Genomic DNA, 57,671 nt, shown 5'->3' on the forward strand with positions numbered 1-57,671 from the left:
CGATGCAGGTCATCAGTGCCGAATCCTGGCGGTGCAACCCATACCGGCCAATACCGGCCTTCGTTGCATCTTCCAGGCGGGCCTCGATCTTCGCCAAACGTTCGGCATCGACATCGATCGTCATCTTCAGGCCATCGTCGAATTTTCGGAAATCGGAGTTGCGGGCCACGTCGCGGCGATACTCCTTCGGATCGAAGCGCCCGAGTGTCATGCCGAGCCGAAACAGTCCGACCGTGAGCAAATATTGTCCGAGAATGATCGCCTTGCGCAGAAGCCGCTTTCCCTTCGGCGCGGCGGCCTTCGCTTCAGCGGCCATGCCGGACCGGGACAGGCCCAATTGCGGTCCTTCGACGGCGACCGGATGGCCGTCACGCTCCTGTCCGGCGGCGAGCGCGATGATATCCGAGATCAGCGACTGAAAGGCCGGCCCGCCGGTGCCCGTCGTTGGGACAGCGATGATCGAGACGATGTCGCCGTGACGAGACTGGATCGGATTCCAGCGGCAGGACAGTCCCTTCAGGTCCGGCCGTGTCCCCGTCGGTGCCGGCGGCACGCTGAACAGCCCTTCCTTCATGCGCGCCTCGGCCCAACTGGCGCCACCGCCGGAAAACATTGCGTAGGAGACACCGGGGCTGGCCTGAAACCGGGCGACACGAACCTCCAGACCAGCGGCCTGGATATCGGCAACGGGAACCAGCGCGGCGCGCAGCTTCAACTCCAGCTCTTCCGTCACAAAGTTCTGAACGGCGCACAGCGCTTCCCGCGCCTTGCCAATGGCTGATGGCGGCACGGCGACAAGCGCGCCATCGCCACCGAAGACGAAGGGAAGATCGTTCTGGCCGAGGGCGTTCAAAATGGCCGAAATGACGCTGGCGCCGGCCATGTTGACCGCCTTGTAGCGGCCGGCCTCGATTGCGCCGGTCGAATCGACGATGTCGGCGGTCGCGAGCGCCCAGTCGGCGGGCAGGGGGCGGTAATTGCTGGTGTCGGCGACGCCCTCGAAATCCACGAAGACGGGCAGGGCCTTGAAAAAGGTTTCGGTCGACAGATGGTTCATGGCATGACGCTAACACATTCGATGGGGGCAGGCGACGCCGTTGGGAGTAGCTGCCGGTCGAATTCCGGTAGCACACTGCACATCATCGTGCCGCTCGCGCAGTGAGTTTACCCGCAAAATTCCTGTTGCCATGGTCGACCCCACGGGGGACACCATGTTAAGCGGGGTCACCACGCATGAAATTGCCCGTATGAATCTGAATGAATGGATGGAGTTTTATGAGCCGACTGGATGGTTTTATTTCCCGCATGAAATCGCAGCGCGCTGTGCTCAATCACATCAAGGACCAAGGCATGATCGGACCGGATGGCGTCATCCTCGAGATCGGTCTCGGCAATGGCCGCACCTATGATCATATTCGCGAGCTGTTTCCGGCAAATCGCATCATCGCTTTCGACCGGGCCATTGGCTCCCATCCCGATTCAACGCCGTCGGAAGAAAACATCATCCTTGGCGATATCCGTGAGACAATCCAGCAGTTCGCAGGCAAGAACGTCGCCTTTGCCCATGCCGATATCGGCACCGCCTATCCGGAAAAGGATGCGAAGACCTTGACCTGGCTGCCGCAATCGATGGCGGCGGCGCTGATGTCCGGCGGCATCGCGGCGAGCGGCCTGCCGCTCGACCATTTGGATCTCGAGCCCCTGCCGTTGCCCGCCGACGCTGATCCAGGCCGGACGTATTTTTACCGCAAGCGGTGATCTCGGTGCTTCAGTGAATACTGAAGCACTTCAAGGCAGGAGCAGGACATCGAACTGATCCTGCTCCACCGGCATGGCCGAGACCTTCATCTCCACGGGGCCGCTTTCCAGGAAAACAATGCAGTTTTCGTAGAACCGCCCGAGATGGGCGACGAAATCCCGCGAGCCGGCGGCGCCATAAAACACCGGCGAGAACTCCATGTAGAATGGCGTGCGGCGCTCCAGCAGCGGCTGCATCGACCGTGCGGCGACCGGCTCATAACCTTCGATATCCATCCAGATCAGGCCGATCTCCTCCGGCGTAACCCCGACATCGGCGAGAATGGCGGTGACGGGCTTCACCGGCACGCTGATCTCGATATCGCGGTCGCTCTGGCGCAGCGCGCTGCTCTTGCCGTGATTGTCAGGGTGGAGGAAGAAGTCGAGTGTTCCCTCGCTCTCGCCGGCGGCGCTGTTGACCGTGGTGATGATGTCGCCAAGGTGGTTCTGGGCGATATTGATCTGCAGCAGAGAGAAATTGCGCGGATCGGGCTCGACCGTGACGATGCGGCGAAAGGCCTTGCTCAAAGCGAAATAGATCGTCTGCGTGCCGATATTGCCGCCGAGTTCGAGCAGGACGGTGCCCTCGCGCAGCAGGCCGCGTTGCCTCAGCATGGAGAGCAGGCGGTCGACATTCTCGCGCTCGAAATGGCCCTTTCGATAGATTTTCCGGCCGATATAGTCATGCGGCGAGAAGGTCATCAGGTGATCGCCGCAATCGGCGGTCATCGACAGGATTTTCGGGCTGACGGAATTGACGAGAAGCTCGCGGCCGATTCGTGTGCCGAGAAAACGCCTTGCAACGCGAATGCGCCATTTGCGCAGCCTGCGCTTCCAGGATTTCATCGCAAGCATGCCTTCGCCGTCTCCAGATGTCGTCCCGTTCCTTCAACACGAGATTGCGCGGGAAATGAAGGCGTTTCTGCGGAAAACACGGATCGATCCGACGAATGACGGGTCAGCGTGGCTTGGCCGTCGTGCCACGCCGGACCAGCGGACCGTCGACCTTGATGGTCATGGGGCGGGGTTGTTTGCCGTGAATGGCCATGTCGATTAGGATTTCGGCTGCCTTCTGGCCCATCTCGTAGTTCGGCAGGACGAGGGTAGAAAGAGGCGGGTGCGTGTAGCGCGCCAGTTCCTGGTCGTCATAGCCCATGACCGAGAGATCCTCGGGTACCCGCAAGCCCTTTTCGGCTGCTGCTTCCATCATGCCGATCGCCATCAGGTCGTTGCCGCAGAGGATTGCCGTCGGTGGATTGTCGAGCGACAACAGGTCGAGGCCGGCCTCGTAGCCGCGCAACGGCAGCCAGTCACCGTCGCGCACCAGCGTTTCGTCGAAGGCGATGTCGGCGGTGGCGAGAGCCTGCTTGTATCCTTTCAGGCGGTCGATCGCCGCGTCCATCCACGGCTCGCCGTTGATGAAGCCGATGCGCTTGTGGCCGAGGCTCGTCAGATGCGCCGTCGCGGTAAAGCCGCCGGCGACTTCGCCGGGAATGATAGCCATGTGCTGGCGCGGCTCCGAATAGCAGTTGAGCAAGACGGTCGGAATATTCTTGAGCTGCGGCGGAACCGTGACCTTGCGGGTGAAGATCGTCGCATAGATGACGCCGGCGATGGAACGGTCACGCAGCACGGAGCGCAGGACGGCATCCTGCAGGTCGGGATTGGAGCGGGTGGCATGGGCGGACACCAGCAGTCCCTGCTCGAACGCATAGTCGCGGATGCCGTCGAGGCTGACGACCGGATGGGGACTGGTGGAGATTTCGTCGACGATGAAGGCGATTGTATCCTTCTCGACGGTCGGCGTGACATCCACCTCGTTGCGAACAGCTGGTAATTTATAACCGATTTTATGAGCAGCCTCCCGGACACGCATTTGCGTCTCGGTTGAAATGCGGGCGCCGGACATTTCGTTAAGAACGAGAGAGACGCTGGATTGCGACACGCCGGCGATTCTGGCGATATCCGTCATGGTTGGCCGCCCAGTTTCCCCAGTTTTGTCCGGGGCTTTATTTCGACCGTTTGCCTTTGCCATCACCCTTGCTCGCTTCCGTTCCCTGTTCTGCTGCACTGCAGAATTATTTTTTTGCGCCTGCTCATAAAATTAGCGCTTGACTGATAATATTATTAGCGCAAGATTTACAGATGTGAAGCAGAAAAATGCTCACTGCCCGGTAGTGGAGTACCGGTAAATTTCGGAGGAGAAAACACCGATGTCTATGATTTCACGTCGCACGTTCATGATGGCTGCTACGGCCATGGGTGCGCTCGCGCTTGCTGGTTCCGTGGCCTATGCGGAATTGCCTGCTCTTGCAAAGAAAGACACGTACAAGGTCGGCTTCGCGCAGACCGAATCCAATAATCCCTGGCGTATCGCACAGACGGAAAGCATGAAGGCTGAAGCTGAAAAGCTCGGCTATCAACTGGTCTATACCGATGCTGCCGGTTCGGCTGCAAAGCAGGTCGCCGACGTCAATTCGATGATCGCCCAGGGCGTCGACGTCATCTTCCTCGCACCACGCGAAGAAAAGCCGCTGATCCCGGCCGTCATGGCTGCCAAGAAGGCCGGCATTCCGGTCGTCCTGCTCGACCGTAACGTCGACCAGTCGCTGGCCAAGGCAGGTGAAGATTACGTCACCTTCATCGGTTCGGACTTCATAGACGAAGGCAAGCGCGTTGCCGAGTGGCTGGCCAAGAACGCCAACGGCAAGTCGAAGATCATCGAACTGGAAGGCACGACCGGTTCGTCGCCCGCCAACGATCGTAAGAAGGGCTTCGATGAAGCGATCACCGCTGCCGGCGGCTTCGAGATCGTCGCATCCCAGACCGGCGACTTCGCGCGCGACAAGGGCCGCCAAGTGGCGGAAGCCCTGCTGCAGGCGCATCCTGACGCGGATGTGATCTACGCCCACAACGACGAAATGGCCATTGGTGCCATCGCTGCCATCGAGGCAGCCGGCAAGGTTCCGGGCAAGGACATCCTCGTTCTGTCGATCGACGGTGGCAAGGAAGCAGTGCAGGCAGTCGTTGACGGCAAGATCAACGCCGTCGTCGAGTGCAACCCGCGCTTCGGGCCGAAGGCCTTCGAAACGATGGCACGCTTCGCTGCGGGCGAGAAGATCGAGCCGTGGGTCATCAATACCGACAAGTTCTATGATGCGTCCAACGCAGCAGCGGAATTGTCGAGCGCCTACTGATCTCCCAAGACAGTGGCTCCGGCCGGTGCGGCTTGCCGCACCGGCCGGCTTTCATGTGTATAATATAGGGTGGAGGGAACATGCTGCTGTCCATGCAGGATATTTCCAAGGCGTTTTCCGGCGTTCCGGCGCTGCGGTCGGCCTCGCTGTCGATTGCCGAGGGCGAGGTGATGGCGCTGGTCGGTCAGAACGGGGCCGGAAAATCGACGCTGATCAAGATTCTGACCGGCGTCTACCAGCGCGATACGGGCCTGATCCGGTTCCAGGATGAAGATGTCGTGTTTGCAACGCCCAGCGCCAGCCAGGCGAAGGGGATCGCGACGATCTACCAGGAAATCAACCTGGCACCGCAGCGGTCGGTCGCCGAAAACATCTATCTTTCCCGCGAACCGCGGAATTTTTTAGGGTTGCTCGACCGGCGCGCCATGCGCGAAGGGGCAGCCGCGGTCCTGAAGACCTTCAACCTCGATATCGACGTCGACATGCCGGTGGCGCATTTCAGTGCCGCGACCCGGCAGATGATCGCGATCGCCCGCGCCGTGACGCAGAAGGCCAAGCTGGTGATCATGGACGAGCCGACCTCGTCGCTTGACGAGCGTGAAGTCGGCATCCTGTTCGACACGATCCGTACGCTGAAGAAGAACGGCGTTTCTGTGTTGTTCATCGGTCACAGGCTGGATGAACTCTACGAAATCTGCGACCGGGTCACCATCATGCGCGACGGACAGACGGTGGCGCAAAGCCCGATGCAGGACATGCCGAAGATGGAACTGGTCCGTCATATGCTCGGCAAGGAACTGGCTGCTTTCGAGGCGATCGCGCGCGATGCCGGCAATGATGACAGCAAGCCGGTTCGGCTTTCTGCCGAGGCCGTCGGTTCGGGTGTCCGGGTCCGCGATGTCAGCCTGACCGTCCGCGAAGGCGAGATTTCCGGCTTGGCGGGCCTGCTCGGTTCGGGCCGGACGGAAACCGCCCGGATCGTTTTCGGCGTCGACAGGCTGGAAAAGGGTGCAATCCGGGTCGATGGCAAGGAGCGCACTTACGCGGAGCCGGCCGACGCGATTGCCGATGGTATCGGCCTGGTTTCGGAAGACCGCAAGATCGACGGCATCGTGCCGGACATGAGCATCCGCGAAAACATGACGCTGGCGCTTCTTCCGAAGCTGAAGAAGGCGGGCATCGTCGACCGCGCCCGCCAGCAGGAGATCGTCACGCGCTACATCAAGGCGCTCGGCGTCAAATGCGCTTCGCCGGACCAGCCGATCAAGGAACTGTCGGGGGGCAACCAGCAGAAGGTTCTGCTTGCCCGCTGGCTGTGCACCGATCCGCGCATCCTCATCATTGATGAACCAACCCGTGGCATCGATATTGGCGCCAAGGCGGAAATTCTGAAGCTCTTGCGCAGCCTCGCCGATGAAGGATTGAGCGTTCTCATGATATCCTCAGAACTGGAGGAGCTTCTGGCCGCGGCCGATCGGGTGACGGTGCTGAGCGACGGACGCTCCGTTGCGGTGTTGAAGAGAAACGAACTCAGCGAGACGGCGCTTCTGTCCGCCATGGCTCATCAGGTGAACTGACATGACGACGATCGATACATCCGCTCCCGCAGAGCGCGCCAACAGGCTGAACACTGCACAGCTTCTCAGCCGATACGGAACATTTGCCGCGTTTATAGTTCTTTTGCTGTTCAATCTGATCGTAACGCCGAATTTCGTGTCCTGGCAGACGCTCAACGTCAATCTTACCCAGGTGGCGACCATCGTCATCGTCGCCGTCGGCATGACGCTGGTCATTGCGACCGGCGGCATCGATCTCTCCGTCGGCTCGCTGATGGCGATTGCCGGTACGGCCGCGCCGATGATCTTCATGGGCCAGTTGCTGCCGATCGAGAACATGGGCATCCTGATCATCCTGTCCTTCATTCTGCCGATCCTGCTCGTCATGGCCTTCGGCTGGTTCAACGGCTTTTTGGTAACGCGGTTTTCGATCCAACCGATCGTCGCGACACTGGTGCTGTTCATCGCCGGTCGGGGTCTTGCCCAGGTGGCGACCAACGGCAACCTGCAAGTCTTCAAGAACCCGGACTTCCAGTTCATTGCCATGGGCCGCATTGCCGGCGTCCCCGCGCAGGTCGTCGTCATGATCATCGTTGCGATCCTCGCCCATTGCCTGATCCGCTACACTGTCATCGGCCGGCAGATCATCGCTGTCGGCGGCAACGAGAAGGCGGCACGGCTGACCGGTATTCCGGTGCGCCGGGTCAAGACCTTCGTCTACGTGATCAGTGGCGCAATGGCCGGCCTTGCCGGTCTCATCGTCGTCGCCCGCAATTCCGCCAGCGATGCCAATCTGGTCGGTCTCGGCATGGAACTGGATGCGATCGCGGCGGTCGCCGTCGGTGGTTCGCTGTTGACCGGTGGGCGCGCCAACATTCTCGGCACCGTGCTCGGCGCCTTCGTCATCCAGCTGGTGCGATACACGCTGCTGGCCAATGGCGTGCCGGATGCGGCGGCGCTTATCGTCAAGGCGGGACTGATCATCGTCGCCGTCTTCATCCAGCAACGCGCCGACAAGGCGTAACGGACATGACCTCCATGCTGAAAACACTTTCCCGGCCGTTCGTTCCCAAATCCTCCGGTGATTTCGCCCGCCTTGGCGTGTTGCTGGCGCTGGCAAGCCTCATCCTGTTCGGTGCGCTGCGTTACGACAATTTTATTTCGCCGTTCAATATCCTCAGCTTCCTGCGTTACAATTCCATGTTCGCGCTGATCGCGCTCGGCATGGCCTTCGTGATCATCACCGGCGGCATCGACTTGTCGGTCGGCGGCGTGGCGGCGATGGCAAGCGTGGTGGCGGCCTATCTGTCTCCCTATGGCTGGTTTCCGGGCCTGGTTGGCGGCGTTCTTGCCGGCTTCGTGGCCGGCTCGATCAATGGGGTCATCATCACCCGACTGCGCATTCAGCCTTTCATCGCGACCCTTGCGATGATGCTGGCGGCCTACGGCACGGCGCTTCTGCTCGCCAACAACCAGTCGGTTTCCGTTTCCTACGACACGGCCTTCACGATGATCGGCCAGGATGACTTCCTCGGGTTTCCGATTCCCGGCTGGATCGCAGGCTTTGCCTATGTGCTCGGCTGGCTCTTCCTGGAGCGGCATCCGGCCGGCCGGCATGTGCTTGCGATCGGCGACGGCGAGGCGACGGCCAACCTGATGGGCCTGAAGGTCGATCGCACCCTGTTTGCCGTCTATGCGCTGTCGGGCGTGCTGGCCGGTCTTGCGGGCGTCATCCTTGCCTCGCAGTTCGGGGCGGGACAGCCGACCGAGGGCGTGGGCTGGGAACTCTTCGCCATCGCCTCCGTCGTGGTTGGCGGCACGCTTCTGACCGGCGGTTCCGGCTCGGTCGGGGCGACGCTTGCCGGTGCGCTGCTGCTGGCCATGGTCTTCAACATCCTCAATTTCGAAAACGGCCTCGGCTGGATTTCACTCTCGGCCTACTGGCAATCCGTCATCCGCGGCGCTTTCCTCCTGGTCGTCGTTGTTCTGCAGGCGCGGTTGATGAAGAAGACCGAGGCTTAGGAGCTTCGTCTGCCATCCACTGGCCTCATGACGCGCTCGGGCAACCGGGCGCGTTTTTCGTTTGCCCGGCATGCCTCATGCCGCAAGCGCAAGTCGAATTGGTGCAATGCCGCATCGAACCTCGCTTGACAAAAATTTTCATGAAGTGAAAGTTCTTTCACGTAAGATAAAAATATCAGGCGATGATAAAAATAGCATCGCGAGGGCGGAACATGGCGGTGAATGGCAGCTCCCTGCGGGACGACGAAACGAGCATGGCGACACGCGCGGCGTGGCTGCATTATGCCGGTGGTCTGACGCAGTCCGAAGTCGCCAAGCGCCTCGGTCTTTCCTCGCTCAAGGCGCATCGCCTGATCCAACGGGCCAACCAGGAAGGCCTGGTCAAGGTCTATATCGACGGTGAAGTCTCCGAATGTGTCGAGCTCGAACAGAAATTGTCGACGCGCTACGGACTGGACTATTGCGAGGTCGTGCCGGATTTCGATCCGGAGGATCTGCCGTTGAAGGCGCTCGGCATTTCCGGGGCACAGTTTCTCAAGCGTGAGATCGAAAAGGAAGGCCCGGTGCTGATCGGCATGGGCCATGGCCGGACGCTGGCTGCCTGCGTCGAATATCTGCCGCGCACCGCCAACAACGATGTCCGTTTCGTGTCGCTGCTCGGCGGCCTGACGCGCAAGTTCTCGGCCAATCCGCACGACGTGATCCACCGGCTGGCGGAGCGCACCGGCGCGGAGGCCTATGTCATGCCGGTTCCGTTCTTCGCCAACACCATCGAGGACCGTGACGTGTTGTTCAACCAGCGCGGTGTCAGTGATGTCTTCGATCTCGCCAGCAGCGCCGACCTGCTCTTGGTCGGCATCGGCACGGTCGAGCGCGAGGCATCGCTGGTCGCCACCGGCATGATCGAGAAGAGTGAACTCGAGGAAATCAAGAGGGGCGGCGGCGCCGGCGAACTGCTCGGCCATTTCTTCGACGACAAGGGCCAGCCGATCGAGACCTCGCTGTCCAATCGGACATTCACGCTCAGCCGTGCGGATTTGAGCAACCGCAGGATTGTTGCCGTCGCCGGCGGCAAGGTCAAGGCGCGTGCGATCCGCGCAGTGCTCGAAAGCCGACTGCTGAGCGGCCTGATCACCGACGAGAAGACTGCGCATACGCTGATGGAGGACGTTGGCTGACGGAACTCCGCTGATGCTGGAATGACAGCTGGAACGTGGTCTCGAGGAGGAGATCGGTTCGCAGCTTCGAGCAGCGCCATACTGGCGCTGCGATCTGGAGAACATACCGGTCGGGTAAGCCGGTACGGCTCAATCGAGCATGTTTTGCCCGTGAAGGAGGAGAAGACCAATGCATGAGAAAGAGAAAGACCTCATCAGTGCTTTCCTGCGTGGAGAGGTGGACCGGCGCGGAATGCTGAAAGGCCTGGGCGCCATGGGGGTCACGGCCGGTTCCGCCGGTATGCTGCTCAACATGATGTCCACAAGGGCTCTGGCAGCTGATTTCGACTGGAAGAAACATTCCGGCAAATCGCTGAAGCTGCTGCTCAACAAGCACCCCTATGCCGATGCCATGATTGCCAACCTGCAGAACTTCAAGGACCTGACGGGCATTGAAGTGACCTATGACGTCTTCCCGGAAGACGTCTATTTCGACAAGGTGACGGCTGCGCTGTCGTCCGGCTCGACCGAATATGATGCCTTCATGACCGGCGCCTACATGACCTGGACCTATGGTCCGGCCGGCTGGATCACCGACCTGAAGGAATGGATCAACGATCCGGAGAAGACCAACCCGAATTATGCCTGGGACGACTTCCTGCCTGGTGTCAAGAATTCCTGCGCCTGGAACGGTCAGCCCGGTGGCGCGCTGGGTTCGGACGATGCCAAGCAGTGGTGCATTCCGTGGGCATTCGAGCAGAACAACATCACCTATAACAAGGCGATGTTCGACAAGGCCGGCGTTTCCGTGCCGAAGAACATGGACGACATGATTGATGTCGCCGCCAAGCTGCAGAAGGATGTCAGCGGCATCTACGGCATCGGCCTGCGCGGCTCTCGTTCCTGGGCCACCATCCATCCGGGCTTCCTGTCCGGCTACGCCAACTTCAACGAGAAGGACCTGAACGTCGGCGGCGACGGCAAGCTTTCAGCCGCCATGAACACCGCCGGCTCCAAGGCCTATCACGAGAAGTTCGTGAAGCTCGTCCAGGAAAGCGGTCCGAAGGATTGGTCGACCTATACCTGGTACCAGGTCGGCACGGACCTTGGTGCCGGCGCATCCGCCATGATCTTCGATGCGGATTGCCTCGGTTACTTCATGAACGGCGGCGACAACAAGATGGCCGGGCAACTGTCCTACGCCGCCTTCGCCGCCAATCCGGATGCCAAGGCCTCGACGCCGAACATCTGGATCTGGTCGCTTGCCATGTCCAACTTCTCGAAGGACAAGGACGCAACGTGGTACTTCCTGCAGTGGGCTTCCGGTCCGGAGCACGCCCTGTTCGGCGCGACCAAGATGGACTTCGTCGATCCGGTCCGCCAATCGATCTGGAAGGATGCGAGCTTCCAGGAGAAGCTCAACACCAAGTATCCCGGCTATGTCGACATGTTCAACGCATCGGCCGAAGGCGCCTCCATCAAGTTCACGCCCCAGCCGTTGTTCTTCGACGTGACGACCGAATGGGCAGCGACCCTGCAGAAGATGGTCGCCAAGGAAGTGCCTGTCGATGAAGGCCTCGACCAACTGGCCGAGAGCATCAATCGTCAGCTCAAGGAAGCCGGTCTCGGCTGATCTGCCTCCCAAGCAGACGCCCGGCGCTCCGGCGCCGGGCGACCTTACGGATCGGCTCACGGCCAATTCAAGACAGACTGAGATGCCGATGGCTGGCGACGGAGCTTTACCGCTTGGTCCATGCGTGGTTTCTTCAAAGACAAGGAGCGGAGCTCGACATGGCTTCCACTGCAACCCTCCGCAAATCCAACTCTGGTTTCCGAATCAGCCGGAAAATGTTGCCCTATGTGCTGAGCCTGCCGGCATTGCTCGTCTGCATCGGCATTTTGATCCCCTTCATCACGGCGGTCATCTATTCCTTCCAGCGCTACCGGCTGAGCCAGCCCTGGGCGAGGCAGTTCAACTGGGGTGAGAACTACCTCAATTTCTTCACCGATCCCGCCTTCTGGAACACGCTGAAAGTGTCGCTGCTCTATGCCGGCCTCACCGTGACGCTGGAGCTTTTGCTGGGTCTCGGCATCGCCTTGCTTCTGCAACGCCGCTCGACCGTCAACAATTTCATTTCGATCATGCTGCTCCTGCCGCTGATGATCGCCCCGGCGCTGGCCGCGCTGATGTGGAAGCTGATGACCAATCCGAGCTTCGGCATCCTCAGCTATTTCGCAAGCCTGATCGGACTGCATGATTTCCGCTGGGCGTCCTCGCCGAGCACCGCGCTCCTGACGGTCGTTCTCGTCGATATCTGGGTCTATACGCCCTTCATCATGATCCTGCTGCTGGCCGGTCTGCGCTCCCTGCCGACCCAACCGTTCGAGGCTGCGGCGCTCGATGGCGTGCCGCGCACCTTCGTTTTCTTCCGTATCACCCTGCCGATGCTGACGCCCTATATCCTGACGGCGACGCTGTTTCGCCTGCTCGACTCGATCCAGCAGTTCGACATCATCTATGCGATGACTCAAGGGGGGCCCGGCAACACGCTGACGGTGTTCCAGGTCGAGGCCTATCTCAACTTCTTCCAGTCGACCAATGTCGGCCGTTCGGCGGCGCTGATGGTCATCCTCTGGGCGATCACATATTTCCTATCGAACATGTTCATCAAGAACTGGCTGCGGCTGCGCGAACGCGCCCGTGGCGAGGCGTGAGGAAAAGACCATGGAAAACACATCCACGCTCGAACGAACCCTGCGCCTTGTCGCGCTCACCCTTGTCGTCGTCTTCTTCATGTTTCCGATCCTCTGGATCTTCCTGATGTCGTTCCAGACCAACGAGACGATCCTGACGATCCCGCCGTCGATCGTCTTCACGCCGACCCTGTCCAATTACGCGGCGCTGATCACCGGCAAGCTGACGACGGCGGCGGGCACGCTCGACATCGCCTTCATGCGTAACCTCGGCAATTCGATCTTCCTGTCGGTGACCTCCGTTGCGCTATCGCTCGTGCTGGGCGTCCCGGCGGCCTATGCCTTTGCCCGCCACAAGTTCAAGGGTTCGGAGGACATCGCCTTCACGCTCCTGTCCTTCCGGTTCGCGCCGCCGCTACTGGTCTTGCTGCCGCTGACCCAATATTTCCAGTGGCTTGGCCTGGCGGACACCTATTTCGGCCTGGTCTGGGTCTACCAGTTGATATGCCTGCCGCTCATCCTGTGGATCGTGCGCGGCTATTTCGAGGATATTTCCGCCGATGTGGAATATGCCTATCGCATCGCCGGGCATTCCTGGTTTGCGACCTTCCGCAAGATCGCCCTGCCGCTGGCCGGCCCGGGCATCGCCGCCGCCGGCCTGCTCGCCTTCATCTTCGCCTGGAACAATTTCGTCTTCGCGCTGGTGCTGGCCTCGGCCGACAAGCAGCCGGTGACGGTGGGCGCACTCGCTTTCGTCACCTCCTCGGGCATCCAGTACGGGCAGATTGCCTCTGCGATCGTGCTCTCTGTCGCGCCGACGCTTGCGCTCGCACTCTACGCGCAGCGCTATCTCGTCGAAGGCCTGTCGCTTGGCGCGGTGAAGGGATAATTCATGACAACGCTTCAACTCAAGAACATCACCAAGCGCTACAAGACCAATACGGTTCTCGACGATCTGTCGCTGGATGTCGCCGATGGTGAAACGCTGGTCCTGTTCGGACCCTCCGGCGCCGGAAAGACCGTGCTGCTCCGGCTGGTGGCCGGGGTCATTGATCCGGAAGAGGGGCAGATACTCATCGGCGGCGAGGATGTCAGCGATATCGATGCCGAACATCGGGGCATTGGCATGGCTTTCCAGAATTTCGCGCTATTCCCGCATATGAGCGCCTTCGACAATATCGCGAGCCCCTTGACCGCAACCCGGTCGACCAAGGATGCGATTGCAGCGGGCGTACAGAAGGTGGCAAAACTTCTGAAGATCGACCATGTGCTGACCCATCATCCGAAGGCCTTGTCTAATGGACAGAAGCAGCGCACGGCACTTGCCCGCGCGCTGGTCGGCTCGCCACCGTTGCTGCTGCTGGACGATCCTTTGCGCAACGTCGATGCCAAACTGCGCTTCGAGATGCGGCTTGAATTGCCCCGCCTTCTAGCCGCACAGGGTGCAACCGTCGTCTATGTGACGCAGGACTATAAGGAGGCGATGGCGCTGGGCGACCGGATCGCGGTGATGTCGCAGGGGCGCATTCGCCAGATCGGAACGCCTGCCGATATCTACAACACGCCGGCCGATATCGAGATCGCCCGGCTGTTCGGCGACCCGACGATCAACCTTCTGGACGTGACGCCGAAGGCCGGGCCGGATGGGGTCTATGTCGAGCTTTCAAACGTCAAGGTCGCGCTGCCGGACATGCCGACAGGTGTGGTCGAGAAAAGTTGCGTGATCGGCCTGCGGCCCGAATCCATTGCCTTTGCCGAGGCCGGAACAGCCGGCGCCATTCCGGTTAAGGTCGAGGCGGAAACACCGCTCAACGAAAAGACCGTGACGCTGGTGCTGACAGTTCGTGGCCGTGAAATCCTCGTGTCTCGCCCGGCCGGCACGCCTGGGCCGACCTCCGGTGCCGCCCATATCGCCGTCAACGGCAAGGCCGCGTTCCTGTTCGACAAGGAGAGCGGCGCGCTGATCCGCTCGACCGCCACGTCAATGACCCGCAACGGAGAAGCGGCATGAGCGACACCGCACTGTTCATCAACGGCGTCGATAAATTCTATGGCCCGATCGACCATGGTGTCCATGCCGTCAAGAGCCTGAACATGGACGTCAAGAAAGGCGAGATCATCGCACTTCTGGGATCCTCCGGCTGTGGCAAGACTTCGACCCTGCGCATGGTCGCCGGCTTCGAGCCTGTCTCGCGCGGCACGATTGCGCTGAAGGGCAGGGAGGTGCAGACCTTCGCGCCGGTGAAGCGCAATGTCGCCATGGCGTTCGAAGGTTACTCGCTCTATCCCCCTCTGACCGTGCGCGAAAACATCGCGTTCGCGCTGAAAGCCTCGAAACTCTCCCAGAGCGTCGTCGATCAGAAAGTCTCCGATATCGCCAAGCTGCTGGAGATCGAGGATATCATGGGTCGTTATCCGAGTTCGATCTCCGGCGGACAGCAGCAGCGTGCCTCGCTCGGCCGGGCGCTGATCCGCGATGCCGACCTGCATCTGCTCGACGAACCGATGGGGCAGTTGGAGCCGCAATTGCGTGCCGTCCTGCGTGGTCGTATCAAGCATTTCATCAAGGAACGCGGCCTGACCGCCATCCTCGTCACCCACGACCAGACGGAAGCCAATGCGCTGGCTGACCGGATCGCCGTCATGGAAGGCGGTGTGCTGCAGCAGTTCGATACGCCGCAGATGATCAAGGAGCGGCCGGCCAATCTCTTCACCGGCACCTTCGTCGGCGAGCCGCCGATGAACGTGTTTCCGGCTGGTGTCTCCGGTGTGGGCGACACCGTCTCCTTCGGTCTCAACGAGGGTGTGAAGCTGGACTATCGGGCGTCAGACTTCTCGCATGCGGTGCGGGCCGAACTGATGAAGCGCAGCAAGGTGGTGATCGGCATTCGCCCCTACGCCGTTCGTCGGGGTGAGGGTGGTGTCGGCGCTCGGGTCGCGGTCAACCAATGGCTCGGAGACCAGACGCATATTGCCACCGATTTCGCCGGCGGCACGATGGTACTGGTCGAACATGACCGCACGAACCTCGCGATCGGCGAAAACGTCGCCATTCGCCTCGATCCGTCGAGCCTACATGTCTTCGACGGCGATAGCGGCAAGGCCATCAGCCATGGGCAGGAGCTTGCCTGATGCGCGATATCCTGATCGGGATCGATGCGGGGACCTCTGTCATCAAGTCGGTCGCCTTTGACCTTGGCGGCCGCCAGATTGCAGCCTGTGCGATCCCGAACATCTATGAGAACGAAGGCGGCAAGGGCGTCGTCCAGGACCTCAACCGAACCTGGGCCGATGCTGCAAAGACACTGGCCGATCTTGCGGACAAGGTCGAGAACCTGGCCCGTCGCGTGGCGGCCATCTCCGTTACCGCACAGGGCGACGGCACCTGGCTGATCGACAAAAACGGCGATCCCGTCGGCAAGGGCTGGCTCTGGCTCGACGCCCGCGCCGGCGAAACCGTCGAGCGGTTGCGCGGTGACAGCGGCGATGTCGCGCGGTTTTCCCATACTGGTTCGGGGCTCGCCGCCTGCCAGATGGGCTCGCAACTCCGCTGGATACTCGATAACGCGCCGGAAATGCTTGATGGAGCGACCACCGGCTTTCACTGCAAGGACTGGCTTTATTTTAAGCTGACGGGCAAGCGGGCGACGGACCCTTCGGAAGCGGTCTTCACCTTCGGTGATTTCAGCACCCGCACCTATTCCGACGACGTGATCGATTTCCTCGACCTGAAGAGGCAACGCGGTCTCTTGCCGGAAATCGTCGATGGAGCAACGACGCAGCATGCGCTCAGCGAGAGCGCCGCTTCCCTGACGGGGCTGCTCGCCGGCACGCCAGTGGTCCTCGGTTACGTCGATGTCGTTTGTACGTCGCTTGGCGCGGGGCTTTACGAGCCCGGCACGGATACCGGCTGCTCGATCATCGGTTCCACCGGCATGCACATGCGGCTCGCCACGAGCCCCGCGGATGTGCAGCTCAATCAGGACCTGACAGGATACACGATGTGTTTCCCGGTCGCCGGGCATTACGCGCAGATGCAGTCCAACATGGCGGCAACGCTCAATATCGACTGGATACTCTCGGTTGCCGGCAGCGTGCTCAAAAGTTTCGGCGTCGAGAAGAGCAAGACCGACCTTCTGGCGCAAATGGAAGACTGGCTGTCCGAGGCGAAGGAAACCTCGCTTCTCTTCCACCCCTATATTTCCGAAGCCGGCGAGCGCGGTCCTTTCGTCGATGCGACGGCGCGCGCTTCCTTCGTCGGGCTCGATATGAACCACGGCTTTGCCGACATGGTGCGCGCCGTGTTCGACGGTCTCGCGCTTGCCGCACGCGATTGTTACGTCGAGATGGGCCCGCTCCCGGCCCGTGTGCGCCTGACCGGCGGTGCTGCCCGCAGCAGGTCGCTCAGGCGCATCCTCGGCGGCGCGCTTGGTGCATCCGTCCAGACCAGCGAGCGGGAGGAGGCGGGTGCCGCCGGCACCGCGATGATCGCCGCTGTGTCGCTTGGCATGTATGGCTCGATGGCGGATTGCGTCCGGGAATGGGTGACGCCCTATCAGCGTTCGCCGGAATCCGTCGATGCCGGCATGGCCGCCCGTTTCAACGCCGCATTTCCACAATACAGGCAATCGCGCCTGGCCCTTCGTCCGGTTTGGCATACCCTTTCCCATGGCTCCGCCCCGGTCTCTGAACAGGAAAGACTGACATGAAGAAGATCGCCATCATTGGAGACCGGTTCATGCTGCCCAGCGTCTTTCGCGACAAGGTCGTGGAAGCCTGCGGCGATGGACACGACATCCGCCTTATGGAACAACCGTGGCCGGACGTGCCGATGGAGCACGGTTATGCAGTCGAGGGCATGGACGGGCTGAAGGAATATCTCGGCAAAGCCGATGAAATCATCGATTTCGTCGGAGATTCCGAGATTGTCATCACCCAGCTGGCGCCCTTTTCGCGGGGGATGTTCGCGCAACTGCCGGACCTGAAGCTGGTTGCCGTTTCGCGCGGTGGACCGGTCAATATCGACATGGCGGCCGCACGCGATGCCGGCGTTCTGGTCGTCAACACGCCCGGCCGTAATGCCAGCGCGGTGGCGGAGTTCACGCTCGGCGCCATCCTTGCCGAAACCCGCCTGATTCGCACGGGACATGAATCCCTGCGCAAGGGCGAATGGCGAGGTGAGCTTTATCGGGCCGACAAGACCGGGCGGGAACTCTCGGAGATGACCGTCGGCGTCGTCGGCTATGGCAATATCGGCACGAAGGTGGTGCGCCTGCTGCGCGCCTTCGGCACCAAGGTCCTGGTCCACGACCCCTATGTCCAGCTTTCGGCCGAGGATCACAATGCCGGCGTCGAGCATGTCGGCTTCGACGATCTTCTCTCGCGCTCCGATATCGTCACCCTGCATCCGCGCGTGACTGAGGAAACGCGCGGCATGATGAATGCGGCTTCCTTCGCCAAGATGAAGCCCGGCGCGATCTTCGTGAACACGGCGCGCGGACCGCTGGTCGATTACGATGCGCTCTACGAGGCGCTGGTGAACGGGCCGCTGGGTTCGGCCATGCTGGAAACTTTTGCGATCGAGCCGGTGCCGGCCGACTGGCCGCTGCTGCAACTGCCTAATGTGACGCTGACGCCGCATATCGCCGGCGCGTCCGTGCGCACTGTCACCTATGCGGCCGAAATGGCGGCCGAAGAGGTGCGCCGGTATATCGCCGGTCTGCCGCCGGTCAATCCGTGCTGAGGTGAACATGATGAGCGAACGCGACCTGCGCCAGGGCATCATCGACAACTGCCGCGCCATGAATGCCAGTGGCCTCAACCAGGGCACATCCGGCAATATCAGCGTGCGCCACGGCGACCGCATGCTGATTACCCCCTCGGCTATTCCCTATGCCGAGATGACGCCGGATATGATCGTCTCCATGCCGATCGACGGTGAAGCCTCAAAATGGGAAGGCTCGAAGAAACCATCCGTCGAATGGCCATTTCATCGGGATATCCTCAAAGCCCGGCCGGAAATCGGCGCGGTGGTTCACACCCATTCCACCTTTGCCACCATTCTCGCCATCGCCCGCAAGCCCATTCCCGCCTGTCACTACATGATTGCTGCTTTCGGCGGTCATGACGTGCGGGTCTGCGAGTATGCACGGTACGGCACGCAGGAACTGTCGAACAATGTCCTTTCGGCGCTGGAGGGACGGTCTGCTTGCCTGATGGCCAATCACGGCATGATCGCTACGGGGGCGAGCCTCGACAAGGCGATGTGGGCGGCAATCGAGCTCGAGACGCTTGCCAAGCAATATTACCATTCCCTACTGATCGGCGGCCCGGTCATCCTGCCGCAAGACGAGATCGCCGGCGTGCTGAAGGGGTTCGCGAATTACGGATTGCAGGATGGCGCGAAGAAAGAAGTTGGCTGATGAATTCGCACGTCTTCGGTTTCTCTCGGTCATTCCTGTGCTTGTCACAGGAATCCAGTCACGCGACGTCTGTCGCGTGGAAGGAGTCTTTGGCACCGCAGACGCGGTGCCGCTGGATCCCCGGCACAAGGCCGAGGATGAAGGAGAGTTTGGAATCCGACGAGTGACTGGGAGAGACGGGGCTGTGCAGGAAAGACAGGAGAAGCGATCGTGAGCAACGGGATCGGCGTGGTTGACCTGTTCATTATCGGCGGCGGCGTCAATGGCGCCGGCATTGCGCGGGATGCTGCCGGGCGTGGCCTGTCCGTCGTTCTCTGCGAGAAGGACGATCTGGCGCAGGGCACCAGTTCTCGCTCGGGCAAGCTCGTTCATGGCGGGCTGCGCTATCTCGAATATTACGAATTCCGGCTGGTGCGCGAGGCGCTGGTCGAGCGCGAGGTGTTGCTCGAATCGGCACCACACATCATCTGGCCGATGCGGTTCGTCCTACCTCACAGTGCATCCGACCGTCCCGCTTGGCTCGTGCGGCTCGGGCTGTTTCTTTACGACCATCTCGGTGGCCGCAAGCGCCTGCCGGGGACGCGGTCGCTCAATCTGAGGACCGCACCAGAAGGCGCGCCAATCAAGGCCGAGTATCGCAAAGCCTTCGAATATTCCGATTGCTGGGTGGATGACGCCCGCCTCGTTCTGCTCAACGCGCTCGATGCCAGTCGGCGTGGTGCTGCTGTCCATACGCGTACGGCCTGCACCTCGGTTCGCCGCAATGGCGATCTTTGGGACGTGGAGATGACCGAAAGCGGGACCGGCCGCAAGACGGAGTTGAAGGCACGCTGCGTCGTCAACACGGCCGGTCCCTGGGTCAACGACGTCATCGGCCGCGTCGCGGGGTTGAACTCGCGCCGCAACGTCCGCCTCGTCAAGGGCAGCCACATCATCGTCCCGAAATTCTGGGAGGGGCGGCAGGCCTATCTGGTGCAGAACCCGGACAAGCGGGTGATCTTCATCAACCCCTATGAGAACGACCTGGCGCTGATCGGCACGACCGATATTCCGTATAACGGTCGCCCGGAGGATGTGAAGGCGGATGCCGGCGAGATCGATTATCTGATCCGCTCGGTGAACCGCTATTTCAAGCAGCAACTGACCGCCAGCGATATCGTGCACAGCTTCTCCGGCGTGCGCCCCCTCTACGACGACAATGCCGAAAACCCCTCGGCGGTAACCCGCGACTATATTTTCGAGGTGGATGCCATCGACGGCAAGGCACCGCTGCTCTCGGTCTTCGGCGGCAAGATCACCACGTTTCGCAAGCTCTCCGAACACGCGCTGGAAAAGATCCGGCCGTTCTTTCCGAAGATGGCGCCAGGCTGGACGTCGAAGGGCATCCTGCCCGGCGGCGACTTGCCGAATGCCGATTTCGACCAGTTTCTTGGGGATCTGCGGGCGAAATATCGCTGGCTGCCAGCGGATATCGCCAAGCACTATGCCCGCCTTTACGGGACGCGCGCGAATGCGCTCATTGGCTCGGCCACCTCGCTTGATGATCTTGGCCAGCCCTTCGGCAAGCTCTTGCGCGAACGCGAGGCCCGGTTCCTGATGGAGACCGAGTGGGCGCAGACGCCGCAGGATATTCTCGAGCGGCGCACCAAGCATGGCCTGCATATGACGCAGGCGGAACGGGATGCGTTTGCATCCTGGTGTCTGCGGCAGCCGCAGGCTGCCTGAGGAAACGTATCGGAGACGATTGTGAGAAGTTCTGAATTCGAAGCGCTGCTGGATCTGTCGGCACGGGTCGGCGCTGACCCGGCGCTGGTGCAGGCGGCCGGCGGCAATACCTCGATCAAGGAGGGCGGCACGCTCTGGATCAAGGCGTCGGGTCTCTGGCTGATGCAGGCACGTGAGCGCGACGTCATGGTGCCGGTGGCGCTGGACGCGCTGCTCGATGCCCTGGAGCGCGACGATCCGGCGACGGAAAAGGCGCAGGATTTCGTGATCGCGGAGCGCAATCCATCCGGCCTGCGCCCCTCGATCGAGACGACCGTGCATGCCCTGATGCCGCAGAAGGTGGTCATCCATGTCCATTGCGTCGAGACGATCGCGACGGCGGTGCAGGTGAGTGGCGAGGCTGTCGCGGCGGCGAAACTCTCCGGTATTCCCCATGTCTTCGTGCCCTATGCCCGTCCGGGCCTGCCACTGGCCAAGGCGATTGCTGCCCGGTTGCAGCCGGAGATGCGCGTTCTCATCCTTGGCAACCACGGCTTGGCCGTCGCGGGTGACACCGTGGCGGAGGCGAGTGCCTTGCTCGCAGAGGTTTCCCGGCGGCTTGCCCTGCCGCGTCGGATTGCGCCGGATGCCGATCTTTCCGCCCTGTCTCGACTGGCACTCAACAGCAGCTTCGTCCTGCCGGAAGACAATCTCATCCATGATGCGGCGGCCGATCTTGCAAGCTGCCTGATCGCTGCCGGCGGTAGTCTTTATCCGGACCATGTGATCTTTCTCGGCCGGGGCTCCTTTGTCGCCAATCCCGGCGATACCGCTGTGTCGATCGAGGAACAGCATCGTGCCGAAGGGCTCACCCTGCCGCCGGCTTTGCTGTTCCCGGGCAAGGGCGTGCTGGTCTCGCGCGAGATCACGGCCGGCGCGCTTGCCATGGCGCGCTGCCTCTCCGACGTGCTCGGCCGCATCGGTGAGAATGCGCGGCTGCGTTATCTGACCGACGCGGAAAACGCCGAACTTCTCGGTTGGGACGCGGAAAAATACCGGCAGGAACTGAACCGGGCAGGGAAGGCGCTGCAATGACGGTGGCTCCCGACACGCCCCTGGTGATCGGCATCGATATCGGGACGTCCGGCGCTCGTGCCGTCGCGATGGATGCCGGTTTTTCCATCGTCGCCTCGGGTTCGTCCAGGATGGCGGATTTTTCCGTCGATCACCGCGATCCGCTGGCCTGGTGGAAGGCGCTGCAGACAGCGCTGGGACAGGTGCTCGATGCCATAGATCGGCAGCGGGTGCGGGCAATCGCCATTGACGGCACTTCGGGCACGATCCTGCCGGTCGGCACCGATGGCGCGCCGCTGGCCGTGCCGATGATGTACAACGATCCGGTCGCGGATGCCGATATTCTCACGCGCATCACCACGCATGCGCCGCAGGAAAGCGCCGCCCATGGCGCGACGTCGGGGCTGGCGAAAGTGCTGACCTTCCAGTCTATTCCCGACGCTTTCCGGATCATCCACCAGGCCGATTGGCTGGCCGGTCATTTCACCGGGCTTTACGATGTCTCCGATGAAAACAACGCCCTGAAGACTGGCTATGATCCAGCCGAGCGCCGGTGGCCGGACTGGATCGACCGCACCGCCGCGCGCCGCGATCTCCTGCCAGATGTACTCCCGGCCGGTACGCCGATCGCCGGAATTTCTCCTGGGGCAGCAGATGCCTTCGGTCTTCCCGATGACGTCGTGATCGTCACCGGCACCACGGACGGCTGCGCCTCCTTCCTCGCGACCGGCGCCGGCCAGCCTGGCGATGCGGTCTCCGCGCTCGGCACGACGCTGACGGTCAAGATGCTGTCCGACCGGCCGTTGTTTGCACCCGAATATGGTCTTTACAGCCACCGGATCGGCGACATGTGGCTGGCCGGCGGTGCCTCCAATACTGGCGGAGGCGTGCTTTCAGCGCATTTCGACAATGGGACGATTTCCGCCCTCTCGGGACAAATCGATCCATCGACGCAGACCGGGCTCGATTATTATCCCCTGCTGAAGGACGGCGAGCGGTTCCCGATCAACGATCCGCAGTTCAAGCCCCGCATGACGCCACGACCCGAAAGCGATGCGGATTTCCTGAAGGCGATCTTCGAAGGCATTGCCGGGGTGGAAGCGCTTGCCTATCAGCGGCTTGTGTCGCTCGGCAGCCCGGCGCTACGGTCGGTGCGGACGGTCGGTGGCGGGGCGAAGAATCCTGTCTGGACGGCGATCCGCAACCACGCGATGCCGGTGCCCTTCCTGCCGGTGATCTCGGAAGAGGCGGCGGCGGGCACCGCGCGGCTGGCTCTATCGGGCGCGCGATCGGCGGGTGTGTTATGAGTGGCTCCTTGACCGTCTCCGGCATGGGCGATCTTGCCGATCAGTTCGATGCCTTCCTGATCGACCAGTTCGGTGTCCTGCGTGATGGGCGCGGACCCTATCCGGGCGCTGCCGAAACCCTGTCGCGACTGAAACAGGCGGGAAAACGGATCATCATCCTGTCGAATTCCGGCAAGCGCTCAGCGGAAAACGATCGCCGTCTGGCAGCGCTCGGATTCGATCCGCGGAGTTGGGACTGGTTTCTGACATCAGGCGAGGTCGCTTGGCGGATATTGCGTGCCGAGAGCGTGAAGGCAAAGATTGGCGTTCCGCGCAAATGCCTGCTGATCAGCCGGGACGGCGATACATCGCCGCTAGACGGGCTGGATCTCGAGCGTACCGAGCGGGGTGAGGATGCGGATTTTATCCTGCTGGCGGCCAGCGAGGGTGACGTCTATCCGCTCTCCTATTACGAGGCCCTTCTGGCGCCGGCGGCGAAGCGCGGTGTCGCCTGCCTCTGCACCAATCCCGATAAGATCATGCTCACCCGGACTGGAACCGCCTTCGGTGCGGGGCGGATCGCCGAGCTTTACGAGGAGCTGGGCGGCACGGTGCGATGGATCGGCAAACCCTTTGCCGACATCTACAGGACGGCTCTCGATTTTCTGGATGACATCGTGTTGGACAGGATTTGCTGCATCGGCGACAGCATCGAGCACGACATTGCCGGGGCTACCGGGGCAGGGCTCAAATCCGTGCTGGTGACCACCGGTATTCTCGAAACGGTAAGCGATGATGGGCGTCGCGCCTTATTCGTCGAGCATGGGGCGATGCCGGATTTCATCATGCCAAAATTTATCTGGTAGGACGGGCAAGGTCGATGCGTTCACGCTGCCGTTCAACACGAATTCGTCGATTGTCTGGTTATAAGTATGATCTGCGATTTCATGGAGTTTTGAGAACCCTATAAGGGCTTCAATCGGTCCCTACCGAAAGTAAACGTTCTCCACAATATTTCAGTTGCGATATTGCTTCGAATAAATATGCGATGATACACGTTATTCGTGTTGCTGCGCGCCTGCTCGCACAGGGCCGCAGGAGTAAATTTATTTATATTTTCAAGCCCCGGGGAGAATTATGGCTACGATCGACGTTTATTCTGGCTCTTACAGCCTGCAGGAAGTCAGCGACGCCTATGACGGTTATTACAGAAAAGGGACGTCAACATCCTATAGTCTCGTAGATTATTATGGAATTGCCAAATTTACGGTAGCGGGAAAGAATCTCGCATACAATGGAGATCGGCCTGAAAGCGGTCGTGTTACCGGATTTACGATCTACGATCTTGACGGCAGCATCCGTTATAAGGTTTCCGGCCTTGATCTCTCTGTTGTGGAATTCAGAGATTCTGTCTCCTATCTTTCTTATCTTGAAACGATGCTGAAGCCGATCGCGTTTCGCTTCAATGGTGGCGCATCGGATGATCTGTTCGTTGGCGGCGCCGGCAAGGATGTGGTTTATGGCGGTCTCGGGGCAGATACGATCGTTGGAAATTCGCAAGCCGATACTCTCCACGGTGGCGGTGTCAATACCGCTACGCCGAAGGAAGTCGACGTTCTCGATTATTCCCAGGAAGAAGGCGGCGCGGCGATCAAGGTCGACCTGAAAACCGGAAAGGTCACGGACACGTTCGGTTTCGTCGACACCATTTCCGGGTTCGAGATCATTGTCGGGACGGATGGCAACGATACGTTCAAGGCTGCGGCTGTTGACGTGTTCCAGGGGTTTGCGAGCGGCGGCGGCGTCAATGTCTTCACCGGCAGCACGGGCAAGCACGATGCGGTCTTCTACGATCGTGCGTTCAATGACAACGTCGAAGTTGATCTTGCTGCCAACGGAGACGGCAAGGGCATCGCGAAGAGTTATTACGGCACCGACACGCTTACCAGTATCGAGATCGTTGTAGGGTCACGCTATAACGATGAAATTTTCGGCTCGAAATACAATGAGAGCATTACGGGCGCTGAGGGCTACGATGTTCTGGACGGACGTGGCGGTACCGATACGCTCGATTACTCATGGGAAACCGGCTCGAGCGGCGTCAGGGTTAATCTGGCAAAGGGATACGGATACGACACGTTCGGCGATCGTGACACGATTTCGAATTTCGAGTCCGTGATCGGGACTAATCGCAACGATGCGGTGACCGGCAACGAGCGTGGCAACGTGCTGAAGGGCAGCGATGGCAATGACTCCCTGACGGGTCTGGCCGGAGCCGACACCCTGTCAGGCGGGAATGGAAACGATGTGTTGTCAGGCGGTACCGGAAAGGACAACCTGACTGGCGGTGCCGGCAATGACATCTTCGTCTTCGATGCGGCTTTGAACGCCACTACCAATATCGACAAAATCTCCGATTTCAGCGTCGTCTCCGATATGATCCGGCTGGAAAACGGCATCTTCACGAAACTGACGGGAACGGGCGTGATGAGTGCGGCTCAATTCAGCGCTAATGCCGCCGGCGTCGCAAAGGATGCCAGCGACCGGATTATCTATGAAACCGATACCGGCAAGTTGTTCTACGATTCAAACGGCAGCGCCAGCGGCGGTGCTGTTCAGTTCGCACAACTTTCCAAGGGGTTGGCGCTGACGGCGGCGGATTTCTACATTATCTGAAAGTGCTTTGGTGCAGCGTCCGGAAGCATCAGTGATTGGCGCCGCACCCCGGAAATAACAAACGCCCGGCAAAAGGATGTCGGGCGTTTGAGTCTGAGCCTTGTCCGCGGTCCTGAATGATCAGAACAGCGCGTCCGCAAAGAGGTCGTCGTCGTTGGCCGCAGGGGCCGGCGCCTGGGATGCGGATAGGGTTGCGACGGTGGCGGCGGGGAGGATGCCCTGGTGAACGGTGCGCTCCTGGGCCATCGTGTAGAGTTTGAAGATGCGCGGGCCGAGAGTGCCGAGGACGCCTTCGAGGTCCGAAATGTCGGGCAGCATGTCGCCGGCGAGGTCGCAGAGATAATCGGCGCAGACGGCCAGCACTTCGCCGAGATCGTTCTGGAAGTCGAGCTTGCTGATCGACAGGCCGATCTTGCTTGCCACTTCGCGGCCGTGTTCGGAGAGAACGGCAAGCTCGCTTTCCATGGCGTTGGCGGCCGAGCGGATATTGCCGACGGCGGCGCTCAGGCGTTCGGCAAGGCCTGCTCCGCCGGCCGTATTGCTGGCCGCAATTGCCGCGGCCGCGTCCTCGAAACCAGCAAGGCCGTTGACGATGGCGTCAGCGGATTCGTCCAGCTTGGCGGCGAAGAAGCGCAGTTCCGCCGTCACAACGTTGATCGATCGGCCTTCCTCGCCCATGCGGCTGCAGCGCAGGTTGGTGTTGAGCGCCATGTAATGGATATCCATCTTCACGGAGCGGATATTCTCGATTCCTTTCAAAAGGTTAGCGGCCGTGCTCGTGGTCGTCCGGCTGACCTGGTTGGCCTGTTCGCTGGTACCTTCCACCTGCTTGACGATGGTGTGGGCGGCGGAAACACTGGTCTCCAGCGTCCGCATGAAATTGCCGTCCTTAGCGTCGTCCTGGCTCTGCATTTCCGCGCGCAGGTCGAGAATGCTCTGCGTATCATGGGCAAAGCTGGCGATGGTTTCGACGACGCTTCGGGAATCGCGCTGGAAGTCCTGCACCATATCCACCATCTGCGCGGCTGCGAGATGGTGGATGAGGTTGGTCAGGCGCGCCTGCGCATCAAAGCCAAGGGTGCGGCCTTCCTCGCTGCCGAGGAAATCCTCCAGGATCAACAGGGTCGATTGCACATGTTCGATGCGCTGGCGGGTGATGTCACCGATTTGCAGGGCCGAGAGCGTCGTCGCGACCTTGCCCTGGATTCCACGGGCGAGGACACCGACCTGTTTTGCGATCTCGCCGAGCTTGCGGCGATGTTCGGTGATCGTTTTCGCATCGCGCTTCAGTGCCTCGACCACGGCCGGAACCGTCTGTTCGTAACCTTTGGCGATGCCGGAGCCGAGCGTCTGGGCGACCTTCAGTTCCTTTTCGAGCGTATTGAGCTGGCCTGCGAAATTGTTGACCTCGGCGGTGCCGGAACGGATGCGATCGAGGATTTCCTCGGCGAAGCCGGCGAATTCGGCAATGCCCGCGCCGGTGATCTTCACAGTGACGGCGAAGGTCTGCAGGTAGCGCATGGTTTCCTGCATGTCGGACACATGCGTGCGCAGCCCGGCGCCGGTATTGGAGAGAACGGCGAGGTTCGTCTGGCGCACGCTTTCCAGTTCCGGCAGTTCGGACAGGCTGGTGACGGTTGCCAAAAGGTCCGCCGTCGTGTCGTTGGCAGAGCCGGCGTCCAACGTCTTTGTCACGTTGTCGAGCGAGCCGAGCAGGCTGTTCAGAACATCCATGACGGCAAGCAGGACGCCGCCACCTTCCAGGAAGCGCTGCTCCACTTGCGTGCGCGCCGCTTCAAGTTTGCGGCCGATATCGGTGACATTGGCGGTGTCGGTCTGGTGGGCCAAAGCTGTGCTGTATGTCAAAATAGCCCTCAACTCGAAACATATGCGGTCTTTCCCCATCCATAGGGCAAGGAAGGAAATGTCTGGTTAAGCGCGGGACTCGTCTGCGTTGCATCGCTCAAGCCGCGAAATGACACACCTTAAACGCGAACATTCTTTTTTAGGCTCTTCTGTTTTACTTCAAGTATATGATACTTTGTAGCTTTATGCCTTGAAGAAATACTCATCCAAGAACTGCATGGTGAAATTTCATAGTGAACAGATCGGTAATTTCAGGGGGTTTATGCAACCTGGATTTACCACCTGTTAAGACTGGCGTGAGATTCCATAAATAGTACCGATAGTATTTTTCGTTTCAGAGGCTGAAATGGCAACGCATATTTGTGAGTATGACGTAGTTGATCTTCCTGACAAATTAAATATCAAGAATATAACTCATGTACATGATCTAATATTGTCGAAATTAACGAAAGGTCGCCCATTGTCATTCACTCTGCCTGTGAACGCAGAAGTTGATCTGAGCTTCGTGCAGATCATCGAGGCGGCAAGAATACAGGCGAAATCATCTGGAGTGTCCCTGCGTCTCTCCTCCGCAGCGAGTGGCGCCGTTCTCGACGTCCTGGAGCGGGGCGGATTTCGCGAGGCTTTCTCCGCAGAAGACAAGACATTCTGGCTCCATCAAGAGGCTATACAATGACCGCGAGAATTTTGACCGTCGATGACTCGGCCAGCATCCGTCTGACGACGAAGGTGACCCTGTCCAATGCCGGTTACGACATTACCGAAGCCGCGCACGGCGCCGAGGGCCTGGAAAAGGCGAAGTCGGGCCAGTTCGACTTGATCGTCACCGATCTCAACATGCCCGTCATGGACGGCCTGACGATGATCGAGGAACTGCGCAAGCTGCCGGCCCATACCGGTGTTCCGATCATCTTCCTGACGACGGAATCCGATGCCGACCTGAAGGCGCGGGCAAAGGCGGCAGGTGCGACCGGCTGGCTCACCAAGCCTTTCGATCCTGAAAACCTCGTGAAGATCGTCAGGAAGGTGCTCGGAAGATGAATATGCCCGATCCCGTTGCAGTGTTTCGGACCGAAGCGGCGGAGCTTTTCGAGCAAATCGAATCCGGCCTGCTCGACCTGACTCACCGCCTCAACGACAAGGACCAGATCGACGCGGTCTTCCGCGGTCTGCATACACTCAAGGGGTCGGGCGCCATGTTCGGCTTCGACGCGCTCGCGGCCTTCACGCATCATTGCGAGACGGCGTTCGACCGCGTCCGCAAGGGAGAAAAGCCGGCGACCAGCGAACTGGTTGCTGCCGTCCTCGCAGCACAGGATCACATGCGTGCTTTGGTCGACCGGCCGACGGACGATCACGGCGATATCGGCGAGGTTCTCCTTGCCCGCCTGCGATGTGCCGTCGAAGGCGATGCGCAGCAGCCGGCCAGCGTCCAGCCGAACCCGGCGGTCGTTGTGGCTGAAGCGCCAAAGAGTGGATCGAATACCTGGCGGATCCGTTTCAGTCTGCCGGTCAATTCCATGGTCAACGGCACCAATCCGCTGGGCCTTCTGGATGAACTGCGCGACCTCGGCGAATGCAAGGTCCTCGTCAATACATCAGCCGTTCCTTCGCTGGACGTTCTGGTCCCGACCGACCTGCATCTCTCCTGGGATGTGACGCTGACGACCGATCAGCCGCGCTCGGCGATCGACGATGTCTTCATCTTCGTGCTCGACGACATGCAACTGGATGTCGAGACAGTGACGGAAGTCCCAGTTGCGGAACCGGTCGCGGCTGTTTCGGCGCCGGTCCCTTCAACTGTTGCTGCCCCGATCCCGCCGGTAACTATGGCTGTTCAAGCTCCGGTCGCGGCGGCGGCGACAACCGAGCGCGAGACGGCGGTTTCGAATGCCGACAATCGCCAGGCCAAGGCCGCCGAGAATGTCCGCGTTCCCGCCGAACGGCTGGACGAACTGATGGACCGCGTCGGCGAACTGGTGATTGCCCAGTCGCGCCTGCGCCAGTTGGCCAGCGCCAGCATGGATATCCAGCTGCGCTCCGTTTCCGAGGAGATCGAACGGCTTTCCGGAGAACTGCGTGACACGATGATGGTGCTGCGCATGGTACCCGTCGGCAGCCTGTTCGGTCGGTTCCGCCGTCTGGTCCACGATCTCGCCCGCGAGACCGGCAAGGTGATCGAACTGGTGACCGAAGGCGAAACCACGGAAGTGGACAAGACCGTCATCGAACGCCTCGCGGATCCGCTGGTGCACCTGGTGCGCAATTCCATCGACCACGGCCTCGAAACGCCGGAAGAGCGCCGCGCCGCCGGAAAGGACGAGGCAGGCAAGGTTCTGCTTTCGGCCCGCCAGGCCGGCGGCGAGGTGATCATCACCATCAAGGACGATGGTCGCGGCATCAATCGCGACCGGGTGCGGGCGAAGGCGGAATCCTCCGGCCTCATCCAGCCGGGTGCTGTCCTGTCGGATCAGGACCTGCTGCAACTCATCTTCGCACCGGGATTTTCGACGGCGGCGCAGGTCACCAACCTGTCGGGTCGCGGCGTCGGCATGGACGTCGTGAAGAAGACGGTCGAGGCGCTGCGTGGCGCCATCGATGTCACCAGCCAGACCGGCGAAGGCTCCGAGGTCTCGTTGCGCATTCCGCTGACGCTGGCGATTATCGACGGACTGCTGGTTCGTGTCGGCACCGGCCGATACGTCATCCCGCTTTCGGCGGTGGAGGAATGCCTGGAGCTGTCGCTCGAGGAAGATCTTCGCTCGCGCGGACGCAGCTTCATCTCGCTGCGCGACAGCCTCGTCCCATTCCTGCGCCTGCGTGATCTCTTCCGGACGGGAACGAAACCCGACATGCACCAGAAGGTGGTCGTCATTTCGACGGGCACCGAACGGGTCGGCATGGTCGTCGACCAGATCATCGGCGACCACCAGACGGTCATCAAGTCGATGTCGAAGCTGCATCACGACGTCGCCACCTTCTCGGGCGCGACCATTCTGGGTGACGGCAGCGTCGCCCTCATTCTCGACGTCGCGCACTTGGTGGCGGCCGGACAGCAACAGGAGGCGCAAGTGCGGGCAGCAGGATGATGAACGAAGCACGTCAGATCAGCGACACGCACCGCAAGACCGAGATGAACTGGAACGAAGCCGAGGAACTGGAGGTACTGACCTTCGACCTTCACGGCGAGACCTTCGCGCTCGAGGCAATCCTGGTCCAGGAAATCCTCGACCTCCTGCCGGAGACGATGGTTCCGGGCGCCATGCCCTTTGTCGGCAGCGTCATCAATTTTCGCGGCAAGGTCATCCCGCTTGCCGATATCCGTCTCGCCTTCGGCATGGAAGCGGCGGAAACGACGATCGACAGTCGCATCATCGTGATTGAACTGGATCTCCAGGGGGAGCCGACGCTGGTCGGCCTGCGGACAGACAAGGTGAATGAAGTCACCACGCTCGCCAAGACATCCAGCGAGGCGCCTCCGAGCGTCGGCATGCGCTGGCGGCCGGATTACATCAACTGCCTGGTCAAGCGGGGAGGGCAATTCATCATCCTTCCAAACCTGCAGGCAATCTTCTCTTTCAGGAAAGAAATCTGACGCCCGGCGTGCCCCTCCCTGCATGCGACTGAGGCCAAGTTTAAGGAATTTGGACATGCGGTTCACCATCAAGCTCAAATTGGCGATCGCCTTCGGGTTCGTCATCGCCCTTCTGCTGGGAACGGCCGGATATGGCATTCTCAGCCTCGGAACCCTCAACGATAATCTCGGGCAGGTTCTGCAGGGGCCGGCGACGCGCCTGAAGCTGGCGCAGACGATCAACATCGAGGAACTGCAGGCCATCCGCCAGCAGAAGAACCTCCTTGCCGCAACGACCGAAAAGGAAGCAATCGAGGCAAAGGCCAAGGGTGACAGCGCTCGCCAGGCCTTTGAGCAACTCCTGGCGGAAGCCGAAAGCAAGGCGACGGAACAGGGCAAGGCGAGATGGGCGAAGCTGCGTGAACTCGCCGTCAAGTCGGATGAGGCCGAGCAGCAAATCCGCACCATGCTGAGTGCTGGAAATACGGCGGCTGCGCAGAACATTTCCGCGACCACGGCCCGTGTTGCCGCCACCGAGATGGACACGATCCTCGACGAAATCGTCAAGCTCGAGGAAGGCCGTCTGCAGGAAGCGGAAACCCAGGCGGACGAGCTTTACACGACGACCCGGATGATGATGACGGTCGCTGCAAGTCTTGCCGTGCTCATAGCCATTGCCGCCGCCATCTGGATTTCCTTCACAATCAGCCGTGGCCTGCGCCGTGCGACCGTCGCTGTGGCCGATGTTGCCGATGGCGACCTGACAAAGATGGCCGAGATCACCAACAAGGACGAGATCGGCGCGCTGCTGGGTAATGTCAATGTCATGATCGAGCGTCTTCGTGGCGTCGTTGCCGATGCGCTTTCCGCATCCGACAATGTCTCGGCCGGCAGCCAGGAACTGTCCGCCAGCTCGGAACAGGTGAGCCAGGGCGCGACCGAACAGGCCGCATCCGCCGAAGAGGCTTCGGCCTCGATGGAAGAGATGGCCGCCAACATCAAGCAGAATGCCGACAATGCCGCTCAGACGGAAAAGATCGCCCGCCAGTCGGCCAAGGACGCGGAAATGAGTGGCGAGGCCGTGACCCGCGCCGTCGGTGCCATGCGGACCATCGCCGAGAAGATTTCCATCGTCCAGGAAATCGCCCGCCAGACCGATCTGCTTGCGCTGAATGCCGCCGTTGAAGCCGCTCGTGCCGGCGAACATGGCAAGGGCTTCGCGGTCGTCGCTTCCGAGGTCCGCAAGCTGGCCGAACGTTCCCAGTCGGCCGCTGCCGAAATCGGCCAGATGTCGGGCGATACCGTCAAGGCCGCGGCCGAAGCGGGTGACATGCTGAACCGCCTCGTTCCGGACATCCGCAAGACCGCCGAACTGGTCTCGGAAATCTCGGCCGCCTGCCGCGAGCAGGATATCGGCGCCAGCCAGATCAACGAAGCGATCCAGCAGCTCGACAAGGTGACGCAGCAGAATGCCAGCGCCTCGGAGCAGATGTCGGCGACCTCGGAAGAACTGGCCGCCCAAGCGGAGGAGCTTCAGGCATCGATCGCCTTCTTCAAGGTCGATGGTGCAAGCCAAGCTGCGCCGGTCAAGAAAAGTGCGCCAAAGGCGGTCACGAAGGTTTCGATGACCAAGCCGGTTGCGACCCGCAAGCCGGCCCAGACCGGAAACTCGGTTGCCTCCCAGCAGGCCCGCGCCCGCGGCTTTGCCCTCGATCTGTCGATGGGTGGCCCTGATGCCGCGGATGCCGATTTCCGCGAAAGCGCTTGATCGCTTGTGCGAAAAACAGGCGGCCCAATCCTGGGCCGCTGCAAGGGCCCGCGTGTGTAGGCGCGGGCGAGACTGCCGAGACTACCGGTTTCGCGGACGTGAATCAGTCACCGCACCGCCCAGCTGGTTCGGACAACCCATGACCTGAGCATTTGCAGGATGCTCAGGTGTTTCCGACCCTTATGTGAAGGACTTTCACTGTGCGTATGACGATCAAACTGAAGCTTGGAATAACCTTTGCCGTCATTATTCTGATGACCGCAGGCATGTCCGGCCTGGCTATCTACAATCTCTCGTCTCTCAACTCCGCAATCACGCGGATGGTGAACGAGCCGGTCTCCGACATGAAGGACCTTGCGGATCTGACCGCCGAGTTCAACGGCACGATCCGCGCCGAAAAGAACGCGATCCTCAACACCAACCCGTCGGAAATTTCCGAATTCGTCAAGTCGCTCACTGACCGTCATGCCAAGATGGGTGGAACGATCGATTCGATGGCGAATTCGGCAGATAAGGACGTGGCGGACAAGGTTGCCGAGTTTCGTGTTCTCTTCGACCAGTATGCTCCCATGCAGAAGCGCATGAGCGATCTGGCCGTTCAGAACACGACTGAATCCAACACGCTTGCTGCCAGCCTTTCCATGGGCGCCGGTCGCGACCTGATGAACAAGGCGCTGGCGGTGATCGACGAAATCAATGTGATCGTCACCGAAAACGTCAAGGAAACCGACGCTGCGACCGATGCGCAATATGAAAATTCGCGCTTGCTGCTGATTTCCGCGACCGTTGCCTTGACGCTGTTTTCGCTGGCCGCTGCTTTCTGGATCTCGCTCAACATCTCCCGCGCGCTCCGCCGGGCCGTCGATCTGGCCGACGCGGTCAGCATCGGCGACCTCAACTATGAGATCGAGCACAAGAGCAACGACGAGATCAAGGATCTGGTCGACTCGATGCAGCGTATGACCTCCAACCTGCGCAACACAGCAAGCCTTGCCGACAAGATCGCCGATGGCGACCTGACGATCGAGCCGACACCGCTGTCGGACAAGGATACACTCGGCATGGCTCTGCAGCGCATGGTGGAACGCCTGCGCGGTGTGGTTGCCGATGCCCTTTCGGCATCCGACAACGTCTCGGCTGGCAGCCAGGAACTGTCCGCAAGCTCCGAGCAGATTTCCCAAGGCGCGACCGAACAGGCCGCATCCGCCGAAGAGGCTTCGGCCTCGATGGAAGAGATGGCCGCCAATATCAAGCAGAATGCCGATAATGCCGCCCAGACCGAAAAGATCGCCCGCCAGTCTTCCAAGGATGCGGAAGCCAGTGGTGAAGCAGTCGCCCGCGCCGTCAGCGCCATGCGGACCATCGCCGAAAAGATCGGCATCGTTCAGGAAATCGCCCGCCAGACCGATCTGCTCGCCCTGAATGCCGCCGTTGAAGCCGCCCGTGCCGGCGAACATGGCAAGGGGTTTGCGGTTGTCGCCTCCGAAGTGCGCAAGCTGGCCGAACGCAGCCAGTCGGCAGCCGCCGAAATCGGCCAGATGTCCGGCGACACGGTGAAGGCAGCCGCTGAAGCCGGCGACATGCTGAACCGCTTGGTCCCGGATATTCGCAAGACCGCCGAACTGGTCTCGGAAATCTCGGCCGCCTGCCGCGAGCAGGATATCGGCGCCAGCCAGATCAACGAGGCGATCCAGCAGCTCGACAAGGTGACGCAGCAGAATGCCGGTGCGTCAGAGCAGATGTCGGCGACGTCGGAAGAACTGGCCGCCCAGGCGGAGGAACTGCAGGCTTCGATCGCCTTCTTCAAGGTCGATGGCGCCGGTGTCCGCGTCTCCTCCAAGAAGCCACCGCTGAAGCCTGCGACCCGCGTCGTCGGCAATGCCGCACCGGCCCGCAAGGTCCAGCCGGCCGGATCCCACAACAGCGTTTCAGCCCAGCAGGCCCGCGCCAAGGGTTTTGCCCTCGACCTGTCGATGGGCGGCCCGGACGCCGAAGACGCCGATTTCCGCGAGAGTGCATGATCATGGCAACAGCGTCGCTCGAATCCCAGTTCGTCACGTTCAGCCTCGGCGAGGAGGTCTTCGCCGTCCCCGTCGGGGTTGTCCGGGAAATCCTGGACTATGAGGAAGCCTTCAAGATTCCGAATGGTCCCGACTATCTGCTCGGCCTGCGCGATGTGCGCGGGCAGGGCGTCCCGACGATCGATCTCAGGCTGAAGCTTGGCCTGTCGAAGACGGTGCCGACACCGCACACGCGGGTTCTCGTAATGGATATTCCGCTCGAGAATCGGACGCTGTCGCTGGGCCTCGTCGCCGACCGGGTGTTCGAAGTGACGCCGTTCCGCCATGACCAGATCGAGGCGGCGCCCGATATCGGGATCCGCTGGCGCTCGGGCTACATTGCCGGCGTCGTGCGCCGGCAGGGCGGCTTCGTCGTAATCATCGATCTCGCCAGCCTGCTTTCCAGAGAAGAGACTGCCTTATTGTCCCTGCCCGGTCCGGCAGGAAGGGCGGCTTGAGGATATCGCATGAACGTTGCCATCCGCCAGACACAGTCTTTGTCCGACCATATCAGCAAGCGGAATTTTGATCGCCTTGCCAGGTACATCTATGAGTATAGCGGCATCAAGATGCCGCACAGCAAATTGACCATGCTCGAGGGGCGTCTTCGCCGGCGTCTTCGGGCAACCAATATCGCCAGTTTCGACGACTATTGCGACTACCTTTTCAACGATGATGGCCTGGAGCAGGAAGCGGTCTACCTGATCGACGCCGTGACGACGAACAAGACCGACTTTTTCCGTGAACCGAGGCATTTCGACTTCATGCGGGAGGTATCGCTGCCAAGCCTTCTGAAAGGCGGTCACAACAACCTGCGGCTCTGGAGTTCGGCCTGCTCGACGGGGGCGGAACCCTATACGATGGCGATGGTCATGGCGGAGTTTGCCGAGGGGCGATCGGATATCGATTATTCGATCCTTGCCACCGATCTGAGCACCGAAGTGCTTCAGGTAGGGCGCCAAGGCATCTATTCCGACGAGATCGTCGTGCCGGTACCACCGGCCTTGCGCAAGAAATATGTCATGACGGCCAAGCAGCAGGCGCGGCGCGAGGTTCGTATCGCGTCCCGGCTGCGCTCCAGGGTCGGGTTTGGCCGCATGAACCTGATGGATGCGAAATATCAGGTCGGCAATCCCATGCACATCATCTTCTGCCGCAACGTGCTGATCTATTTCGACAAGCCGACGCAATCGGACGTGCTGACACGTCTCTGCGACTGCCTTCTGCCCGGAGGCTACATGTTCATCGGCCATTCCGAATCGATCACCGGCATCGACCTGCCGCTGAAACAAGTCTCGAACACGGTTTTTCAGCGCGTCTGATGCCACGTGCCGGAATGTCCTTCCGGTTCATCCTCTGAAAAGACAGGCCACCATGGGAAAGAAAATCCGCGTTCTGATCATCGACGACAGCGCCAGCGTCCGCCAGACACTGACGGCGGTGCTGCAGCAAGATCCCGATATCGAGGTGATGGGTGCGGCTTCCGACCCTTTCATGGCGGCGCGGCGGATCCAGGAGGATATTCCCGATGTCATCACGCTGGACGTGGAAATGCCGCGCATGGACGGCATCACCTTCCTGCGAAAACTGATGGCGCAGCATCCGATCCCGGTCGTCATGTGTTCGTCGCTGACCGAGGCCGGGTCGGAAACCCTGCTGCAGGCCTTGGAGGCTGGCGCGGTCGATATCATCCTGAAACCCAAGATCGGTGCCGCCGACCATCTGGCCGAAAGCGGCATGCGCATCCGCGAGGTGGTCAAGAGTGCGGCCCATGCCCGCGTTTCCGGCGTTCGCCGGCCATCGGCCCGAATGGGCGCGGCAGCGTCCGGTCCGGCGGCCAAGCTGACGGCCGATGCCATGCTGCCGCCACCGACCGGACGGGCGATGGCCAAGACCACCGAGATGGTCGTCTGTGTCGGCGCATCGACCGGCGGCACGGAGGCTTTGCGGGAAATGCTGGAGGCTCTGCCGGCCAACGCACCGGGCATCGTCATCGTCCAGCACATGCCGGAGAAATTTACCGCCGCCTTCGCCAAGCGGCTGAACGGGCTCTGCGAAGTGGAGGTGAAGGAGGCTGCCGATGGCGATCCGGTGCTGCGCGGTCATGTGCTCATTGCTCCCGGCGATCAGCACATCCTCTTGGAGCGGCAGGGCGCGCGCTATCACGTCTCGGTGAAAACCGGCCCGCTGGTGTCACGCCATCGCCCCTCGGTCGATGTGCTCTTCCGCTCGGCCGCCCGCTCGGCCGGCGCCAACGCCATGGGCGTCATCATGACCGGCATGGGCGACGATGGCGCCCGCGGCATGGAAGAGATGAAACAGGCCGGCGCCTTCACGGTGGCGCAGGACGAGGCGAGTTCGATCGTCTTCGGCATGCCGAAGGAGGCGATAGCGCGCGGTGGTGTCGATCGGGTCGTGCCGCTGGATCAGATTGCGCGGGAGATATTGATGGCGCAGTCGCGGTTTTAGGGGACGCGGTGAGGATTCCGAACACGCTTAAACTCACCCCCCTCCGTCACTTCGTGACATCTCCCCCTCAAGGAGGGAGATTGTTCTTTTCCCTTGATGCTCAGAAGCTTGCGGCTCATCTCCACCCTTGAGGGGGAGATGTCGGCGTCGCCGACAGAGGGGGTATACCTCAAGCTCGAACGTCGCGGATCAAACCCCCTGCGTCACCAGAAACGCCTTCATCCGCTCCACTGCCAGGTCCGGCTTGTCCAGCACATTGGCCTTGTCGGCCAGGCGGAAGATGTCGGCGTAGTGCAGGACGCCACGCGCCGACTGCATGCCGGCGGGCATGGTGAAATGCTGCTGGTGGCCGTTCAGCCAGGCGAGGAAGACGACGCCCGCCTTGTAATACTGGGTCGGCGCCTCGAAAATTTTGCGGGATAGCGGAACGGTCGGCTCGATGACGGCGCGGAAGGTATCGACATCGCCGGATGCCAGCGAGGCCAGTGCCTTCGAGGCGGAAGGGGCGACAGCATCGAAGATGCCGAGCAGGGCGTGGCTGTATTTCTTCCCATCGCCTTCGATCAGTTCGGCATAATTGAAATCGTCGCCGGTGAAGCAGAGAACGCCGTCCGGCAGGCGGTTGCGAAGAGCGATTTCACAAGCGTTGTCGAGCAGCGAAATCTTGATGCCCTCGACCTTGGCCCTGTTCTCCTCGATGATTGACAGGACGGTGTCGAGCGCGGTCTCGAAGGTCTCTGATCCCCAATAGCCCCTCAACTGCGGATCGAACATGTCGCCCAGCCAGTGCAGCACGACCTTGTCCTTCGTCTGGGACAGGATACGGCCGTAGACCTTGCGGTAATCGTCCGCCGACGTGGCGATGATGGCAAGCGCGCGGCTTGCCATCATGATCGAGCGGCCACCTTCCTTTTCGACGAAACCGATCTGCGTTTCGTAGGCGCGGATGACGTCGTCGAGCGAGCGGGTGTCTGCTGGCGCAAGGTGATCGGTCCCCGCGCCACAGGCGAGATCGGCACCCGGAACGGTGCGCGCATCCGAAAGCGAGCGGCGGATCAGTTCCTGCGCGCCGGCCCAGTCCAACCCCATGCCGCGCTGCGACGTGTCCATCGCCTCGGCGATCTTGAAGCCGAGCGCCCACAGATGATGGCGAAACGCCATGGTCGTGTCCCAATCGATCGCCGGGCGACCCCATGGCTCCATATCGCGCAGTGGATCGGAGACGACATGGGCCGCTGCATAGGCGATGCGGTTGAAGACCGGCACGGATGTCGGCCGCGCGATCGGAGTCCCCGACAGTTGATAGGTCTCAAGCGTGCCGTCGGCGCGCGGCAGCGACAGGGTGGCGGACATGCAGGCTCCTCCTTGGGATATTGAAAGCCGAATAATTTAGATCGTTCCAAATTTCAAGGGATAATTTGTCGGAAAACTCTTGCTGTCGCGCACCCGAGGTGAGCGCACAAGGCTTTTCATACAATGTCAGAAACAGGGTATTTGTAAAAATAATTATTATTTATCAGTATATTAATCTCAGCTGGCCGATTGCTTTGCGGGCCTCGACTGCGGGCGATCACAATGCAAAATCGATTTTGTGAAAACCCGCTTGACAAAATTGGAACGTTCCAATCATCTAAGGGCAATTGCTGAGGCGATAAGACCTCGCTGGGAGGAAGATGTGGGCAAGGAACGGGTAACGGTCATCGATATTGCGCGCGCCGCTGGCGTGTCGAAGTCGACCGTGTCGCTCGTGTTGCAGGCGAGCCCGCTGGTCAATGAAGCCACTCGCGCCAAGGTCAACGCCGTCATTCGCGAGCTCGGGTACGTCTACAATCGCGGCGCCGCCAACCTGCGCCAGTCCAATTCCAAATCCAAGATCATCGGCATCGTCGTCAACGACCTGACCAACAGCTTCTTTGCCGAACTGGCCGTCGGGGTCGATATGGTCGTGCAGTCGGCCGGTTACGTACAGTTCCTATCCAACAGCGGCGAAAGCGTCGATCGTCAGCGCGAGGTCATCGCCTCGATGCGCGAGCATGGCATTTCCGGTCTGATCCTGTCGCCGGCGCGCGGCACGGAGGCGGCCGACCTGAAGCCGTTGGTGGCGAGCGGCATCCCGGTCGTCAACGTGGTGCGCCAGGTCGCCGGCGCCAAGGTATCGTCGTTGGTCTCGGACAATCATGCCGGCATGCGCGATGCGGTCCGTCATCTCGCCGGGCTCGGACATCACCGGATTTCCTTCCTTGGCGGCTTTCCCGATACCGCCGTCTTCAACGAGCGCATGCAGGGCTATCGCGACGCACTAGCCGATATGGATCTGGCCGTTCATGACGAATTGGTCGTCAGTTCCGCGCCGTCGCGCGCCGGTGGCGTCGCGGCGATTGAGCGGGCACTCATGTTGCGCGAGCGACCGACGGCGGCCGTTTGCTTCAACGATGCGGTTGCCTTCGGCGTCTGCGACGGGCTACGCGCCCATCGTCTCGATCCGGGCGAGGATTTTGCCGTCATCGGCTTTGACGATGTCATCGAGGCGCAGACGGCAGTGCCGGCACTGACGACGATCTCCGTCGATCCGCAGGGCATGGGCCGCCGCGCCGCGCAACTTTTGCTGAAACAGATCAATGCCGGAAAGGCCGATGCGGAAGCCATCGTCGGTTCAGTACGGCTCGTCGTGCGCCAGAGTTGCGGCTCCGCGACAGATAAAAGAGAAAGGTTGTCCTTGCTATGACACGTTGGGGTTTGATCGGGGCAAGCACGATTGCCCATGAATGGGTGATCGATGCGATCCGTGCCGTTGGCGGCGAAATCGTTTCGGTGATGAGCACGAGCGCCGAGCGCGGTGCGAAATATGCTGCGGATCATGGCATCCCGAAATCCGTCACGAGCGTCGCCGACCTTGTCGGCGATCCCGATGTCGATGCTGTCTATATTTCCACGACCAACGAATTGCATCGCGACCAGGTTCTCGCTGCGGCGAAGGCTGGAAAGCACATTCTCTGCGAAAAGCCGCTGGCCATGTCGCTGGACGACGCCCATGCCATGGTTAAGGCTGCCAAGGATGCCGGCGTCGTCATGGCGACCAACCATCATCTGCGTGGTGCCGCGACCCACAGGGCGATGCGCGACGCCATTGCCGCCGGCAAGATCGGCAAGCCACTCGCCGCCCGCGTCTGCCATGCCGGCTACCTGCCGGTGCATCTGCAGGGCTGGCGCCTGGACAAGCCGGAGGCGGGCGGCGGCGTCATTCTCGATATCACCGTGCATGACACCGACACGCTGCGCTTCGTGCTCGGCGATGATCCGGTCGAGGCGATCGCGTTCGGCCAGTATGGCGGCATGGCGCAGGCGGGCCTGGAAGATGCGACCATGGGCGCGCTGCGGTTCAAGTCGGGCCTGCTGGCGCAATTCCATGATGGCTTCACCACCAAATATGCCGTCACCTCCTTCGAGGTGCATGGCTCGGAAGGCTCCCTGTTCGGCCGCAACTGCATGACGCAGAAGCCGGTCGGTACCGTCACCCTGCGCAATGCCGATGGCGAGACGGAACTGCCGCTCGATCATCGCAATCTCTATGAAAACACGCTGATCGCCTTCGATGCCGCGATTGCCGGCAAGGGCAAGCCGCTGTGCAGCGGTGAGGATGGCATCTGGTCGCTGGCGACCGGGCTTGCCGTGGTCAAGGCAGCGCAGGCGGGCGGAACCGTCGCGATCGAACCGGGATTTTGAGAGTATGGCACGCGAGGCTGGTGGACGGGCGCATTCGGAAACGGAGATTGCGGATTTCCTCTTCTCCCCAGCGGGGAGAAGTGCCGAGCGGCTGCGAGGCGATGAGGGGGGTGCCAGCGAAGCTGGCGCCAGTCAGGTTGCCTTCGGCCCCCCTCATCCGGCGCGTCGCGCCACCTTCTCCCCGCTGGGGAGAAGAGGGAGTACGCCGCATCTGACAACCAGGATTACTGCTGAAGAGTTCTACCAATGAGCAAGCATATCACCCCGGCCGAGGCTGCCGCCCTGATCCCCGACGGAGCGACCGTGTCCGTGTCGTCTTCGAGTGGTCTTGGCTGCCCGGACCTGATGCTGAAGGCGATCGGCGAGCGGTTCGATCAGACCGGCCATCCGCGCGACCTGACGACCCTGCATCCGATTGCCGCCGGTGACATGAGCGGCATCAAGGGCGTCGATTATATTGCGAAGAAGGGTCTGTTGAAGAAGATCATCGGCGGTTCCTATCCGTCCGGTCCGTCGACATCCGAGCCGCCGCTGATCTGGCAGATGATCGGCAGCAACGACGTTGCGGCCTATAATATTCCGTCCGGCGTACTGTTCGACATGCACCGCGAAGCCGCCGCAAAGCGGCCGGGCGTCTTGACCAAGATCGGTCTCGACACCTTCGTCGATCCGTCCCGCCAAGGCTGCGCGATGAATGCGGCGGCGGCCGCCGAACCGGTCGTGAAGAAAATGGAATTCGAGGGCGAGGACTGGCTCTATTTCAAGGCCATCGTGCCACAGGTGGCGATCATCCGGGCAACGACGGCCGACGAGCGCGGCAATCTCACCTATGAGCACGAGGGCGCCTATCTCGGCGGTCTCGATCAGGCGCTCGCGGCCCGCAACAATGGCGGCATCGTCATCGCGCAGGTGAAGCGCATCACCAAGTCCGGTTCGCTGAAGCCGCACGATGTACGCGTGCCCGGCATGCTGGTCGATTACGTCATCGTCGATCCCGACCAGAAGCAGACGACGCTGACGGATTACGACCCGGCCATTTCCGGCGAGATTTTCCGGCCCCTCGACAGTTTCCGCGTGCCCGAATTCAACATCCAGAAGGTCATCGCCCGCCGCGTCGCACAGGAGCTTCAGGGCGGATCTTGCGTCAATCTCGGCTTCGGCATCTCGGCCAACGTGCCGCGCATCCTGCTGGAAGAAGGCCTGCATGGCGCGGTGACCTGGGTTATCGAACAGGGCGCTGTCGGCGGCGTGCCGCTGCTCGATTTCGCCTTCGGCTGCGCCTCGAATGCCGATGCCTTCATGCCGTCACCCTATCAGTTCACCTATTTCCAGGGGGCCGGCTTCGACGCCTCGCTGCTCTCCTTCCTCGAGATCGACAAATCAGGCTCGGTCAATGTCTCGAAACTCTCCTTCAGGCCGCATGTGACGGCAGGGGCGGGCGGTTTCGTGGACATCACCGCGCGAGCGAAGAAGATCGTCTTTTCCGGCATGTTCAACGCCGGCGCCAAGCTTTCGATGGCGGACAGCACGCTGGTGATCGAGAAGGAAGGCAAGCTGAAGAAGCTGGTCAACGAGGTGGAACATGTCACCTTCTCCGGCCGCCGCGCCGTCGAACAGGGACAGGATATCACCTATGTCACCGAGCGTTGCGTGATGAAACTGACGCCCGAGGGTATCGTGCTGACGGAAATCGCACCCGGTGTCGATCTGCAGACGCATATTCTCGACCAGTCGGAATTTCCGCTGATCGTTTCCGATGACCTGAAGGTCATGGATGCGGCGCTGTTCCACGAGGCGCCGATCGGTCTGACGTTGCCGCAAAAGCCGTTGCGAACGCTGGAAGGAGCTTCGCATGTCTGACGTCCGCATCCGCATCGACATCGAGGATGCCATCGCCATCCTCACCATCGCACGCCCCGAAAAGCTTAACGCATTCGACATCGAGATGCTGAAGGCGCTGGCGTCGGCCTGCGATACGGTCGAGGCGGACGGAAACATTCGCGTTGTCATCCTGACCGGTGATGGCAAGGCATTCTGCGCAGGGGGCGACATCAAGGCATGGGGTGCGATGCGTCCGGAAGAATTCGGCCATCAATGGGTGCGCTTCGGCCACCGGGTGTTCGAGCGGCTGGCGACACTGCGCATGCCGGTGATCGCGGCCATGAACGGCCACGCGCTGGGCGGCGGCATGGAACTGGCGGGTGCCGCAGATATCCGCATCGCCGAACAGCAGATCAAGATCGGCCTGCCGGAAACGAGCCTCGGCATGGTGCCGGGCTGGTCGGGCACGCAGCGTCTGGTCAAGCGGTTCGGCGCGCAGATCGTCCGGCGCATGGTGCTCGGCGGCGAGATGTTTTCCGCTGAGGAAGCGCGCGCGAACGGGTTGGTGGACGCGGTCGTCGAGACCGGAACGGTTCTGGCGGCGGCCAAGGAGTATGCCGGGCGCATCGTCAAGCGCGGTCCGGCGGCACTCGAAATCTGCAAGCTGATGATCGCTTCGGCGAATGGCGAAGACAATGGCACGGCAGTCGAGGCGCTGGGATCGATCCTGGCCGCCAAGACCGGCGACATGAAAGAGGGTGTCGCGGCCTTTTCCGGCAAGCGCCCCGCGGAATTCAAGGGAGAATGGTAATGACGGTTCTGGTGAAGCCGAAGTCGCTCGGCGATATCGCGGTGCGTGATTTCAAGATGCTGATCAATGGCAAATGGACCGATGCCGCCGAGGGCAAGACGCTGGAGCGCGTGGCGCCGGGGCATGGCGTCACCGTCAGCCGCTATCCGGCTGCGAAAAAGGCGGATGCCGAGCGTGCCATCGCGGCCGCACGGCATGCCTTTGACGACGGAGCATGGCCACGGATGACGGCGTCGGAGCGCTCGCTGGTGCTGTTGAGGGCTGCCGACATGATTGCCGCGCGTGCGGATGAACTCGCCTATCTCGATTGCATCGAAAGCGGCAAGCCGATCAGCCAGGCAAAGGCCGAACTCGGCGGTGCTGCCGACATTTGGCGCTATGCTGCGGCCCTTGCCCGTGACCTGCATGGCGAAAGCTACAACACGCTCGGCGACGGTACGCTTGGTGTGGTGCTGCGCGAAGCGATCGGCGTCGTCTCCATCATCACGCCCTGGAACTTCCCGTTCCTGATCGTCAGCCAGAAGCTGCCGTTCGCACTCGCCGCCGGCTGCACGACAGTGGTCAAGCCATCCGAACTGACATCCGCCTCGACGCTGGTTCTCGGCGAAATCCTCGAAGCGGCCGGAGTTCCCGCCGGTGTGGTCAACATCATCACCGGCACGGGTCCGGATGTCGGTGCGCTCATGACCTCGCATCCGGACGTCGACATGGTTTCGTTCACCGGCTCGACCGGTGTCGGTAAGCTGACGATGACCAATGCGGCGCAGACCCTGAAGAAGGTGTCATTAGAGTTGGGTGGCAAGAACCCTCAGATCGTCTTCCCGGACGCCAATCTCGACGATTTCATCGATGCCGCCGTTTTCGGGGCCTATTTCAATGCCGGCGAATGCTGCAATGCCGGCTCGCGGCTGATCGTTCACCGCGATGTTGCCGATGACGTCGTTCGTCGGGTCGCCGAGCTTTCTGCCAAGGTCAAGGTCGGTGATCCCCTGGATCCTTCGACGCAGGTCGGCGCCATCATCACGCCGCAGCACCTGGAAAAGATCATCGGTTATGTCGCCGCTGCTTCCGGCAACGGTGCAACCGTATCGCATGGCGGCTCGGCACTCGATCTCGGCTCCGGCCAGTTCATGTCGCCGACCATCCTATCGTCCGTCACGCCGGACATGGCGGTGGCACGCGAGGAAGTCTTTGGCCCGGTCCTTTCCGTCCTCACCTTCGAAACGACGGAGGAAGCGATCCGCATTGCCAACTCCATCGATTACGGTCTGTCGGCCGGTGTGTGGAGCCGCGACTTCGACACCTGCCTGACGATCGGCCGCAAGGTACGGGCGGGCACGATCTGGATGAACACCTTCATGGACGGCGCATCCGAACTGCCCTTCGGCGGCTACCGCCAGTCTGGTCTCGGCCGCGAACTCGGCCGCCATGCGGTCGAGGATTACACCGAGACCAAGACGCTCAACATGCATATCGGTGGCCGCACCGGCTGGTGGATGCCGCGGTCGTAAGACGGGTTGATTTGAGGCGATGAGGAGAAAGGAGGTCATGGAATGCTGCGAGTAGAACAGAGTTTTGGCATGGCCTCGTGTTCAGGCGGGGCGGCGCACTCTCTCTTCTCCCCAGCGGGGAGAAGAGCCGAGCGGATGCGAGGCGATGAGGGGGGCGTAGGCGAAGCCGGAGCCACTTCAGGAATACTTCAATGGTGGCCTTTGGCCCCCCTCATCCGACCCTTCGGGCCACCTTCTCCCCGGCGGGGAGAAGAGGGAGCGCGCCGAGCCGCTAAGAGCCGATCAAACCACTCCAAACCTGATCTGCGGCTTCAACAAAACCTGCATGTCCGTCGCCTTATCCCCCGCAATGCGAGCCAGGAGAACGCGGCCCATCTGTCTGCCGGTGTCGGTCAGGTCCTCGTAGATCGTCTCGACCTTCGGCTGGATCTGGCTGAGCAGTTTGGACGTCCGCTTGGCGACGATGTCGTATTCGCGGCCGAGCGTCAGGCCGTGGTCGCTCATGCCGGTAATGGTGGCAAGCGCCGAGACCTCGCCGCCGCAGGTGAAGCCATCGGGGGCGCCCGGCTGGCCGGCGCGCCTACTCATAAAATCGCGGATCTGTTCGACGGGACAGTCGAGGTCGATCTCGTCGGGAATCTCATATTCGACGCCGGCCTCGCGCACGGCGGTCATGAAGCCGTGCAGGAGATATTGCGAGAAGGTCATGCGCTTGGGCGGCAGGATGATCATCGGTTTGCGCCGGCCGCGGGAGATCAGCCGCTTGGTGGCCTCATAGGCGAAGGAGAAATTGTCGTAATCGACGTAAGGATGCGGCGTGGTGAATTCAGTCCGGCCGTGGGTAACGAACGGAAAGCCGTTTTCCAGCAGAAGCCGGACGCGGGGGTCGAAAGGTTCGGTGCGCGAGAAGATCAGTCCGTCGGCCATGCCGTTGCGGACGACATGGCGGACCGCATCGATATTGGCGCCGTTGATGAAGTTCGGCATGACGATCAGATGGTAAGCGGTATCCTGCAACGCCTGGGCGAGGCCATGCATCAGCGAAATGCCGTAGCCGAGGATTTCCTCGTGCGGATCGAGCAGGACGCAGATGACGTTGGTCCTGCCGGTCTTCAGGCGCTGTGCGGCACGATCCGGCAGGTAACCGATCTCGGCTGCGACCTCGTGCACACGTCGGCGGGTTTCGGCGGAAATCTGCGGCGCGTTGCTGAGCGCCCGCGATACCGTGGTGACGGCAAAGCCCGTCAGGTCGGCGATCGTCCGCAGTGTCGGTTTGCCGCTTTTCAGCAGGACATCCGTTGCCGAAGGTCTGGGAGTGTCGGCCAATGAAATACTCCCTCGAGGTGATGATAGGCCGCTTTTGTAACGTTAGACGAACGCTGGCGCAATGCGTTTGTGCAAACGTTTTAAATCATACTTTTCCCGCTGTTCTTGTTGCGGTGCGGAATCGCCGTTTCTGCTTATAATCAGCCAAATTCAGCGTGTTAAGTCTATTACAGAGGAGATGGGTTGCGGTGCTTGACTTGGTACGGTTTATAACGTTTTAAATGTGCCAGCGGTGGAGAACCGCGGACCAATTGCTTCTCCGTTTTGGGACGGAATGGCATTCAACGGCGGGGAGGAGTTTCCCGCTTTTCAGACTTGCAAACGGGAGGATTACGATGCGCAAGTTTATGACGACGACAGCAATTGCAGCACTGATGATGACGGGCGGCACTGCCGTTCATGCCGCCGAAAGCGTCGAAGTTCTGCATTGGTGGACTTCAGGCGGTGAAGCAGCCGCCCTGGACGTCCTGAAGAAGGATCTGGAAGGCAAGAGCATTTCCTGGACCGACATGCCGGTTGCCGGTGGTGGCGGTACGGAAGCCATGACCGTGCTTCGCGCCCGCGTCACGGCCGGCAATGCCCCGACGGCAGTGCAGATGCTCGGCTTCGATATTCTCGACTGGGCCAAGGAAGGCGCACTCGGCAATCTCGACGAGATCGCTGCCAAGGAGGGCTGGGACAAGGTCATCCCGACGGCACTGCAGCAGTTCTCCAAGTATGACGGCCACTGGATCGCTGCTCCGGTCAACGTCCACTCCACCAACTGGATGTGGATCAACAAGGCAGCCCTCGACAAGGCCGGCGGCAAGGAACCGCAGAATTGGGACGAACTCGTCGCTCTTCTCGATAACTTCAAGGCGCAGGGCCTCACGCCGATCGCGCATGGCGGCCAGCCTTGGCAGGATGCGACGATCTTCGACGCTGTCGTTCTCTCGCTCGGCACCGATTTCTACAAGTCCGCCTTCATCGATCTCGACCCGGCAGCTCTCGGTGGTGACAAGATGAAGACCGCTTTCGAGCGCATGACCAAGCTGCGTTCCTATGTCGACGACAACTTCTCGGGTCGTGACTGGAACCTGGCATCGGCCATGGTCATCGAAGGCAAGGCCGGCGTTCAGTTCATGGGGGACTGGGCCAAGGGCGAATTCGTCAAGGCCAAGAAGGTGCCGGGCACCGACTTCGTCTGCATGCGCTACCCGGAAACGCAAGGCTCGGTCACCTTCAACTCCGACCAGTTCGCGATGTTCAAGGTTGCCGACGACAAGGTACCCGCTCAGATGCAGATGGCTGCGGCGATCGAAAGCCCGACCTTCCAGTCGGCCTTCAACGTCGTCAAGGGGTCGGCTCCGGCTCGCACCGACGTGTCGAACGAAGCGTTCGACGATTGCGGCAAGAAGGCCATCGCCGACCTCGCCGACGCCGACAAGAACGGCAAGCTGTTCGGTTCCATGGCGCACGGCCATGCCAACCCGGCTGCCGTCAAGAACGCCATCTACGACGTCGTGACGCGCGAATTCAACGGTGAACTCACCGCTGAGGAAGCCGTCAAGGAACTGCCGGCCGCTGTCGCTGCCGCTCAGTAATACGTCCATCACCGGCGTCGTTTTGCCCCTCATCCGGCCTTTCGGCCACCTTCTCCCCGTCGAAACGGGGAGGAGGGACAAGCGGCAAACTCCGTCGTCCCCTCTCCCCGCAAGCGGGGAGAGGGCTAGGGTGAGGGGCATTGGTTCACTTACATTTTACGGTGGTATTCGCCATGGATAGCCGCAGCCGGCTGCAGGATATTGTGCCAAAACTGGTGCTTGCTCCCAGCTTCCTCATTGTCCTCGTCTTCGTTTATGGCTTTATCGCCTATACGGGCTACCTGTCGGTGACCGACAGCAAGATGCTGCCCTCCTACAATTTCGTGGGCCTCAGCAATTATTCCAAGCTCTGGGCCTTGCCGCACTGGTGGCGCGCGATCTCCAACCTGGCGATCTTCGCGACGCTCTATATCGTCATCTGCTCGGTGCTGGGGCTGGGGCTGGCCATTCTGCTTGATCAGAAGATTCGGATGGAAGGGCTGTTGCGGCCGATCTATCTCTATCCGATGGCCCTGTCCTTCATCGTGACCGGAACCGCCTGGAAATGGTTCCTCGACCCCGGCATCGGCCTTGAAAACACCATGCATCTCTGGGGTTGGGAAAGCTTCACCTTCAACTGGATCAAGGACCGCAACTACGCGATCTACTGCGTCGTCATCGCCGCCGTGTGGCAATCCACCGGCTTCGTCATGGCGATGTTCCTCGCCGGCCTGCGCGGTGTCGACAACGAGATCATCAAGGCAGCCCAGATCGATGGCGCCTCGACCACGACGATCTACCGGCGGATCATCATTCCGCTGATGCGGCCGGTGTTCCTGTCGGCCTTCGTCGTGCTCGCTCACCTCGCCATCAAGGCTTACGACCTGGTCATCGCGCTGACCGGCGGCGGTCCGGGGCAGGCGACCGAACTGCCGGCGACCTTCATGTATTCCTACACCTTCACCCGCAACCAGATGGGCATCGGCGCGTCGTCGGCGATCATCATGCTGGTGATGATCTTCTCGATCATCATCCCCTACCTCTACTCCGAAATCAAAGGGGAGAAGCGCTGATGAGCATTCAGAGCCCCGACAATGCCATTTCCAGCGGGCGCCTGACCCGCGCCATGATCTATTCCGTGCTGATCCTGTTTGCGGCCTATTCGCTGCTGCCGCTCTACGTGATGCTGGTCAATTCCTTCAAGCCGCTGGACGAAATCCGCCAGGGCGGCATGCTGAACCTGCCGATGACCTGGACGCTCGATCCCTGGCGGTCCGCCTGGTCGACGGCGCAGATCGGCGTGCAGCCGACAGGCCTGCGTCCATTCTTCATCAACTCGATCCTGATGGTCGTTCCGGCTGTAGCGATCTCCACCATTCTCGGCGCGCTTAATGGCTATGTGCTGACCAAGTGGCGGTTCCCGGGCTCCGGCATCTTCTTCGGCATGTTGCTTCTGTCCTGCTTCATTCCGTTCCAGATCGTGCTCATTCCGATGGCCCGCATGCTCGGCATATTCGGCCTGGCCGGCACCACCAGCGGCCTTGTCTTCGTGCACATCGTCTACGGCCTGGGCTTTACCACGCTCTATTTCCGCAATTACTACGAAGCGTTCCCGACCGAACTGGTGCGTGCGGCACAGATCGACGGCGCCAGCTTCTTCCAGATCTTCCGGCGAATCCTCCTGCCGTCGTCCGGCCCGATCATCGTCGTTTCGGTCATCTGGCAGTTTACCAATATCTGGAACGACTTCCTGTTCGGGGCTTCATTCTCCGGCGCGGATTCGGTGCCGATGACGGTCGCGCTCAACAATCTCGTTTCTTCCTCGACAGGGGTGAAGGAATACAACGTCCATTTCGCAGGCGCGATCCTCGCCGCCCTGCCAACACTTGTCGTCTACATCGTTTCGGGCCGCTACTTCGTCCGGGGCCTGATGTCCGGCGCCGTGAAGGGTTAAAGTCATGTCCTTTCTGAAAATCACCAACCTTCGCAAGTCCTACGGTGCGCTGGAAATCCTCAAAGACATCAACCTGGAAATCGACGAAGGCGGCTTCCTCGTGCTTGTCGGCCCGTCCGGCTGCGGCAAGTCGACCCTACTCAACACGATTGCCGGTCTGGAACCGATCACCTCGGGCGAGATTGCCATCAACGGCAAGTCGGTCGCCGGTCTACACCCGTCCAAGCGCGACATCGCCATGGTCTTCCAGTCCTACGCGCTCTATCCGAACATGACGGTTGCCGGGAATATCGCCTTCGGCATGGAAATTCGCGGCGTGCCGAAGGTCGAGCGCGACAAGGCGATCAAACAGGTTGCCGACATGCTGCAAATCGGCCATCTGCTAGAGCGCAAGCCGAGCCAGCTGTCCGGCGGCCAGCGCCAGCGCGTCGCCATGGGCCGCGCGCTGGTGCGCAATCCGCAGGTCTTCCTGTTCGATGAACCGCTCTCCAACCTCGACGCGAAGCTGCGCGTCGATATGCGCACCGAGATCAAACGCCTGCACCAGCGCATGAAGACGACGATCGTCTACGTCACGCATGACCAGATCGAGGCGATGACGCTGGCGACCAAGATCGCCGTGCTGAAGGACGGCGTGCTGCAGCAGTTCGGAACGCCGGCCGAGATCTACAACAACCCGGCCAACCTGTTCGTCGCGGACTTCATGGGCTCGCCGGCGATGAACCTGTTGACCGCAACGGTCGAGGGAAGCGGCAATGATCTGCGCGTCTCGCTGGTTCGCCCCGATGCCGAGCCGCTGCATCTTCCGGTCAACCAGATCGGCGGTCTTGCTGCCTACTCCGGCAAGCAGGTCGTCTTCGGCATCCGCCCCGAAGCACTGACCGACCCGGATGGCGCCGATCGCAACGCCCGCTCGGTGTTCGAGGGTGATTGCCTGATCGAAGTGGTGGAACCGGCCGGTTCCGATACGTTCGCTGTCACCAAGCTTGGTGGCAAGGAAGTCGTCGCCCGTCTTCGCGCCGATGCCCGCATCGCGCCCGGCCAGAACACGCGGCTTGCCTTTAACCTGGACAAGGCGGTCTATTTCGATCCGCAAAGCCAGCACCGTATCGGCTGAGTTTACGTCATGGCACAGCAGCCCGATATCGTCATCATCGGCTCCGGCATCGGCGGGGCGACCATCGCCGCCGGGCTTGCCGGCTCGGGCGCACGCATCGTGATCCTCGAGCGCGGCGAGCGTCTTCCCGATACGCCGGAAGCGCGCAGCTATCGCTCAATCTTCGTCGACGGCCATTTCCGGCCCAAGGAGATGTGGCGCGAGCCGGACGGGACGTCGTTCAATCCCGGCAACTTCTATTTCGTCGGCGGCAATTCCAAGCTCTTCGGCGCGGTCTTGCTGCGCTATCGCGCCGAGGATTTCACCGAGATGCAGCATCTGGGCGGCGTCTCGCCGGCCTGGCCCTTTCCCTATGAGGAACTGGAGCCATGGTACGGCAAGGCGGAGCGGCTGTTTGCGGTGCGCGGCGAACTTGGACAGGATCCGACCGAGCCCGCCCACTCGACGCCGTATTCCCATGGTCCCGTGCCGGACGAACCGGCGATTGCCCGTGCCCGCGCTGAGTTGAAGGCACAGGGGCTGCATCCGGCAACCCTGCCGCTCGGCGTCGATATCGAGGCATGGCTGGCGGGCGGAAAGACGCCATGGGATGGCTTTCCGAACGCCGGCAAGGGCAAGATGGATGCCGAGACCGCGCCGCTCGCCGCAGCCTTGAAAGACCCGAATATCGAACTGATCACCTCCGCTCATGTCGAGACGCTGGAGGCTGGCCCAAGCGGCCGGATTGAGGCTGTTCATTACACCCACAGGGGTGAGAAGAAGAAGCTGTCCCCGAAGCTGGTCATCTTGTCGGCGGGCGCGATCAATTCCGCCGCGATCCTTCTGCGGTCCGGCGACGGCAAGGGGCTCGCCAACCGATCCGATCAGGTCGGCCGCAATTTCATGAACCACAATTCCAGCGCCATGCTGGCGATCAACCCGTTCCGGCGCAATGACAGCGTCTACCAGAAGACGCTGATGCTGAACGACTATTACCTGACCGGAGGCCGGGATAATCTGCCGCTCGGCAATGTCCAGTTGCTCGGCAAGATCAATGGGGACATCCTCAAGACCAATGCGCCCTGGTACGCGCCGCGCTTTGCCCTCGACTTCATGGCCGGCCATGCCGTCGATTGGTACATGATGACGGAGGATCTGCCAAACCCCGAAAGCCGGATCATGGTCGATGGCAAGGGCATCGTCATGCAGTGGCGGCGCTCCAATCTGGAATCGCTTTCGGGCCTTGAGGCGAAGATGCGTGCGCATTTCAAGGCGGCCGGTTATCCGATCGTGCTGTCTCGGCCGTTCGACAAGCGCACGCCGTCGCATCAGTGCGGCACGGTGCGCATGGGCAACGATCCGGCCTCGGCGCCACTCGATCCGCTCTGCCGGGCCTACGATCATTCCAATCTCTATGTCGTGGACGGCGGCTGCCTGCCGACCTCGGCCGCCGTCAATCCGGCCTTGACCATCGCCGCCCAGGCGCTGCGCGTCGCCGATCACATCATCTCGAAGGAACTGGCGGCATGACGGAGAAAAAACGTCCCGTTGCCATCGTCACCGGTGGCCGCCGCGGCATTGGGCTTGGCATTGCCAGGGCATTGGCAAAAGGCGGGTTCGATATCGTCATCACCGGCATCGGCGAGCCGAACCAGGTGGGCGGTGTGCTCAATGATCTGGTGGCGCTTGGGGCAAGGGCAATCTTCCTGAAAGCCGATCTCTCCGATCTTGCCGGCCATCAGGCGACCGTTGACGCCATCCTGTCGCAGTTCGGTTCGATCGACTGCCTCGTCAACAATGCCGGCATGGCCTCGGTGGTGCGCGGCGATTTCCTCGATCTTGCCCCCGACAATTTCGATACGATCCTTGCCACCAACCTGCGCGGTACGGTCTTTTTCACGCAGGCCGTGGTGAAGGCCATGCTGGCGGGCGCGGCAGGCAGCCATCGATCGGTGATCAATATCACCTCGGTCTCGGCTGCCATGACTTCGCCCGAGCGGCTGGACTACTGCATCAGCAAGGCTGGGCTTGCGGTCTTTTCGCAAGGACTGGCGTTGCGGCTTGCCGAGACCGGCATTTCCGTCTTCGAGCTGCGTCCGGGTATCATCCGCTCCGACATGACGGCGGGCGTTTCGGCGAAATACGATGCGCTGATCGATGGCGGGCTGGTGCCGATGAAGCGCTGGGGCGAGGCGGATGATATCGGCGGCATGGTCGCGGCGCTGGCCAGCGGCAGTTTCGGGTTTGCGACGGGCACGGTGATCAGCGCTGACGGCGGGCTTTCGATTGGAAGGCTGTGAAGGAAATGGCTCGTGTTGATTGCCCCTCACCCTAGCCCTCTCCCCGCAAACGGGGAGAGGGGACTACAGAGTTTGCGGCACGGTCCTTCTCCCCGTTTCACGGGAGAAGGTGCCCGACAGGGCGGATGAGGGGCGAACCCTCGACAATTGGATTTTAAGGACGACGACATGGGCTATGACTATATCATCACCGGCGCCGGGCCTGCCGGCTGCGTGCTGGCCAACCGGCTGACGGAAGATGCCGAGGTCAAGGTGCTGTTGCTGGAAGCGGGCGGCAGCGACTGGAACCCGTTGTTCCACATGCCGGCCGGCTTTGCCAAGATGACCAAGGGCGTTGCCAGCTGGGGCTGGGAGACCGTGCCGCAGAAGCACATGAAGAACCGCGTGTTGCGCTATACGCAGGCCAAGGTGATCGGCGGCGGTTCCTCGATTAATGCGCAGCTCTACACGCGTGGCAATGCGGCCGATTACGATCTCTGGGCCAGCGAGGACGGCTGCACCAGCTGGGATTATCGCAACGTGCTGCCCTATTTCAAACGCTCGGAGGACAACCAGCGTTTTGCCGACGACTACCATTCCTATGGCGGCCCGCTCGGGGTTTCGATGCCCGTGTCCGGCCTGCCGATCTGCGATGCCTATATCCGCGCGGGCCAGGAACTCGGCATTCCCTACAATCACGATTTCAACGGCAAGCAGCAGGCGGGTGTCGGGTTCTATCAGTTGACCCAGCGCAATCGCCGCCGCTCGTCGGCGTCGCTCGCCTATCTCAACCCGATCAAGAACCGCAAGAACCTGACCATCCGGCTCGGCGCACGCGTCACCCGGATCGTGCTGGAGGGAACACGCGCTGTCGGCGTCGAGGTGGCGACAGCGGGGGGCCTGGAGATTATCCGCGCCGAGCGCGAGGTGCTCGTCTCATCCGGCGCCATCGGTTCGCCGAAACTGTTGCAGCAGTCCGGCATCGGCCCGGCCGATCATCTGCGTTCCGTCGGTGTCGAGGTGAAGCACGATCTGCCGGGCGTCGGCTCCAACCTGCAGGACCATCTTGATCTCTTCGTCATTTCCGAATGCACCGGCGACCATACCTATGACGGCGTGGCGAAGCTCCACCGGACGCTCTGGGCCGGATTGCAATATGTCCTGTTCCGCTCCGGACCGGTTGCCTCGTCGCTGTTCGAGACAGGCGGCTTCTGGTATGCCGACCCGAATGCGCGCTCGCCCGATATCCAATTTCATCTGGGCCTCGGTTCCGGCATCGAGGCGGGTGTCGAGAGGCTGAAGAATGCCGGTGTGACGCTCAATTCCGCCTATCTGCATCCGCGTTCCAAAGGTACTGTGCGTCTCTCCTCGTCCGACCCCGCGGCAGCCCCGCTGATCGATCCCAACTACTGGAGCGATCCGCATGACCGCAAGATGTCGCTGGAGGGGCTGAAGATCGCCCGCGAAATCTTCCAGCAGGATGCGCTGAAGCCCTATATCATGGCCGAGCGCCTGCCGGGTCCGAAGGTGATGACCGACGACGAGCTGTTCGATTACGGCTGCGCCAACGCCAAGACGGACCACCACCCGGTCGGGACTTGCAAGATGGGCACCGGCGCTGACGCCGTCGTCGCTCTTGATCTCAGGGTACACGGTCTGCAGGGCCTGCGCGTCTGCGATTCATCCGTGATGCCGCGTGTTCCCTCTTGCAACACCAACGGGCCGACGATCATGATGGGCGAGAAGGGATCCGACATCATCCGCGAAAAGCAGCCCCTGCCTGCGGCGGTCTTTTCCCATGAACGCAACGACCAGCGGCCGCGTGCGCGCGCCGATATCCGATAGGAGGCTCCCATGATCCGCCATTGTGTCTTCGTCCGCTTCAAGGCCGATATTTCCGCCGCCGAGCGTGCATCGATCCTCGCCGATATCGCGGCGCTGCAGCCGCTCGTCCCGGGCTATCTGTCCGTCGAGATCGGCCCGAATGTCAGCCCCGAAGGGCTCGGCAAGGGCTATACCGATGGCTTCATCATCGATTTCAAGGATGCGGCGGCGCGCGATGCCTATCTCGTCCACCCCGCCCATGAAAAGGCCGGCGGCCGGATCGTTGCAGCCACCCAAGACGGCATCGACGGCGTCTTCGTCTATGATTTCGAACTTGCGGGCTGACCACGCATGAGCCTTCAGCCCCGCGCTTTCCTCGCCAGCCTGTTTGCGGCGGCTGTCGAGGCTGCCGATCCCCTTGCTGCGATCCGCGCCCATCTGTCGGAAAAGCCGAAGGGGCGTACGATCGTCGTCGGCGCCGGTAAGGCGGCAAGCCAGATGGCCGCCGCTTTCGAAAGCCTCTGGGACGGGCCGCTGGAAGGAGCGGTCGTTGCGCGGCACGGGCCGATCGTGGACTGCAAGCGTATCCGCGTTCTGCAATCGGCGCATCCGGTGCCTGACGAGGCGGGGCTGGAGGGATCGGCGGAATTGTTGCGGCTGGTCGAGGGGCTGACGCCGGATGATCTCGTCGTCGCGCTGGTCTCCGGCGGCGGCTCGTCGCTTCTGCCCGCACCGCCCGAAGGCCTGACGCTCGCCGACGAGATTGCCGTCAACAGGGCGCTTCTTGCCTCCGGCGCGCCGATCTCGGCCATGAATGTGGTGCGCAAGCACGTGTCCCGCATCAAGGGCGGGCGGCTGGCTTTTGCCGCCCATCCGGCCCGCGTCGTCAGCCTGATCGTTTCGGATGTTCCGGGTGACAATCCCGCTTTTGTCGCTTCCGGCCCGACCATTCCCGATCTCTCGACACCACAGGATGCTCTGGCGATCGTTGCCCGCTACGGCATGGTTCTGCCGGAAGCGGTCATGCGCCATCTGGTGTCCGATCAGGCCGCCGCTCCGCGCCCCGATCACTCCGTTTTCAACAACCAGACCCATCACGTCATCGCGTCGGCAGCCGTGTCGCTCGATGCGGCTGCGGTAACGGCCCGGGCGCTCGGCGTCGAGGCGGTGATCCTGTCCGATGCGATCGAAGGGGAGGCGCGCGATATCGGCCGCATGCATGCGGCGATCGCCCGGGAAACGGCGCTGCGCGGCCGGCCGTTCCAAAAGCCGGTCGTCATCTTGTCCGGCGGTGAAACCACGGTGACCATTTCGGGGGAAGGCTATGGCAAGGGCGGGCGCAACAGCGAGTTCCTCTTGTCCTTCGCTCTGGATATCGACGGCGTCGACGGCATTCATGCGCTGGCTGCCGATACGGATGGCATCGACGGTTCCGAGGACAATGCCGGCGCCTTTGCCGACGGCACCACGGTCGCCCGCATGCGGGCTGCCGGTGCCGATCCCCGCGATCATCTCGCCCGGCATGATGCCTGGACGGCGTTCAACGCCAGCGGCGACCTGTTCGTGCCCGGTCCCACCGGCACCAATGTCAACGATCTGCGCGCGCTGCTAATCGTTTAGACTCTCCTCAAACCTACGTTTTGAAAGCGACGGCTGACAAAGCGCCGTTGACCATATCATTTTTTTTGATATTAATTGGCTTTGCTGGTGGAGCAGCACGATGGAGCGCGGGAATAGCTGATGAGCCGAAATTTTCTAGTCATCGATCCAGAAGAGGGAATGGCTGTCCTGAAGGGGCTCGCCTCGACGTCCCGGATCGCGATGCTCAAGCTCCTGCACGTCAAAGGCCCGCAAAACGTCAACGAAATATCTGAAATCCTTGGACTTCCCCAGTCCACGGTCTCGACAAACGTTGCTATTCTGGAGGAGGCCGGGCTGATCCGTACGGAATCGCAGAAGGCGCGCAAGGGCAACCAGAAGATCTGCTATTCGAATTTCGATGAGGTGCTGGTCGTCTTCAAGGACGATATCAAGGCGCTGAAATCCAGCGGTATCGAGGTCGCCATGCCGCTCGGGCTCTATACGAGTTGCGAGGTGACCGGCCCGTGCGGCCTCTGTTCTGTCGATGGGATCATTGGGCTGCTCGATGTGCCCGACACCTTCCTCGACCCCGACCGGATGAAGGCCGGACTGATCTGGTTCACGCGCGGTTATGTCGAATACCAGTTCCCGAACAATGCGCGGCTTACCAATACGCAGATCGAAGAGATTGAATTCGCAATGGAATTGAGTTCGGAGGTGCCCGGCACCAGCGCCGATTGGCCCTCCGATATCACCCTTTCCGTCAATGGCGTCGATACCGCGACCTGGACATCTCCGGGAGATTATGGCGACAAGCGCGGCGTCTTCACGCCGGACTGGTGGAAGCTGAAGGGTTCGCAA

At 61.3% G+C, this 57,671-nt stretch carries 49 protein-coding genes (2 of these 49 cut by a window edge); 43 read left to right on the forward strand and 6 right to left on the reverse strand.

Going from position 1 to position 57,671, the window contains the following annotated elements; all coding sequences use genetic code 11:
* A protein-coding gene (locus tag ACST81_RS07980) for a DUF3095 domain-containing protein (protein ID WP_438752392.1) crosses the window boundary here: on the reverse strand, positions 1 to 1,057 show its 5' portion. Its footprint begins 113 nt before the window's first position; the window shows 1,057 of its 1,170 coding nt (coding positions 1-1,057); its start codon is at positions 1,055 to 1,057; its stop codon lies beyond the left edge, outside the window.
* Positions 1,058 to 1,275: 218 nt separating this feature from the next.
* On the opposite strand from ACST81_RS07980, the gene ACST81_RS07985 reads away from it, so the two are divergent.
* A complete protein-coding gene (locus ACST81_RS07985; RefSeq protein WP_438752393.1) occupies positions 1,276 to 1,758 on the forward strand; it encodes a class I SAM-dependent methyltransferase in 483 nt (160 codons plus the stop codon).
* A gap of 30 nt (positions 1,759 to 1,788) precedes the next feature.
* Here the strand turns inward: ACST81_RS07985 and ACST81_RS07990 are convergent, their stop codons facing one another.
* On the reverse strand, positions 1,789 to 2,652 hold the full coding sequence (locus ACST81_RS07990; RefSeq protein WP_438752394.1) for an FkbM family methyltransferase: 864 nt from the start codon (positions 2,650 to 2,652) through the stop codon (positions 1,789 to 1,791).
* A 103-nt stretch (positions 2,653 to 2,755) separates the two neighbouring features.
* Complete coding sequence (locus ACST81_RS07995) at positions 2,756 to 3,832, reverse strand: LacI family DNA-binding transcriptional regulator (protein ID WP_438752395.1); 1,077 nt, start codon at positions 3,830 to 3,832, stop codon at positions 2,756 to 2,758.
* 178 nt (positions 3,833 to 4,010) lie between these two features.
* On the opposite strand from ACST81_RS07995, the gene ACST81_RS08000 reads away from it, so the two are divergent.
* The 18 genes from ACST81_RS08000 (at position 4,011) to ACST81_RS08085 (ending at position 25,585) form a co-directional block, all read left to right on the forward strand.
* Positions 4,011 to 4,994 carry an ABC transporter substrate-binding protein gene (locus tag ACST81_RS08000; RefSeq protein ID WP_438752396.1) on the forward strand — a complete coding sequence of 328 codons (984 nt, stop codon included), beginning with the start codon at positions 4,011 to 4,013 and terminating at the stop codon, positions 4,992 to 4,994.
* A gap of 80 nt (positions 4,995 to 5,074) precedes the next feature.
* Complete coding sequence (locus ACST81_RS08005; RefSeq protein ID WP_438752397.1) at positions 5,075 to 6,571, forward strand: sugar ABC transporter ATP-binding protein; 1,497 nt, start codon at positions 5,075 to 5,077, stop codon at positions 6,569 to 6,571.
* Between the two features lies 1 nt (position 6,572).
* Positions 6,573 to 7,574 (forward strand): ABC transporter permease, encoded by a 1,002-nt coding sequence (locus ACST81_RS08010; RefSeq protein ID WP_438752398.1) that lies wholly within the window; start codon positions 6,573 to 6,575, stop codon positions 7,572 to 7,574.
* A gap of 5 nt (positions 7,575 to 7,579) precedes the next feature.
* Positions 7,580 to 8,572: an ABC transporter permease gene (locus tag ACST81_RS08015; RefSeq protein ID WP_438752399.1), complete on the forward strand. Its 993-nt coding sequence runs from the start codon at positions 7,580 to 7,582 to the stop codon at positions 8,570 to 8,572.
* A gap of 212 nt (positions 8,573 to 8,784) precedes the next feature.
* A complete protein-coding gene (locus ACST81_RS08020) occupies positions 8,785 to 9,750 on the forward strand; it encodes a sugar-binding transcriptional regulator (protein ID WP_438752400.1) in 966 nt (321 codons plus the stop codon).
* Between the two features lie 169 nt (positions 9,751 to 9,919).
* Positions 9,920 to 11,362, forward strand: a complete 1,443-nt coding sequence (locus ACST81_RS08025) for an extracellular solute-binding protein (RefSeq protein ID WP_438752401.1) — start codon at positions 9,920 to 9,922, stop codon at positions 11,360 to 11,362.
* Positions 11,363 to 11,520: 158 nt separating this feature from the next.
* Positions 11,521 to 12,444 carry a carbohydrate ABC transporter permease gene (locus tag ACST81_RS08030; RefSeq protein WP_438752402.1) on the forward strand — a complete coding sequence of 308 codons (924 nt, stop codon included), beginning with the start codon at positions 11,521 to 11,523 and terminating at the stop codon, positions 12,442 to 12,444.
* Between the two features lie 10 nt (positions 12,445 to 12,454).
* On the forward strand, positions 12,455 to 13,312 hold the full coding sequence (locus ACST81_RS08035) for a carbohydrate ABC transporter permease (RefSeq protein WP_438752403.1): 858 nt from the start codon (positions 12,455 to 12,457) through the stop codon (positions 13,310 to 13,312).
* Between the two features lie 3 nt (positions 13,313 to 13,315).
* Positions 13,316 to 14,434, forward strand: coding sequence for an ABC transporter ATP-binding protein (locus tag ACST81_RS08040; protein ID WP_438752404.1), 1,119 nt, complete (start codon positions 13,316 to 13,318; stop codon positions 14,432 to 14,434).
* Complete coding sequence (locus ACST81_RS08045; RefSeq protein ID WP_438752405.1) at positions 14,431 to 15,555, forward strand: ABC transporter ATP-binding protein; 1,125 nt, start codon at positions 14,431 to 14,433, stop codon at positions 15,553 to 15,555. Before ACST81_RS08040 ends, ACST81_RS08045 begins: the two co-directional genes overlap by 4 nt.
* Entirely contained in the window at positions 15,555 to 17,132 is a 1,578-nt protein-coding gene (locus ACST81_RS08050; RefSeq protein ID WP_438752406.1) for an FGGY-family carbohydrate kinase, read from the forward strand. Before ACST81_RS08045 ends, ACST81_RS08050 begins: the two co-directional genes overlap by 1 nt.
* A complete protein-coding gene (locus ACST81_RS08055) occupies positions 17,129 to 18,166 on the forward strand; it encodes a 2-hydroxyacid dehydrogenase (RefSeq protein WP_438752407.1) in 1,038 nt (345 codons plus the stop codon). Before ACST81_RS08050 ends, ACST81_RS08055 begins: the two co-directional genes overlap by 4 nt.
* A gap of 10 nt (positions 18,167 to 18,176) precedes the next feature.
* On the forward strand, positions 18,177 to 18,845 hold the full coding sequence (locus ACST81_RS08060; protein WP_438753431.1) for a class II aldolase/adducin family protein: 669 nt from the start codon (positions 18,177 to 18,179) through the stop codon (positions 18,843 to 18,845).
* A gap of 210 nt (positions 18,846 to 19,055) precedes the next feature.
* Positions 19,056 to 20,570: a glycerol-3-phosphate dehydrogenase gene (locus ACST81_RS08065; RefSeq protein ID WP_438752408.1), complete on the forward strand. Its 1,515-nt coding sequence runs from the start codon at positions 19,056 to 19,058 to the stop codon at positions 20,568 to 20,570.
* 18 nt (positions 20,571 to 20,588) lie between these two features.
* A complete protein-coding gene (locus ACST81_RS08070; protein ID WP_438753434.1) occupies positions 20,589 to 21,644 on the forward strand; it encodes a class II aldolase/adducin family protein in 1,056 nt (351 codons plus the stop codon).
* Positions 21,641 to 22,930, forward strand: a complete 1,290-nt coding sequence (locus ACST81_RS08075) for an FGGY-family carbohydrate kinase (protein WP_438752409.1) — start codon at positions 21,641 to 21,643, stop codon at positions 22,928 to 22,930. The genes ACST81_RS08070 and ACST81_RS08075 overlap by 4 nt, the downstream gene beginning before the upstream one ends.
* The gene (locus tag ACST81_RS08080; RefSeq protein WP_438752410.1) at positions 22,927 to 23,775 is read left to right on the forward strand and encodes a TIGR01459 family HAD-type hydrolase; all 849 of its coding nucleotides are present in this window, start codon (positions 22,927 to 22,929) and stop codon (positions 23,773 to 23,775) included. The genes ACST81_RS08075 and ACST81_RS08080 overlap by 4 nt, the downstream gene beginning before the upstream one ends.
* A gap of 271 nt (positions 23,776 to 24,046) precedes the next feature.
* Positions 24,047 to 25,585, forward strand: a complete 1,539-nt coding sequence (locus tag ACST81_RS08085) for a calcium-binding protein (protein WP_438752411.1) — start codon at positions 24,047 to 24,049, stop codon at positions 25,583 to 25,585.
* A gap of 120 nt (positions 25,586 to 25,705) precedes the next feature.
* Here ACST81_RS08085 and ACST81_RS08090 read toward each other — a convergent pair whose 3' ends face one another.
* A complete protein-coding gene (locus ACST81_RS08090; protein ID WP_438752412.1) occupies positions 25,706 to 27,451 on the reverse strand; it encodes a chemotaxis protein in 1,746 nt (581 codons plus the stop codon).
* Positions 27,452 to 27,797: 346 nt separating this feature from the next.
* Between ACST81_RS08090 and ACST81_RS08095 the strand changes: the two genes are divergently transcribed.
* The 9 genes from ACST81_RS08095 (at position 27,798) to ACST81_RS08135 (ending at position 37,322) form a co-directional block, all read left to right on the forward strand.
* The gene (locus ACST81_RS08095) at positions 27,798 to 28,127 is read left to right on the forward strand and encodes an STAS domain-containing protein (RefSeq protein WP_438752413.1); all 330 of its coding nucleotides are present in this window, start codon (positions 27,798 to 27,800) and stop codon (positions 28,125 to 28,127) included.
* Positions 28,124 to 28,492: a response regulator gene (locus ACST81_RS08100; protein ID WP_438752414.1), complete on the forward strand. Its 369-nt coding sequence runs from the start codon at positions 28,124 to 28,126 to the stop codon at positions 28,490 to 28,492. The genes ACST81_RS08095 and ACST81_RS08100 overlap by 4 nt, the downstream gene beginning before the upstream one ends.
* The gene (locus ACST81_RS08105; RefSeq protein ID WP_438752415.1) at positions 28,489 to 30,540 is read left to right on the forward strand and encodes a chemotaxis protein CheA; all 2,052 of its coding nucleotides are present in this window, start codon (positions 28,489 to 28,491) and stop codon (positions 30,538 to 30,540) included. Before ACST81_RS08100 ends, ACST81_RS08105 begins: the two co-directional genes overlap by 4 nt.
* A complete protein-coding gene (locus ACST81_RS08110; RefSeq protein ID WP_438753436.1) occupies positions 30,540 to 31,046 on the forward strand; it encodes a chemotaxis protein CheW in 507 nt (168 codons plus the stop codon). The genes ACST81_RS08105 and ACST81_RS08110 overlap by 1 nt, the downstream gene beginning before the upstream one ends.
* A 55-nt stretch (positions 31,047 to 31,101) precedes the next feature.
* Positions 31,102 to 32,793 (forward strand): methyl-accepting chemotaxis protein, encoded by a 1,692-nt coding sequence (locus ACST81_RS08115; RefSeq protein WP_438752416.1) that lies wholly within the window; start codon positions 31,102 to 31,104, stop codon positions 32,791 to 32,793.
* A gap of 200 nt (positions 32,794 to 32,993) precedes the next feature.
* A complete protein-coding gene (locus ACST81_RS08120) occupies positions 32,994 to 34,814 on the forward strand; it encodes a methyl-accepting chemotaxis protein (RefSeq protein WP_438752417.1) in 1,821 nt (606 codons plus the stop codon).
* The gene (locus ACST81_RS08125) at positions 34,811 to 35,311 is read left to right on the forward strand and encodes a chemotaxis protein CheW (protein ID WP_438752418.1); all 501 of its coding nucleotides are present in this window, start codon (positions 34,811 to 34,813) and stop codon (positions 35,309 to 35,311) included. The genes ACST81_RS08120 and ACST81_RS08125 overlap by 4 nt, the downstream gene beginning before the upstream one ends.
* A gap of 9 nt (positions 35,312 to 35,320) precedes the next feature.
* The gene (locus ACST81_RS08130) at positions 35,321 to 36,175 is read left to right on the forward strand and encodes a CheR family methyltransferase (protein ID WP_438752419.1); all 855 of its coding nucleotides are present in this window, start codon (positions 35,321 to 35,323) and stop codon (positions 36,173 to 36,175) included.
* Positions 36,176 to 36,227: 52 nt separating this feature from the next.
* On the forward strand, positions 36,228 to 37,322 hold the full coding sequence (locus tag ACST81_RS08135) for a protein-glutamate methylesterase/protein-glutamine glutaminase (RefSeq protein ID WP_438752420.1): 1,095 nt from the start codon (positions 36,228 to 36,230) through the stop codon (positions 37,320 to 37,322).
* A gap of 189 nt (positions 37,323 to 37,511) precedes the next feature.
* Here the strand turns inward: ACST81_RS08135 and ACST81_RS08140 are convergent, their stop codons facing one another.
* Positions 37,512 to 38,675, reverse strand: a complete 1,164-nt coding sequence (locus tag ACST81_RS08140) for a dihydrodipicolinate synthase family protein (RefSeq protein WP_438752421.1) — start codon at positions 38,673 to 38,675, stop codon at positions 37,512 to 37,514.
* Positions 38,676 to 38,997: 322 nt separating this feature from the next.
* Between ACST81_RS08140 and ACST81_RS08145 the strand changes: the two genes are divergently transcribed.
* From ACST81_RS08145 to ACST81_RS08165, 5 genes are all read left to right on the forward strand, one after another.
* On the forward strand, positions 38,998 to 40,047 hold the full coding sequence (locus ACST81_RS08145; RefSeq protein ID WP_438752422.1) for a LacI family DNA-binding transcriptional regulator: 1,050 nt from the start codon (positions 38,998 to 39,000) through the stop codon (positions 40,045 to 40,047).
* Positions 40,044 to 41,045: a Gfo/Idh/MocA family protein gene (locus tag ACST81_RS08150; protein WP_438752423.1), complete on the forward strand. Its 1,002-nt coding sequence runs from the start codon at positions 40,044 to 40,046 to the stop codon at positions 41,043 to 41,045. Before ACST81_RS08145 ends, ACST81_RS08150 begins: the two co-directional genes overlap by 4 nt.
* 246 nt (positions 41,046 to 41,291) lie before the next feature.
* Complete coding sequence (locus ACST81_RS08155) at positions 41,292 to 42,905, forward strand: acyl CoA:acetate/3-ketoacid CoA transferase (RefSeq protein WP_438752424.1); 1,614 nt, start codon at positions 41,292 to 41,294, stop codon at positions 42,903 to 42,905.
* Positions 42,898 to 43,677 (forward strand): enoyl-CoA hydratase/isomerase family protein, encoded by a 780-nt coding sequence (locus ACST81_RS08160; protein ID WP_438752425.1) that lies wholly within the window; start codon positions 42,898 to 42,900, stop codon positions 43,675 to 43,677. Before ACST81_RS08155 ends, ACST81_RS08160 begins: the two co-directional genes overlap by 8 nt.
* Positions 43,677 to 45,188 (forward strand): aldehyde dehydrogenase family protein, encoded by a 1,512-nt coding sequence (locus ACST81_RS08165; RefSeq protein ID WP_438752426.1) that lies wholly within the window; start codon positions 43,677 to 43,679, stop codon positions 45,186 to 45,188. Before ACST81_RS08160 ends, ACST81_RS08165 begins: the two co-directional genes overlap by 1 nt.
* 282 nt (positions 45,189 to 45,470) lie before the next feature.
* On the opposite strand, the gene ACST81_RS08170 is transcribed toward ACST81_RS08165, so the two are convergent.
* Positions 45,471 to 46,514, reverse strand: a complete 1,044-nt coding sequence (locus ACST81_RS08170) for a LacI family transcriptional regulator (protein ID WP_438752427.1) — start codon at positions 46,512 to 46,514, stop codon at positions 45,471 to 45,473.
* A 335-nt stretch (positions 46,515 to 46,849) separates the two neighbouring features.
* Between ACST81_RS08170 and ACST81_RS08175 the strand changes: the two genes are divergently transcribed.
* From ACST81_RS08175 to ACST81_RS08220, 10 genes are all read left to right on the forward strand, one after another.
* On the forward strand, positions 46,850 to 48,097 hold the full coding sequence (locus tag ACST81_RS08175; RefSeq protein WP_438752428.1) for an ABC transporter substrate-binding protein: 1,248 nt from the start codon (positions 46,850 to 46,852) through the stop codon (positions 48,095 to 48,097).
* A gap of 173 nt (positions 48,098 to 48,270) precedes the next feature.
* Positions 48,271 to 49,149, forward strand: coding sequence for a carbohydrate ABC transporter permease (locus ACST81_RS08180; RefSeq protein ID WP_438752429.1), 879 nt, complete (start codon positions 48,271 to 48,273; stop codon positions 49,147 to 49,149).
* Positions 49,149 to 50,030 (forward strand): carbohydrate ABC transporter permease, encoded by an 882-nt coding sequence (locus ACST81_RS08185; RefSeq protein WP_438752430.1) that lies wholly within the window; start codon positions 49,149 to 49,151, stop codon positions 50,028 to 50,030. The genes ACST81_RS08180 and ACST81_RS08185 overlap by 1 nt, the downstream gene beginning before the upstream one ends.
* A gap of 4 nt (positions 50,031 to 50,034) precedes the next feature.
* Positions 50,035 to 51,147, forward strand: a complete 1,113-nt coding sequence (locus ACST81_RS08190; RefSeq protein WP_438752431.1) for an ABC transporter ATP-binding protein — start codon at positions 50,035 to 50,037, stop codon at positions 51,145 to 51,147.
* Positions 51,148 to 51,156: 9 nt separating this feature from the next.
* Positions 51,157 to 52,656, forward strand: a complete 1,500-nt coding sequence (locus ACST81_RS08195) for an FAD-dependent oxidoreductase (protein WP_438752432.1) — start codon at positions 51,157 to 51,159, stop codon at positions 52,654 to 52,656.
* Positions 52,653 to 53,426, forward strand: coding sequence for a 3-ketoacyl-ACP reductase (locus ACST81_RS08200; protein WP_438752433.1), 774 nt, complete (start codon positions 52,653 to 52,655; stop codon positions 53,424 to 53,426). Before ACST81_RS08195 ends, ACST81_RS08200 begins: the two co-directional genes overlap by 4 nt.
* Positions 53,427 to 53,594: 168 nt before the next feature.
* The gene (locus tag ACST81_RS08205; RefSeq protein WP_438752434.1) at positions 53,595 to 55,250 is read left to right on the forward strand and encodes a GMC family oxidoreductase; all 1,656 of its coding nucleotides are present in this window, start codon (positions 53,595 to 53,597) and stop codon (positions 55,248 to 55,250) included.
* A gap of 9 nt (positions 55,251 to 55,259) precedes the next feature.
* Positions 55,260 to 55,574 carry a Dabb family protein gene (locus ACST81_RS08210; RefSeq protein ID WP_438752435.1) on the forward strand — a complete coding sequence of 105 codons (315 nt, stop codon included), beginning with the start codon at positions 55,260 to 55,262 and terminating at the stop codon, positions 55,572 to 55,574.
* A 6-nt stretch (positions 55,575 to 55,580) separates the two neighbouring features.
* A complete protein-coding gene (locus ACST81_RS08215; protein WP_438752436.1) occupies positions 55,581 to 56,849 on the forward strand; it encodes a glycerate kinase type-2 family protein in 1,269 nt (422 codons plus the stop codon).
* 120 nt (positions 56,850 to 56,969) lie between these two features.
* A protein-coding gene (locus tag ACST81_RS08220; protein ID WP_438752437.1) for an ArsR/SmtB family transcription factor crosses the window boundary here: on the forward strand, positions 56,970 to 57,671 show its 5' portion. Its footprint extends 225 nt past the window's final position; only the first 702 of its 927 coding nucleotides appear in the window; the start codon lies at positions 56,970 to 56,972; its stop codon lies off the right edge, out of view.

Source organism: Pararhizobium sp. O133 (genome assembly GCF_051669845.1).
Taxonomy (GTDB): Bacteria; Pseudomonadota; Alphaproteobacteria; order Rhizobiales; family Rhizobiaceae; genus Pararhizobium.

Coding starts and splice junctions, on each gene's coding strand:
- ACST81_RS08180 (WP_438752429.1), top strand. CDS start 48,271: ATGGATAGCCGCAGCCGGCTGCAGGATATTGTGCCAAAACTGGTGCTT.
- ACST81_RS08060 (WP_438753431.1), top strand. CDS start 18,177: ATGAGCGAACGCGACCTGCGCCAGGGCATCATCGACAACTGCCGCGCC.
- ACST81_RS08115 (WP_438752416.1), top strand. CDS start 31,102: ATGCGGTTCACCATCAAGCTCAAATTGGCGATCGCCTTCGGGTTCGTC.
- ACST81_RS08125 (WP_438752418.1), top strand. CDS start 34,811: ATGATCATGGCAACAGCGTCGCTCGAATCCCAGTTCGTCACGTTCAGC.
- ACST81_RS08095 (WP_438752413.1), top strand. CDS start 27,798: ATGGCAACGCATATTTGTGAGTATGACGTAGTTGATCTTCCTGACAAA.
- ACST81_RS07985 (WP_438752393.1), top strand. CDS start 1,276: ATGAGCCGACTGGATGGTTTTATTTCCCGCATGAAATCGCAGCGCGCT.
- ACST81_RS08030 (WP_438752402.1), top strand. CDS start 11,521: ATGGCTTCCACTGCAACCCTCCGCAAATCCAACTCTGGTTTCCGAATC.
- ACST81_RS08205 (WP_438752434.1), top strand. CDS start 53,595: ATGGGCTATGACTATATCATCACCGGCGCCGGGCCTGCCGGCTGCGTG.
- ACST81_RS08015 (WP_438752399.1), top strand. CDS start 7,580: ATGACCTCCATGCTGAAAACACTTTCCCGGCCGTTCGTTCCCAAATCC.
- ACST81_RS08110 (WP_438753436.1), top strand. CDS start 30,540: ATGAACGAAGCACGTCAGATCAGCGACACGCACCGCAAGACCGAGATG.
- ACST81_RS08050 (WP_438752406.1), top strand. CDS start 15,555: ATGCGCGATATCCTGATCGGGATCGATGCGGGGACCTCTGTCATCAAG.
- ACST81_RS08160 (WP_438752425.1), top strand. CDS start 42,898: ATGTCTGACGTCCGCATCCGCATCGACATCGAGGATGCCATCGCCATC.
- ACST81_RS08055 (WP_438752407.1), top strand. CDS start 17,129: ATGAAGAAGATCGCCATCATTGGAGACCGGTTCATGCTGCCCAGCGTC.
- ACST81_RS08025 (WP_438752401.1), top strand. CDS start 9,920: ATGCATGAGAAAGAGAAAGACCTCATCAGTGCTTTCCTGCGTGGAGAG.
- ACST81_RS08105 (WP_438752415.1), top strand. CDS start 28,489: ATGAATATGCCCGATCCCGTTGCAGTGTTTCGGACCGAAGCGGCGGAG.
- ACST81_RS08190 (WP_438752431.1), top strand. CDS start 50,035: ATGTCCTTTCTGAAAATCACCAACCTTCGCAAGTCCTACGGTGCGCTG.
- ACST81_RS08045 (WP_438752405.1), top strand. CDS start 14,431: ATGAGCGACACCGCACTGTTCATCAACGGCGTCGATAAATTCTATGGC.
- ACST81_RS08100 (WP_438752414.1), top strand. CDS start 28,124: ATGACCGCGAGAATTTTGACCGTCGATGACTCGGCCAGCATCCGTCTG.
- ACST81_RS08035 (WP_438752403.1), top strand. CDS start 12,455: ATGGAAAACACATCCACGCTCGAACGAACCCTGCGCCTTGTCGCGCTC.
- ACST81_RS08195 (WP_438752432.1), top strand. CDS start 51,157: ATGGCACAGCAGCCCGATATCGTCATCATCGGCTCCGGCATCGGCGGG.
- ACST81_RS08175 (WP_438752428.1), top strand. CDS start 46,850: ATGCGCAAGTTTATGACGACGACAGCAATTGCAGCACTGATGATGACG.
- ACST81_RS08085 (WP_438752411.1), top strand. CDS start 24,047: ATGGCTACGATCGACGTTTATTCTGGCTCTTACAGCCTGCAGGAAGTC.
- ACST81_RS08155 (WP_438752424.1), top strand. CDS start 41,292: ATGAGCAAGCATATCACCCCGGCCGAGGCTGCCGCCCTGATCCCCGAC.
- ACST81_RS08130 (WP_438752419.1), top strand. CDS start 35,321: ATGAACGTTGCCATCCGCCAGACACAGTCTTTGTCCGACCATATCAGC.
- ACST81_RS07990 (WP_438752394.1), bottom strand. CDS start 2,652: ATGCTTGCGATGAAATCCTGGAAGCGCAGGCTGCGCAAATGGCGCATT.
- ACST81_RS07995 (WP_438752395.1), bottom strand. CDS start 3,832: ATGGCAAAGGCAAACGGTCGAAATAAAGCCCCGGACAAAACTGGGGAA.
- ACST81_RS08005 (WP_438752397.1), top strand. CDS start 5,075: ATGCTGCTGTCCATGCAGGATATTTCCAAGGCGTTTTCCGGCGTTCCG.
- ACST81_RS08210 (WP_438752435.1), top strand. CDS start 55,260: ATGATCCGCCATTGTGTCTTCGTCCGCTTCAAGGCCGATATTTCCGCC.
- ACST81_RS08215 (WP_438752436.1), top strand. CDS start 55,581: ATGAGCCTTCAGCCCCGCGCTTTCCTCGCCAGCCTGTTTGCGGCGGCT.
- ACST81_RS08150 (WP_438752423.1), top strand. CDS start 40,044: ATGACACGTTGGGGTTTGATCGGGGCAAGCACGATTGCCCATGAATGG.
- ACST81_RS08140 (WP_438752421.1), bottom strand. CDS start 38,675: ATGTCCGCCACCCTGTCGCTGCCGCGCGCCGACGGCACGCTTGAGACC.
- ACST81_RS08135 (WP_438752420.1), top strand. CDS start 36,228: ATGGGAAAGAAAATCCGCGTTCTGATCATCGACGACAGCGCCAGCGTC.
- ACST81_RS08185 (WP_438752430.1), top strand. CDS start 49,149: ATGAGCATTCAGAGCCCCGACAATGCCATTTCCAGCGGGCGCCTGACC.
- ACST81_RS08080 (WP_438752410.1), top strand. CDS start 22,927: ATGAGTGGCTCCTTGACCGTCTCCGGCATGGGCGATCTTGCCGATCAG.
- ACST81_RS08040 (WP_438752404.1), top strand. CDS start 13,316: ATGACAACGCTTCAACTCAAGAACATCACCAAGCGCTACAAGACCAAT.
- ACST81_RS08010 (WP_438752398.1), top strand. CDS start 6,573: ATGACGACGATCGATACATCCGCTCCCGCAGAGCGCGCCAACAGGCTG.
- ACST81_RS08075 (WP_438752409.1), top strand. CDS start 21,641: ATGACGGTGGCTCCCGACACGCCCCTGGTGATCGGCATCGATATCGGG.
- ACST81_RS08020 (WP_438752400.1), top strand. CDS start 8,785: ATGGCGGTGAATGGCAGCTCCCTGCGGGACGACGAAACGAGCATGGCG.
- ACST81_RS08000 (WP_438752396.1), top strand. CDS start 4,011: ATGTCTATGATTTCACGTCGCACGTTCATGATGGCTGCTACGGCCATG.
- ACST81_RS08200 (WP_438752433.1), top strand. CDS start 52,653: ATGACGGAGAAAAAACGTCCCGTTGCCATCGTCACCGGTGGCCGCCGC.
- ACST81_RS08165 (WP_438752426.1), top strand. CDS start 43,677: ATGACGGTTCTGGTGAAGCCGAAGTCGCTCGGCGATATCGCGGTGCGT.